We start from the raw sequence: 57,671 nt of genomic DNA on the forward strand, positions 1-57,671 counted from the left end.
ATCAGAAAAAATTTGAATAATAAAACCTTTTTCTATAAGATTTTTAAGATCTTTTAAATGATCTAAATACTCATATTCATCATTTTTAAAAACTTCACTAAGAAGATTATAGGCATTAATGCTTACATTTGCTTGTAAATAATTTTTACACAAATGCTTTAAAATTAAAATTTCATCTTCACTGCATTGTAAGTTTTTATAAATATTGCTTTTAAAAGTATCATTAAGAAAAAGTTTTAAATCTTTCATATTTTCCTTTATATTGATTTTATGCTAAATTTAATTTTAGATTTTTTGTCACTAAAACTCATATTTTTATCACAAACCTCATAAAAAATATCATAATTTTTGCTTATAATATTTTGAGTAAAACCACAAGAAGTGATTTGCTTATTTTTCCCATAAAAAATAGGTTTTTTGTAAATTAAATCTTGCAAAAAATCATCATAATATTCATAATTAAAAAATCTTTTATTAAAAAAAGTTTTTGCATAACATACACCATTAATGCAAATTTTATCCATGATTTTTAACTCAAGTAAAGCCTTAGAGGCACTATAAAGTTCTAAACTTGTAAAATTTTTTCCCTCATATAAAAAGCCGTAATCAGCAAATCTAAATTGAGGGGTTTTTAAAACAATATAAGCACTTTGTGATTGTGTTTTACTTTTTAAAGCACAAGAGCTTAAAAAAACACATACAAAACACAAAAAAATTATTTGAAGTGACTTTATCATTTAAGGTTTTTAAAACTAAGATTAAGTTCTAAATTTAACTCTTTTACTATTTTCATCACGCTTTGCAAATCATCAATTTGCTTACCAACTACGCGAATTTCATTGCCTCTAATACTTGAAGTTACCTTTAGCTTACTATCTTTTATAGCTTTATTAATCTTCTTAGCACTATCAGCATCAATAGCATCATTAACTTTTAAATTCAATCTAAAATTTGCTCCACTCTCCCTGTTTAACTCTTTAATACCATTAGGATTAATCCCTCTTTTGATAAGTTTTGAGATAACAATATCTTTTAGCACTTCAATTTTTGCTTCACTTGAACAAGTAAGCTTATAAATACTTTCTTTTTCATTTAGCTCTATTTCACTTTTAATGCCTTTTAAATCATATCTGCTATCAAGCTCTTTTTTAGCTTGCTCTAAAGCATTTTTTAGCTCTTGTTTGTCAATTTCCCCACTAATGTCAAAACTATGTTCATTTGCCATTTTCTATAAACTCCTTAAGATTATTAAATACGATTTGGACTAAATTTTGTATGGATTCTTCACTAGCCCATGCAACATGTGGAGTGATAATTAAATTTTCTTTATTTTTTATATTAAGCAAAGGATGATTTTCAACCATAGGTTCTACTTCAAGTACATCAAGCCCCACTCTAATATTTTTTTCATCCATAATTTGAGCCAAATCTACTTCATTAATAATCCCACCACGACCTACATTAATTAAAATGGCCTCACCTTTTAAAAGCATTAATTCTTTCTTGCTTAATAAATTTTTTGTTTTTTTATTTAAAGGTGCATGGATACTTATCACATCAGAAGTTTTTAAAAGCTCTTCAAGGCTTACTTTCTCATATGTATCATCATTATTAACCCCTGAGGTAGAATAATAACAAACATTTGCTCCAAATATTTGCGAAGCCTTAGCTACCTCTTTACCTATAACTCCAAGCCCTATAATACCATGTTTTTTTCCTGTTAGAGTATGTAAAGTTCTACTAAAATCAGTGAATATTGGGCTTTTTACCCAAAGCCCTTGTTTGGTCCATCCATCATAATATGGGATTTGATTTAAAAAAGCAAAAAGCAAAGCAAATGTATGACTTAAAACACTTTTGGTAGAATACCCAGCTGCATTTTTTACTATTATACCTTTAGAATTTGCATAAGCTACATCTATATTATTTACCCCTGTACCAAGCTGCAAAATGAGCTTTAAATTAGTGTTATCTATAACTTCTTGATCAATGATGACTTTATTTATCATCACAACTTGTGCATCAGATATTCTTGAGATAACCTCATCTTTAGATGTAAGTTCATAACTTATAAATTCCCCAATACTTTCAAAAGCTGTTAAATCAGCTCCACCTAAAGTAGCAGCATCTAAACATACTATTTTCATTTTTTATCCTTTAACAATGTGCCCTACAAATTTAGAATAATTATCAAGCACCAAACCACCTTTTCTAAAACCTAAACCACAACCCTCATAAGCAAAGAAAACTCCTGCTTGATAATAATCATTTTCATTTTGATTAAACTCAGCAAATTCTTGATACACAAAACGATTGTTTTGATAATCTCCACTTGTTTCAAAACTTATATCTCCATTAGCCTCTATAATAGAAACATTTGCTCCTTCTCTACCAAAAACAGGCTTTTTAACACATTTTTTACCCACTAAAGGCTCATCGCTTGTTTCAAGCAATAAAGGATGATTTGGATAAAGCTCCCATAAAATTTTCATTATACCCTTGCTTTGAAAAAGTAAAGTATAAGCAGGATTTAAAATAATTGCTTTTTGATTTTGCATAATTTGAGTTAAGAGCATAGCAAGTTCACCCTCTTCTATAGCTATACTTTCCCAAGGAATGAGTTTGAAAAAATACTCAAAATTTATATCATTTTTAAAAATTCCTTCGGGTGAAAATTCTACCTCATCAATATAAGAAAATTCACTCTCAAAACCAGCTTCACTAGCAATGTGCGCTAAAAGTTTTGTTGTAATCATATCCTCATCACTACCTGCAATTGAAGAAAACAATATTTTCCAACCTTCATAATATTTTTCAAATTCACTTACATCTTCTTCTAAGGTTATAAGTCTCTTAAAATTATCTCTTAAAGCTTCATATATATTATTAAATTGCGAGCTTTCATCTAGGTTGTTTTGCTTTAAAATAGCCCATTGCAAAATAGCACTTTCAAATAAAGATGTTGGAGTATCAGCATTAAATTCTATTAGTTTTATAGGCTTACCATCAAGCCCACCTGCTAAGTCAAACCTACCATATAAATGCCAATGCACATCATTTTCCCAACTCATCTTAATCGCATCAACCAAATTAAAAGGAATTCCAAGCTCGTCAAAACGATCATTATCAATCACTTCTTGCGCAGCAGCTACAAACATATCATAAAGCTCATTAACTGCTTCATAGTATGCATTTGCTTCATCTTCCCTTACACAAACTAAATTAGAATCTAAATAATCACTTCCATCATTATCCGTATGCCATGAAAAACCTATTTGCTCTAAATAAGATTTTTCTAAAGGATTTACTTTTAAAAAATTCATTTTTTCACCTTTTAAGAGCCAAAAGAATTTGTAGAGCTTGAAGTAGCTTTAGAGCCACCACCAAAAAAGCCTGATTTTTTTGCATTTGATCCTGAAGTAGCACTTGTACTTGCTTTATTAAAGCTATTTACACTTCTTTGATAAGCACTTTGATTTGAAAATGCTCCTCTTTGTTGATTTGTAAAATTTTGATTGTTAAAAAGCTTTGAACCTATCCAACTTCCCAAAATAGCTCCAGCCGCACTCGCAAGCAATGTCTCGCCTAAAGAAAGCCCACCGCTACTCATTTGGGCATTGTTTGGATTTGTTAAATTTGAAGTACCATTGTCTATTTTAGCAGCTTCTTCTTGGATTAATTTATCCATTTCTTCTTTGCTTAAAACCCTTTCAGTTCCATCAAGTTGTTTTAAGACTACCCTAGTTTCATCACTTGGAAATTGATCTTTGATTTTGTATTGATTTGGAGCGGTTTCTTCAATAATAACAAAGGCCCCTTGAGTATTTGCCGCTTGACTTAAAGCGTTATTGCTAGAATCATTTGTATTATTACTACATGCACTTAAAGCACCTGCACTAATTGCAGCAATACCACTTATCATACTAAGTTTGAGTATAGTTTTAATGTGTTTCATAATCTTTCCTATAAAAAATTTATAAATTTAACTTAATAAGATTTTAACAAAAAAAGTATTAATAAAAATTAATTGTTTTAGTTTATCATAGTCATTAAATTACTACTTAAAATAAACACAGCAAAAGCAAAAAATATAAAAGCACTTAGATAATCAATAAGTTTTAAATTCTTTTGATAAATTCTTACCATAAATGGTTTAGAAAATAATAAAGAAATCAAAGAAAAATAAATTATAGTTTCTAAAATCAAAACAAATATCAAGACTATCAGCATCCATCGCATTTGTGTAAAATCAAAACTTGCAAAAACACTGGCGAAATAAAAAATTGCTTTAGGATTAGATAAATTTGTAATCATTCCACTTAAAAATGCAGATATATAAGTTTTTTGAACTTTAATTTTGTCATTTTTTGTATTCTTGTAAATCTTAAAAGATAAATACAAAAGATAAAATGCTCCAAAACTTGATAGTATAATTTGTAAAAATGGGAATTTATGAAAAACGACATTTAATCCGAGTATAGAAAGTATAATCCATATACTAACAGCTAAACTTACTCCCAAGCTTGCCTTTAAAGCACTTTTAACCCCTTCTCTTAATGCATATGAACTTACTAAGAAAAAATCAGGTCCTGGTAAAATAAGTCCGAAAAAATGAATGATTATAATCCAAAAAAACATAAATATTTTAACGAAGAAAGCCGATTTCTCGGCTTTTTGGTATTAGAGTCTTGACTCGTAGCGTCTAAGCATATAAAGTCTTTTAAGCATTTTTTTGCGTGCTGAAATTTTTTGTTTTTTGCGAATTTCAGTCATAGGCTCAAAAAATCTTCTAGCGCGAACTTCAGTAACAACTAGATTTCTATCTACTTGCTTTTTGAATTTTCTATACGCTTCGTCAAAAGACTCATTAGGATGTACCTTGATTCCTGGCACGACCCTCACCACCTTTCTTTAAATAAATTTTAAAATAAAGATTATATCATAATTTTCTTGAAAATAAAACTTATTTTTGTAATAATTATATAAATAAAAATTAAATATAAATTATTAATTAAGACAAAGTTTGATTTAATTTTTCTAATACTACAATATAAAGAAATATTTCTAAGGAAAATAAAATGAATGCTCACATCACAAACTATACTAAAAAAAGATATATAGCTTATATCATTTCTATGATCATTTTTATAGCACTACCTTTTATAAAAATAAATGGAAATCATTTCTTTTTATTAAGCTTTGATCATAAAAAACTTAATTTATTTTTTATCGCTTTTGATACTCAAGAGCTGTATTTAATGCCTTTTGTTATCATGGGTATGTTTTTAACTATACTTTTTGTTACTACTTTAGCAGGAAGAATTTGGTGTGCTTGGAGCTGTCCTCAAACTATTGCTAGAGTTATTTATAGAGATCTTTTACAAACAAAAATCTTTAAAATTCATAAAAGCACAGCAAATAAACAAAAGCAAGTCAGTGGATTTTTCGTCAAAAAAGCTTTAAGTATTGTGATTTTTTATCTTTTTTCATTGTTAATGATGAGTGCATTTTTATGGTATTTTGTACCACCTGAAGATTTTTTTACATACATTCAAAATCCTGCCGATCATTTATTGCTTTTAGGGATTTTATTTTGTGCTTCTTTGGCTTTTACTTTTGATATAGTATATTTGGGTGAAAAATTTTGTGTTTATGTATGTCCTTATGCAAGAATTCAATCTGTAATGTTTGATAATAACACCGTTCAAGTAATATATGATGATAAAAGAGGAGGTATGATTTATGATGGACATACCAAACTTTATCAAAAGCCACCACAAGGTGAATGTATAGGATGTGAAGCCTGTGTAAAAATTTGTCCTACACATATAGATATACGCCAAGGAATGCAACTTGAGTGTATTAATTGTCTTGAATGTGCCGATGCTTGTTCAAAAGTTCAAGCCAAATTTAATCGTCCTAGCTTAATTAATTGGACTAGTGCAAAAGCTATTGAAACAAGGGAAAAAGTAAAATATTTTAGATTTAGAACTATTGGATATTTAGTTGTTTTGTGTGGTGTTTTTGTAGCTTTAGTTTTAATGGGAAGTAAAAAAGAAAATATGCTTTTAAATATCAACCGTTCTAGCGAGCTTTATCAAATCAGAAAAACCCATGATGGAGAATTAATTATTAGTAATGCTTATGTATTTTTATTTCAAAACACCGATAATAAAACTCATGAGTATTATTTTGATGTGAAATTACAAGGCATTGAAGATGGCTTAGAAATCATTAGACCTAAAAAATCTTTTAAACTAAAAGCTGGCGAAAAAGATAAACATATAGTTGTTTTAAAAGCTACTAAAAAACTAGCCGATAATGATAGAAAAGACACTGTAATACCATTAACCATCAAAGCCTATGCACTTGATGATAAAAATATTGTCATATTACGCGAGAGCAATTTTGTATATCCTAAAAATTCTATCATAGAGCATAAAAAATACTAAAATGAAAAAAAGAATTTCTTCAAAATCTCAAGCAAGGCTTGAAAAAATCAAACAAATCGCTGCGGAGTCATTTTTAAAAAATGGCTACGAAGCAACTAATCTTAAAGATATTATCAAACAAGCTGGTGGATCTTTTTCTTGCGTATATGAGCATTTTAAAAGTAAAGAAGGTTTATTTGAAGCGGTTTTAAATGATTTTGCAGAAAATCATTTTTTAGCTATTTTAAAAAAAAATATGCGACTTTCACCTGATGCTAATTTAGAAGAATTCTTATATCAATTTGCAAAAGCTTATTTAGGGATTTTTAACGACACCAAAACTATAGCTATAGTAAGACTTTTGTATTCTGAAATTTATAATGAAAAATTTGATTTTGGAAAATGGTTTAAAGGAAGCAATAGAAAAGAAGTAGAATATGTTCTTCGAAAAAGATTTGAAGAAGAAAATGAAATTTTAGCTCAAAATGCTGAATTTTTAAGTTATACTTTTTGCGCTATGCTTAGAGGGACATTTTTTATACAAAGCACTTTTGAAAATAAAGTTTCAATGAATAAAAAAGAACAACAAAGCCATGCAAAAAAAATCGTAAAGCTTTTTACTCAAGGTCTTGTTAATTTTAATTAACTAAAGATTGATAAAATAGTATTTATTAATTTTGTAATATAAATTACTTTTTATTTAGCTAAATAAATAACTTAAGGAAACAAATGAAAACAAAACTTTTAACTCTAGCTTGCGCTTCTCTTATCTTTATAGCATGTTCAGATGATAAGAATGCACAAGTTAAACAACTCCCTCCTCAACCTGTTAGTATTATGACTATGCAAAGTGCTAATTTACCTTTAGAATTTACTTATCCTGCGAGATTAAGCACTGAATTAGATGTAGTAGTCAAACCTAAAGTAAGCGGTGAAATCAAAGCAAAATACTTCAAAAGTGGTCAAGCTGTAAAAAAAGGCGATAAGCTTTTTCTTATAGAACCTGACAAATACCAAGCAAGTGTAAATATGGCTTATGGAGAAGCTTTGGTAGCAAGAGCTAATTTTGATGATGCTGAAAAAAATTTTAAAAGAGATAGTATTTTAATAGAAAAAAATGCTATTTCACAAAAAGAATTTGATGCAAGTTTAGCTAAATTTAACTCCACAAAAGCTAATCTAGAAAGCGCTAGAGCAAAACTTGCTAATGCAAGATTAGACTTAAAATACACCATAGTAAGTGCTCCTTTTGATGGAATTTTAGGTGATGCGTTAATGGATGTGGGTGATTATGTAAATGCTTCATCTACCGAACTTGTACGCATTACAAACATTAACCCAATTTTTGCAGATTTTTATATTTCTGATGTAGATAAAATCAATATGAATAAAAATATTCAAAGCGGCAATTGGAAATTAGAAAATATCCAAGTGCAAGCTAATGTTGGTGGAGAACTTTTCAATGGAAAATTATATTTCGTAGATAGCGTTATAGATACTCATAGTGGTGGAGTAAAAGCAAAAGCTATTTTTGATAACAACAATTCAAACTTAATGCCTGGCTCTTTTGCAAATGTTCATGTTGGTGGTTTTGTTCAAAAAGATGGTTTTGAAATTCCTCAAGTTGCGCTTTTGCAAGATGATAGTGCTACTTATGTTTATACCCTTGTAGATGGAAAAGTAGTTAAAACTATTGTTAATGTTATTTATCAAACTTCTGATAAAGCAATTATTGATAAGGGCTTAAAAAATGGGGATAAAGTGATTTTAAATAACTTCAAAAAAATCCGTCCTGGTGCAAGTGTTAGCGTAATGGAGAATAAATAATGTTTTCTAAATTCTTTATAGAAAGACCTGTATTTGCTTCTGTTGTAGCTATTATCATTTCTTTAGCAGGTATTATAGGACTTTATTCTTTACCCGTGGAGCAATATCCTTCCTTAACTCCACCCGTTGTTAAGGTAAGTGCAACTTACTCAGGAGCTGATGCTCAAACGGTGGCTCAAACGGTGGCTATTCCTCTTGAAGATGCAATCAATGGGGTTGAAAATATGATTTATATGGATTCAACTTCAAGCTCTTCAGGAGATATGAGCTTAAGTGTATATTTTAATATAGGTACAGATCCTGACCAAGCAACAGTTGATGTTAATAATAGAATTTCAGCTGCTATGGCAAAACTACCTGAAGATGTTAAAAAAACTGGTGTTAGTGTAAGAAAAACTGGTTCAAGTATATTAGAAGTTGCTACTTTATATTCTCCTGATGGCTCTATGGATTCACTCGAAGTGTATAATTATGCTGCATTAAATATTTTAGATGATCTTGCTAGGGTTCCTGGTGTGGGTAATGCCGTAGCTATTGGTGCAAGAAATTATTCTATGAGAATTTGGCTTAATCCTGATTTATTAAACAAATATCAAGTTACTGCAACTGATGTTATTGCTGCAGTTAGCGAGCAAAATGCTCAATATGCTACTGGTAAGATAGGTCAAGAACCTGTGGTGGAAAGATCTCCTTATGTGTATTCAGTAACTATGCAAGGAAGATTAAAAAATACTAAAGAATTTGAAGATATTATCATAAGAGCAAATAGTGATGGCTCTTTTTTAAGACTTAAAGATGTAGCCGAAGTTTCTTTAGGATCAAGAGAATATACTTTTAAAGGTAGATTAAACGGAAATGACGCTACTCCTATTTTGATTTTCTTACAAACCGGAGCAAATGCTGTAAATACAGCAGAATTAGTGCAGAAAAAATTTGAAGAACTTTCTAAAAATTTCCCTGAAGGATTAACTTATAAAGTGCCTTATGATACAACTATATTTATTAAAGCTTCCATTAAAGAAGTGGTAAAAACTTTCTTTGAAGCATTAATTTTAGTTGTAATTGTAATGTATTTGTTCTTAAAAAATTTCCGCTCAACTATTATACCAATGATTGCTGTTCCTGTTTCTATTTTGGGAACTTTTGCAGGATTATATGTCTTAGGTTTTAGTATCAATCTACTTACACTTTTTGCCTTAGTATTGGCTATTGGTATTGTTGTTGATGATGCAATTATAGTAGTTGAAAATATCGATAGAATTATGCATGAAGATCCAAATATAAGCATAAAAGAAGCAGCTATTAAAGCTATGGATGAAGTTGCTGCACCTGTTGTTTCTATAGTTCTTGTACTTTGTGCGGTTTTCATACCCGTTTCATTTATATCAGGTTTTGTGGGAGAAATCCAAAAACAATTTGCCATAACCTTAGCAATATCTGTTACTATATCAGGCTTTGTAGCTTTAACACTAACTCCTTCTTTATGTGCAATTTTTTTAAGAAGAAATGAAGGTGAACCTTTTTACTTTGTGAAAAAATTTAATGATATTTTTGATTGGTCTACCGAAGTTTTTGGCGCTGGTGTGGCTTATATACTTAAAAGAACAGTGCGTTTTATGTTAATTTTTGTAATCTTTTTGGGTGGTTTATATGGACTTTTCAAACTTGTTCCAAATTCACTTGTTCCAAATGAAGATCAAGGAAACTTTTTAACTATTGTCAATCTACCCGCAGCATCTTCGCTTAATAGAACTACTCAATCAATGGATGCTATGGCAGAAGAAATCCGCAAAAATGAGAATGTAACTAATGTGGTAGGACTTATAGGCTATGATCTTTTTACAGGTTCTTTAAAAGAAAATTCTGGCGCAATGTTTGTTAATTTGAAAAATTGGGATGATAGAGATATTAGTAGTTTTGATTTAGTTGGATCTTATAACAAACAATACTTCTTAAATCCAAATTTTCAAACTTTCTTTGTTAATCCACCACCAATCCAAGGTTTAAGCTTAACTGGTGGTTTTGAGATGTATGCACAAAATCGTAGCGGAAAAAGTTATGATCAAATTCAAATTGATGTAAATAAATTAGTTGAAGCAGCAAACAAGCGTCCCGAACTTCACAATGTAAGAACAACGCTTGATACTAATTTTCCGCAATTAAAACTAGAAATTGATCGCGATAAAGTAAAACTTTATGGTTTAAATTTAGCTGATGTATTTAGCACTCTAAATGCCACCATAGGAACTTATTATGTAAATGATTTTTCTATGCTTGGAAAAAATTATCGTGTAAATATAAGCGCAATTGGAGATTTTAGAAATACTCAAAATGCTTTAAAAAACATCTTTGTTAGATCAAAAGATGGTTCTATGATAGCTCTAGATAGCGTTTTAACATTACAAAGAAGTGTTGGTCCTGATGATGTAAAACGCTTTAATATGTTTCCATCGGCTTTAGTGCAAGGTGATCCTGCTCCTGGCTATACTTCAGGACAAGCCATTGATGCAATTGCACAAGTGGCAAAAGAAACTTTAGGAGAGGATTATTCTATTGCTTGGTCAGGTTCAGCTTATCAAGAAGTTACAAGTAGCGGTGCTGGACAAATAGCATTTATGCTAGGACTATTATTTGTATTTTTAATTCTAGCAGCACAATATGAAAGATGGCTCATGCCTTTAGCAGTAATTACGGCTGTGCCTTTTGCAGTATTTGGTTCTTTGCTTTTTGTATGGCTTAGAGGATTAGAAAATGATATATATTTTCAAACAGGACTTTTACTTTTAATAGGCCTTTCTGCTAAAAATGCCATTTTGATTGTTGAATTTGCTATGGAAGAGCATCTTAAAAAAGGAAAGAGTATTTTTGAAGCTTCTATTAGTGCAGCAAAATTGAGATTTAGACCTATTGTAATGACTTCATTAGCATTTATTTGTGGTATTTTACCGCTTTTCTTTGCATATGGAGCAGGAAGTGCAAGCCGCCATGCGATAGGTACAGGTATTATAGGTGGTATGATAGCAGCTTCTACTATAGCCATTTTCTTTGTACCTTTATTTTTCTATTTACTAGAAAGTTTTAATAAATGGCTTGATAAAAAAAGAGGTAAAATCAATGCGTAAGTTAATAATTTTTGCAAGTTGTTTTTTAATAACAGCTTGCAGTTTAAAACCAAATTTAGAAATTAAAGATGTAAATTACACTAAAAGCTTAGATCAAAACATTAGCATTAACAAACAATGGTGGAAAGCTTTTGATGATAATTATTTAAACACCTTAGTCGATCAAGCTTTAAAAAACAATAACGACTTGCAAATTGCATATATGAATTTACAAAAAGCTTATGAAGCTTTAGGTATAGCAAGAAGCGATCTACTTCCTAAACTAGACGGAAGTGCTAGCGGAGCAAGAGCAAAAACTAGCATCAATGCTCCAAGCAACAAAAGTAATGAATTTGTCTATGGCAATGATTTTAATATGGGTTTAAATTTAAGTTATGAAGTAGATTTATGGGGTAAATACAGAGATACTTATAATGCTTCAAAAGCAAAATTACAAGCTAGTGAGTTTGACTATGAAAGTGCAAGATTAAGCTTAATTTCTAATGTAGTAAAAACTTATTTTAATCTAGCAAGCTTAAGTGAGCAAGTAAAAATTTTAGAAGAAACAACCCAAAGTTACCAAAAAACTTATGAGTTAAAATTAGAGCATTTTAAACTTGGAGTAATTAGTGAGTATGAGCTTAACAAATTTAAAGCTGAACTTGAAAATTCAAGAGTTTTACTCACAAATGCTAAAATTCAAAAAGAAGCTAATATCAAAGCTTTAAAAATCTTAACTTCAAATGATATTGATGATATACTTTATAATAGCATAGAGTATAAAAAAATAGGACAATACGAGCTTAGCATACCTGAGGGCATTGGTAGTGAAATTTTGCTTCAAAGACCTGATGTGCAAGCTAGTTTAAAAATTTTAGAAGAAAAAAACTATCTTGTTGGGGTAGCCAGAACTGCATTTTTACCAAACCTTTCTTTAACAGGACTTTTGGGCTTTCAAAGTAATGATTTAGATCTTTTAGTCAAACATGGAAGCAATACTTGGAATGTGGCTGGAAATTTTGCAATGCCGATTTTTCATTGGGGTGAGATTATGAATAATGTTAATATCGCAAAACTTACCAAAGATGAAGCGTTTTTACAATATGAAAACACCTTAAAAACAGCCTTTGGGGAAATAAGACTTGCTTTATTTAACCGCCAAAGCTATTATGAAAATGAGCAAAATTATAAAAATTTATTTCTAGCTCAAAGTAAAATTTATGAAATTTCTACCTTAAGATATGAAAATGGCGTGATTAATTTAGCTGATTTTTTACAAGATCAAAGAAATTACCTAAATGCTAAACTTTCTTACACTAACTCATCTTATGAGCTTGCAAATTCCATTGTAGATGTTATGAAAGCCTTTGGTGGTGGATTTAACGCTAAAGAAGAATCAAAAGAAAATATCAAAGCTATGGAAGAAAACTTAAAAGAAAACTTTTATAACAACTGAGCCTTAAGGCTTAGTTGTTAATGCATTTGAATTTGAATTCTTTGATTAAAATTATTATTTCCTCTATCTTTTGGGCTATTATGCTCAAAACGATAACGCATATTACCTGAAACATTAACATCTTGAAAAATTTCATCTAAAGGTGCAGAATTTGACACGCTTATAAGCCCTAATAAAAATATAAAAAATGCTATAAAAATATTTTTCATTATAAAGCCTTTGTAAAAATATGATACAATTATAGTCTTTTTAAATAACTACAAAATGAAATTTTTAGGAAAAATATGAATTTTTTACAAAACTTAGCTCTTTCTTACTCACATAAAGCCATGCAAAAATCTTTAGAGAATGGTTTTGATGTGAAACTTTTAAAAGAAGGACAAGAAAAAAAAGTTAATCCAAAAAAATCTTATATGCTCTATGCTCATATACCATTTTGCCATACTTTTTGTCCATATTGTAGTTTTCATAAGTATTATTATAGTGAAGATTTAGCAAAAAGATATTTTGAAAGCTTAAGAGAAGAAATCAAACAAATCAAAGACAAAGGATTTGATTTTACTTCTATGTATGTGGGTGGTGGTACTACTTTGATCAACGAAGAAGAACTTGCTAAAACTTTAGAACTTTGCAAAAAATTATTTAATATTAAAGAAATTTCTTGCGAGAGCGATCCTAATCATATCGAACCTAAAAAGCTAGAAATGTTTAAAGGGCTTATAGATCGTTTAAGTTGCGGTATACAAAGTTTTGATGATGATACTTTAAAAAAAGTAGCAAGGTATCATAAATTTGGTTCAAGCAAAGAGCTTCAAGAAAAGCTTTCTAAAGCTATAGGTGTGCTTCCTATTATGAGTCTTGATTTGATTTTTAACTTTCCTTCTCAAACTAAAGAGCAATTACTCAATGATTTAGAAATAGCCAAAAATTTAAAACCTCAACAAATCACAACTTATCCTTTAATGAAATCAAACCTCACAAAAGATAATATCGCAAAAACTCTAGGAGTAAGTTTTAAAGATAATGAATTTGAGTTTTATAAAATCATTATAGATTTTTTCAAAGATTATGAAAGAAATAATGCATGGTCATTTTCTTTAGAAAAAAGTAGCTTTAATGATGAGTATGTAAGTAGCCATCATGAGTATTTGGGTGTAGGAAGTGGGGCTTTTAGCTTTTTAGATGGAGAGCTTTTAATCAATGCTTTTAATTTAAATGATTATTCTAAACTCATCAAAGAAAAGCAAAATGCAAATATTGCTAAAGCTAATTTTAGTAAAAAAGAAATCATCAAATATGTCTTTTTAACTGAAATGTTTGCAGGTAAAATCGAGATTGATAAATTTAACAAAACTTTAGATTGCAATTTAGAAAAAGATCTTTTCATAGAACTTTTAGGTCTTAAGCTAAGTAAAGCTATAAAAAAAGAAAATAATACTTTATACACAAGTGAATTTGGGCGTTATTTGTTTATGGTATTAATGAAAGATTTTTACACCGGTATGGATTTAGTGCGTGCTGTATTTAGAGATAATAAACGCTTACAAGATAAAGAACACATTAATATCATGCAAGAAAATGTTGATCCACTTGATTTTAAAAGTATGAAGTTTAAAGGATAAAAAGCCTTTAAAGGCTTTTTACTAAAATGGTCTTACCACCATCATAATAGCAATAATTATAAATAATATCGTTGGAATTTCATTATAAGCTCTAAAAAATTTCCCACTCTTTTTGCAAGTATCATTTTGAAGTTGTTTTAAATAATAATAATTTTGCAAATGATAAATGATCAAAAGCAAAGCACAGGTTAATTTAGCATGCATAAATCCTGATCCAACCATCAAAACTTTATTTACATGCAACATCAAACTTCCACTTATTAAAGTTACTATCATCGCAGGAGTTTGGATATAAAAATACAATTTTCTTTCTTGAATTTTTACCACTTCTACAAAGCCTTTATTATCTTTATGCTCTGTATGATAGACAAAAAGTCTTGGTAAATAAAACAATCCAGCCATCCAAGAAACAAAAGCTAAATAATGCACCATTTTAATCCACAAATACCAGTCAGTTAAAAAATCTAACATTTTTTTCCTTTTTTATTAAAAATTTCTTTTATTAAAATCAAAGCTACACTAATGTTTATCATCACATCAGCTAAATTAAACACAGCAAATTCAAACCACTTATGCCAAAATACAAAATCCACCACACCTATATGCACAAAGCGATCAAGTAAATTTGAACACCCAGCAGATAGCATAATAGCAAAAGCGATCAAATGTGTTTTAAAAAATTCTTTTTGATAAAGCAAATACACAAACAAAGCCAAAATAAAAACAAGTTGTATGTATTTTAAATACTCTCCTAAAAATGCAAACATTGAAAAGGCTACACCGGTATTATAGGTTAAAACTAAATCAAAAATTTCACCCTTATACTCAAGCCCTTGCAAAAACAAATACTTACTTACTTGATCTAGTATAAAAACTAAAGCAAAAACAAGCCAAAATTTTAAAGATAAAATTTTAAGCATTCAATGCTTTCATAAAAAAGCTTTCAACAGCTTTCATTTCTTTTTCTAAAAGCTTAATATCTTTTGCTTCAAGTAATAAGCGTATTAAATTTTCTGTACCTGAATACCTAAACAAACTAGCAATTCCTTTTTTTTCTAAATCTTTTTTCAACTCTTCTAAGCCTGCAAGCTTACTTAAGTCTTTTTTCTCTGAAATTTTAAGATTATGCAAAAGCTGTGGGTAAGGTTTAACTTGATTTAAAATTTCACTTGCACTTTTTGCTTCACTTAGCATTAAAGCACTAAATTGTAAAGCAGCTACCAAACCATCTCCAGTTTTTGCATAGTCACTAAAGATAATATGCCCACTCTGCTCACCACCAAAATTTCCACCGCATTCTTTGAGTTTTTCAAGTACATATTTATCGCCTACATTGCAAGTTTCATGTGTGATTTTATGTTTAGTTAAAAACTCTTTTAAAGCACCATTGCTCATTATAGTGCTAACTACACTTGATTTTAACTTGCCTTGTTTTTTCAAAAATAAAGCTAAAACACCCAAAAGACTATCTCCATGAGCTACTTCGCCTTTTTCATCTACAACAACCAAACGATCCGCATCCCCATCAAAAGCAAAACCCACATCTGCTCTAAATTTTTTTACTTCTAAAGCTAAATTTAAAGGATGTAAAGCCCCGCAATTTTCATTGATATTTAAACCATTTGGCTTATCATTGATCACAATCACATCTGCACCAAGTTCTTTAAAAACCGTAGGTGCTACCTTATAAGAAGCTCCATGAGCCACATCTAACACAACGCGTAAAGACTTTAAAGTCAGCTCTTTAGGAAAAGAATTTTTTATAGAAACAATATATCTTCCTATCACATCATCAATTCTTTTTGCTTGACCAATTTGTGATTTTGTTGTTCTTGCCTCTTCTATGAGTTTATCATTAAAATAAATTTCTTCTATTTTCGCTTCTGCTTGCTCATCAAGTTTATTTCCGTGTGCATCAAAAAATTTAATGCCATTATCATAGTAAGGATTGTGTGAAGCTGATATCATAATCCCTGCATCACAACGCATATCTTCAGTTAAAAACGCAATAGCAGGTGTTGGCATAGGGCCTATTTCTATAACATTATAACCTATAGAAGTAAGTCCTGAAACGATAGCATTTTCTATCATATAACCACTTCTTCTTGTATCTTTTCCTACTAAGATATTGTTTGTAAGGGCTTTGTCTTTAAAATAAATTCCAGCAGCCATAGCCAAACGCATTGCTAAAAATGAATCCAAAAACTCCCCCGCTTTACCGCGTACTCCATCTGTTCCAAAAAGTTTCATTTTTTTACCTTTGATTTTAAATAGTGCAATTATAAGTAAAAAAGTTAAGTAATGTATAAATGTGAGAATTTTATAAGCATTAGTTAGTAATAAAAATATATAATTTTTAAAATTTCACTTAAGGAAAATGAATGAAAAAAATCATCGCAGGGGTTGTAGTAGTAATTTTACTAGTTATAGGGTTTTTTACCTCAGCTTCTTATATTAACTCAATCAATGAAAAAATCTTTGCACAAATGAGTCAAGATACAGCATATTATAATGTTGAAGATACTAATTACACTAAAGGACTTTTAAATTCCAAAGGAAGTTTTATAGCTACACTTAATGATTTACCTTATAGTTTTAAAGTGAATGTGGATTTTTCCAATAATTTTTTTGCAAGTAATAATGCTATCGTTTCTATTTTAAATGAAAATGAAGACTTAAAAGGCATTTTTCCAAACGAAGAAATCTTTAAAATCTTAGTTAGCGTCAAAGGTGGTGACATTAACATCAATGCAAAAATAAATGATATTAATTTCACACGCAATGATACAAATTTAGTTTTAAACAATACATCATTTAAGATTATAGGTTCTGATGAATTTGTAAAAAATATGGAACTTAATCTAGGTTATGTTTTATTAGAACAACTATCTCATAAAGAAAAATTAGAAGCAAAAAATATCAAAATTTCTGAATTTCCTATACAAAAATTAAGTTTTAATGATATCTTTAGTCCTAGTAGAAATAGTGAGCAAAATATAAGCATTGATAGTGCTAGTTTTATAAGTTCTATTGCTTTTGACTTTGATAAATTAAAAATTTTTGCAAAAACAGCTCAAAATACTCAAAACGATTATGATAGCGTTTTAAAACTAGATTTAGCTAAATTTAATCTTGCAAATGAAAACTTTATGTTAAATAATATTAATTTAGATATGAATTTTAATAATCTTTCTAAAAAAGCTTATGATAGCTTAATGCAAAATTCAAACACTGATATTTTTTCTATGATGCTTTTGGCAAGTCAGTTTTTAAAAGCAAACCCACAAATCATCTTAAATAATCTAAGTTTTGAAAAAGAAGGTAAAAAATTTGACGCAAATGGACAAACTATTTTCACTGAAAATAATATAAAATCACAATTTCATGCAAACACAGAAATTCTTCCTAGTCAAATTTGGCCTGATTTTGCAAATTTTGATACTTATTTCGTAGATAATAATGGCTCTTATATGCTTGATTTTATCTATGATGATTCTAATAAAAGTGATGTTACAACTATCATTAATGGTGAAAGACTTACCATAAATCCACAATGACAAATTTAAGCTTAACTTTTCGTCCTAAAACTTTAGATGAGGTTTTAGGACAAGAAAATTTAGTAGAAATTTTTAAAAAATTCATACAAGTTTCAAAACTCCCTCATAGTGTATTTTTTGGCCCAGCAGGTTGCGGGAAGACTTCTTTTGCAAGAGCAATAGCGTATGAGTATAAACTAGACTTTTATGAGTTTGATGGAGGGAATTTTAAACTTGAAGAACTTAGAAAAATACTAGCTAAATATGAAAATTCTTTATATAAACCTTTGATATTTATTGATGAGGTGCATAGGCTTTCAAAAACCCAACAAGAAATGCTTTTAATCCCTTTGGAAAATCAAAAATGCCTTTTCATAGGCGCAAGCACTGAAAACCCCTACTTTACTTTAACTTCAGGCATAAGAAGCAGAAGTATGCTTTTTGAATTTAAAGGTTTAGAGTATAAAGACTTAGAAAAACTTGCCACAAAAGTGCAAGAAAAACTCCAATGTAAAATCGATGATGATGCTAAAGACTTTTTAATCACTTCTAGTGCAAATGATGCAAGAAGCTTTTTAAATTTATGTGAGTTTGCTTTGACTTTAGATAGCACTCATATCACACTTGAAACTTTAAAAAAATTAAGAGCAAATGTTTTAAGCGATGGCACTTCAAGTAAAGATACACACTATAGACTAGCTAGTTCTATGATAAAAAGTTTAAGAGGAAGTGATGTGGATGCGAGTTTGTATTATCTTGCGAGGTTGATCGATGGGGGTGAAAGTGCGGATTTCATCGCTAGAAGATTAGTGATATTTGCAAGTGAAGATATCTCAAATGCAAACCCACAAGCACTTAATCTAGCCACAAGCACACTCATAGCAGTAAAAAACATAGGCTATCCTGAAGCTAGGATCATCTTGGCTCAATGTGTAGTATTTTTAGCAGGTTCGCCCAAGTCAAACTCAAGCTATCTTGCTATAAATGAAGCGCTAAATTATGTGCAAAACAACCCTGCATTAAAAATACTTCCTTATCTTGATAATAACAACCCACAAAGAAAAAACTACCTTTACCCGCATGATTTTGGAGGATGGGTTAAGCAAAGATATCTAGAAAAAGATTTGAAATTTTATCATAGCAAAGGTATAGGTTTTGAAGCACAGCTAGATTTATGGTTAAATGATATGAAAAAAATTAAAAAGTGATTTTAAGCACAATGTAAAAATATTTTTATATAATTTTTGTTTTTTTAAGGTTCCGTAGCTCAGTTGGTAGAGCACCACCTTGACATGGTGGTGGTCGTTGGTTCAAGTCCAATCGGAGCCACCATTTTTTATTTCTTTCGATTTCTTTAATTTCCAAAAAATGCTTTCAAAATGCTATATATAAACAAACTAAATGATCTTTGATTTCAATTAATTTCTTTTGTGTTATAATTATTTTCAATTAATTAAGGTCATTATTAGGGTTCTTAAAACCTAATAGGGTTCTTTAAAGGAAAATAATGGCAAACATAGCAAAACAAAGCTTACAAGATAAAGATATTAGAAATTTAAAACCTAGTGACAAACGATACAAAAAAGCTGTAGGTAATCCAAAAGAGCTTTATATTTTTGTATATCCTAGTGGCCAAAAAACTTTTAGTATTAAAATTAATGACAAATACACAAAACTTAAAGAATTTAGAGAAGGAATTTATAGTGTAGCTGAAGCTAGAAAAGAAGCTATTCAGTTTTTAAAAGAATTTGAAAAATGTAAAGATATACGGTTGCTAAAAAATGGAAATGATAAATATAAGTTTAAAAACTTATTTATTCTTTATATAGATCAAAAACAAAAAAAATGTCTTAGCGATAGCTATGTTAAAAAAATTATACAAATGGTAGAAAAATATCTCATGCCAAGTTTAGGAAATTTAGATGTAAAAAACATAAAATATAGTGATTTATTATCTATATTTAATGCTATTTATAATCCAAATAATCCTTATACAAGTAGGTTAGAAACCATACACCGTTTAATCAATCATGTTCAGGGTATTTTTAGAATAGCCTTAAAAGATAGATATATTGATTTTGATCCTAGCGATGGCTTAAAAGATAACTTTGCTTCCTCTAAAAGATTTCAAAACAACCATAATATAGATACAAGATACCCTGCCTTAATTCAATCAGAAGATTTAAAAGAATTTATTCAAGATCTAAAGCAAGATAATAGAATGGAAAAACAAACAAAAAGGGCTTTGTATTTACAAATTCTTAGTATCAATAGACCTTTTAACACTGCTAGTGTAAAATGGGCTAATATTGATTTTGAAAAACAAATTTGGACTATACCAGCAAATGAAACAAAAACAAAAATTGCACATGAAATTCCACTTACAAAAACAATGATTAAGGTATTAAAAGAGCAATTTTTATTTAGCGGAGAAATTAGCGATTTTGTTTTTCCTGCACAAACCATACAAGGACATATTAATAGAGATAGCATAGGTAAAGCCATTAAAAATTTAGGAGGTAAAAATAAATGGCACAAGCGAGCTAGTTCTCATGGTTTTAGAGCTACATTTAGAACTATTTGCTCTCAACATAAGGCAGAGCTCTTAAAATTAAATATTAGCGAAGAAGTTATTGAAAGCGTTTTAGCACATAAAGAACTTAATCAAATAAAATTTTCTTATGAAAGAGAAAAAGCAACCATCATTCAAAAAAGAAAACTTTTACAATGGTATGATGATTATTTAAATAATTTAGAATTTTTAGGAATATAAATATATTATATTTTATTTCTCATAATTATTTTTATACTCTTTTTAATTTCGTTAAAAAGAGTATAAAACCTTATATTACAGAACTTGAAATAGATTATAAAATTTTCTTTTTACTTTCTGTAGGAAAATTATCCATAAAATCAAATTTTTTAGATTATCAAATTTTTAGAATGTTTAACATAATTTTTTTAAATATTCAATACTTCTTTACCTTATAAAAGCTTTCCTAACTCATTGTAAAGCTTAAGAAATTCTAAGCCCTTTATTCATTTCTATCTCTTTAGTAAATAAATCATACTTCAAAATAAAATTTACCTTTTATAATTGCTAAAATGTCTACACAATCACTAAATTCGCTATTATAAAATTTTATTTCTTCTCCACTCATAGTTTTAAGTATTATTTTATCAAACTCATGAAAATATTGAACTATAAGAATATTTTCTTTGTAATTAATGATGATTTTATCTCCATTTTCAGCATTTTTATTACTTGATACAACTAAAATATCACCATTTTTTGCATAAGGCTCTAATTCATTATGTTTTACTTTTAAAAAACACAAATCAAAATATCCCATACCATCAAATAAATGATTTAAAAATAATGATTTTATATTAAATGTTTCTAAATATTTTCCATCTATATAGTTTTTAACTCCATCACATATAGCACAAATACTTTCTTCTATTTTCTTAAATTCAAGTTTTTTACTTATATCTATATTGTATTTTTTAAAGGCCTCACTTAGTGTCATATCAGAATCAAAGTATTCAAACCCTATCCCTGTTGCTTGCAAAATTTTCCATTTTGCACCTTGAGTAATGGAATTTACATTGTTTTCATAAGAATTGATACTACCTTTAGTAATACCTACTTTTTCTCCAAATTCTCTTTGGCTTAATCCGTATGCATTACGCAAATCTCTTAATTTTTCACCTATCGTTTTCATAAAATATATTCTACAATAAAATAATTTTAAAGAAAATAAAAAAACTTAATGATAATTATTGACAATTTTTAGAAAATAAATTATTATTTTATGAAAATATAAAGGATAGTACATGCAAATTATAGAACCAAAAAACAAAAATTTTTTAACCCCTAAGCAATTAGAATGCGAATTTGGAATTAGTCTTAGTAAACAATATAAAATGCGTATGCAAAAAAATCAAAATCAAGCTAACTCCTTGCCTTTTATTAAATTAGGAAAAACAATTCTATATAAAAGAAGTGAGATTGAAATATGGCTAGATAAAAACATGGTCAAAGGGAATTTATGAATTCTATAAAGAGCAACAAGCTACTACTTGATATTGTTTTTGAAAAGAATTTCAAGCAAGTAAATATAGAAAAACTAGAAAACATTGATTTTGAATGGTTGATAGATAGTTTTCTTGTAAAACAGTCTTTAGTAATGTTTTATGCTAGTGCAGGAAGTGGTAAGAGTTATTTTATGTTATATTTAAGTAAATATCTGCTTGATAATAACAAAGTAGATCGTATATTTTATTTTGATGGCGATAATAATGAAAGAATATTGAAAGAACGAAAAGGAAGTGAATTTTTAAAAAGTTCAAATTTTTATTATTTTTTTTCTAACAATACAAATAAGTTTAGTCTTTTTAGAGATTTAAAAAAAGCTAAAGATTTAAAAAACACATTAATTGTAATTGATAGCATTAGAAATTTTATTCAAGATGATTTTAATAAAGACTTTACAATGATTAAGGTTTTTGATGAATTGCAAAAAATAAGAGATAATGGAGCTACTATTATTTTTCTACATCATCAACCAAAACAAAAACCAGATGAAAATAATAAAGCCTACAAAGGTGCAACAACTTTTTTAGATAGTGTAGATGAAGGATATTTTTTACATAAAAAAGATATTAAAACAGATGAAGAGTTTGTAATTCTTTTAGAGCCTCAAAAAAGAAGATTTGCTACAAAATCTCAGGCATTTAAAATAAACACATTAAATTTAGAATTTGAATTTGTGGATTATTTAGAATTTGCAGAAAATCATAAAACACAAATTACCCTTAATCTCGTTAAAGAAATTCTTAATGAAAACAAAAATGGTATTTGTCAGCAAGATTTAGCAAGTAAAATCAAAAAGAAAATTGAACAAGATTATGTAGAAATAGTAGGTAGAAATGCTTTATGGAAACTGCTAGATAAATATAAAAACATTTATTGGAGTATTTTTTATGAAGCACAAGAAAAAGGTGGAAAGAAGAAAATTTTTAAGATATTATAATTAATCTTGATTTGATAGTTCTTCAAGTAAAACTATTCGCTCATACTCAAGAACTATCACATGCTAACAAAAATCAAAATAACCTACCTTGCTTTTCACCTCTCATATATTCAACAAACATTTCTTCATTTATATTTTCTTCAACCACTCCATTTTCACATTTCCATATTTTCCAATCATCACCGATTTTCACGGGAATGTAAAAAATATACCCTGTTTTTTCACTTGCATAAATATAAGCTTCTTTTAGTTTTTCAATTTTTTCTTTATATGAAGTCTCGTCTATATTTGAAGAACTACTTTTATTTACACTTTTTACTTCAAAAATATGAATTTTATTTTGCTTATCTTTAAAGATAAAGTCGGGATAACTTGTGTGTTTTCTTGTGTAATAATAATCAAATTTAATATTTGATTTATCTATGAAATTCTTACCAAATAAAGAAACTTCTACATTATTAATTTTTATTTTTTTGCAACATATATCTTTTAAATTAGCAAGGATTGTAAACCACTCCTCTTCAGCTTCACTATCAAATTGAAATCTACTCCCTTTACTTTCCCATATCCAATCAGTAAATATAACTGAACTTCCATTACTATCAAAAAAACTATAAATATCATCTCTTAATTGAACTTCAACTACATCTCCATATTTTTCATAATCTTCAACAACAGAACTTACCTTATTGCTGATATTATCTAAATTAGCATTAAACACAAACCATTTATTAAAATCTGTAACAAAATCTCTTTGCTTTTCTTTTACTTTATCACTACAAGATTGAAATTTTTTATAAGCTTTAAAAATAGACTCATTATAGTATTCTATATCATTGTTAATACAATCTGATATATCTATATCATCTAAAGCAACCTCTCTAAGAACAGTGATTTTAAATGGAGCAAATTCTTTAATTATTTCGTTTTCAAATAAACCTTTATTAATTTCACCCTTTAATTTTACTATTGTGCGTTTATTTTGATCTTCTTTAGGTTTTATACCATAAACATAAGCTGTGCTAAAAATTTCTTGAGTATTTTTATCTAATTTTTCAAAATATGTTAAACAAGGATTACGCCTTATACGCCCAATAACTTGCTCATCAAGTTGTTTAGATTGCGAATTTCTAACTTGATAAAGCATACAAGCTCTAGGCATATCAAAGCCTTCTGTTATAACCATTTTAAAGATAACAACATCAATAGGAAAATCATTTTGTTTAACATAGTTTTGCCACAGGCTTTTATTTTTTATTTTTTCTAATCTACTATTACTTTCATAGCCATTTTCTTTTTCTACAAAACATACCCATTTTAAATCTTTTTCTTTTAAAACTTTTTTGATGATTTCCATTTCATATTCTGCATTATTTTGATTAGAAATTTGTATTATAAAAGCAGGAACTATCCCTTCTTTATTATAAACTTCTTTAATGCTTTTAAATTTATCTAAAGCTTTGCTTAATCCACTTTCTAAATCTTCTTCATCTTCTATATATTCTACTTTTTTAATCAAATTTGCACTAACAGCGTCGTTTTCTGATATACAAACATCAAATTGATCGTTTTTAGGAGTAGCTGAAAAATTAATAACTTGAGTAAAATAATTTGATAACTCATTTAGCAGATTTGTAGCTATATGGCTTTCATCTCTTATTAAAATTATTTTTTTACCTAGATTTTTGCAAGTTTCTAAAAATACTAATAAGCTTTTTTCTTTACTAATTCTACTTGCTTTAGTATATTGTGAAGTAGGCAAAACAAACACATTATGATTTATATCAATATATAGACTATATTCTGTATTTTTTGTATTTTCTGCACCACTACTAATGTAAAAAGGGTTTAATTTTGTAAAAGTATTTAAAGATAAATTTGCAAAACTTTCAAAATTTTGTCCTGCTAATTTTCCTTTAGAAAGAGTAGAAACTATAAAGATAAAATCATCATCAATTTCTAGCATTTTATTCATCAAGCTTGCCATCATGTATGTTTTACCACTTCCAGTGGGTGCTTTTAAGGTGATATTTTCTTTCCCTTGCATAGCTAAATTAAACAAGGAATTTACAGCTTCATTTTGTAATTCTATAATTTCTTGTTTCATCATTCACCTTCTATTTTTCTGCAAGTTAGCTCAAATTCTTTGCATATCCATTCTATTTTATCATGGATATTTTCAAAATCTTTTCCATAAAGTTTTTCATCTATTTTTTCAAAAACTGAATGATCGCTTGAAGCAATACTTTGAATTTCACTAACTTCTAAGCTATCTCCATAAGGAGTATTTTTTTCTAACCATTTAAAATCTTTACTTTCATCATAACATTCTCCACTCATGATTCTTTTTAAACGCTTTGAAGTAACATCTAGGGCAATTCCATTTGGATTTAAATCTGTTATTTCATTATTAGTAACTAAAATAAATTGTCTATTGCCACCATCTTGTTTATTTAATTCTAAAACTGCATGTCCTGTAGTTCCACTGCCTGCAAAGAAGTCTAGAATAATATCATTTTGATTTGTGTTTGCAATAGAAATTAAATCTTTTATAAAAAAAGATGCTTTTGGATAATCAAATTTCTTTTCTTTAAAAATTTCTTTAAGTTCCTTATTACTATTAGCATTAGCATACTTTGGACTATAAAAAGTTGTTTTTGCTCTTTTTGAGGGCAAATCACCGAGTTGAGGTCTTTGTTTTTTATATAAACTATAACTTTCGCCAACCTTTTTTACTATAACTTCATCTTTATCTTTTATAAATTTATCTTTACTCCAATACCAGCTCATTTCTTTACCATCTGTTAAAGGAATAAGCTTGTGCCAATTGTTATTTTGCTCCTCTAATGAAATTTCTAATGTTTGTTTATTTATCCAAATAGGGAAAAATAAATTAGGACGAGCCTCTCTAGGAGCGTTTATACCTGTTGCCTTTAATGATCCTCCAAGCTTCCAATATCCCAAATCATCAATTTGCCAATCACTACTATCTTCATCATCTAAGGGTAAAACTCCAACTTCAAAATAATCCTTATTTTTAGCATAAAATAAACAGTGTTCTTGTGTTTCAATCATTCCACTTGAATTATCATTTCCATTGAGATTATTAACCACAGAAAGCATATATAAAAAATTTCCCTCACCAAAAACTTCATCAAACAAACATTTAACATAAGCTTGATTTCTATCATCAATACTACAAAAAATAACACCATCATCTTTTAAAAGTTGTCTTGCTAGTATTAATCTTGGATAAAGCATGGAAAGCAAATTATCTCTTGTGATTGCATTGTTGTAATTAGTTTGTGCAAATGCACCTAAATGATCTTTGCCATAAGGTGGATCTATATAAATTACTTTAATTTTGTTTTTGTAGTTAATTAAAAGATTTAAAAGAGCAGGATAATTATCGCCTATTATAAGTTTATGAGTAATTCCACCTTGATCAAAACTAAGATTTTCATTCTTTTTTAAACATCTTATTGTTTGTCCTTCATTTTTCTCCAAACGCACATCAAAATGAAAACCTGTTCTTTTATAAGTCATACCTAGAGCTGATATTTTCAAAACTTCTGTTTTATTTTCTGCATTATCGATAAGTTTTATTAGAAAATCTGCATTTTCTTTTTCTAATATACCATTGCTTGCACGATCTAAAATTTTTATTTTTTCTTCTTCTTTTAATTCTTGTAAGCTTTGCAATTCATTTCTTTCCATTTTACGCCTTTCTTAAATATTATCTAATAAATTATTATTCATTTGTTGAGTAAAATCATGATATTTATTTTGTGAAATTATAATAAAAATACATAAGATAATTATTTAAAATATTTTTAGATATACATAAAAATTACGAATCATAAATTAAAAAAATAATCTCAAAAAATCATTTTTTCTATGAGCCTCGCAGAGAATATTTTGTTATTTACTTAAAAAATGGTGTCATTTTTTGGAGTAAATAGCTATCCTGCTTTTACTAAAATTTTCATCTTAATTTTTATATTTATAAGACAAAATATTTTATACTTGTAATTAAATAAAAATCAAAAAAAGGAATGTTATGAATTTTAATTATCCAAATATAAAAAGACTAGAATCTATTTTAAATGAAACATCATTTCATCAAATTTATAATTTATGGATAAATAAACAAATTTCTCACTATGCTTTAAAAATATTAGAAAGATGGGCTGAAAATTATCCAAATACAATCAAAACTTTAGGAATGTCAGATCTAATGACTTTGGTATTACCACAGGAAAAAATGGAAATTGAAATTTTATCTAGTGCAAATTCAAAAAAACAAATAGAAAATGGTTTAACTACTATGGAAATATTACAAGAAGCAGAAATAGATTTGAACTATTATATAAAAACAAATCCTCAACTTTATTCTCCACTTTTTCAAGAAACCATGCAAGAAGATAAAGTACAAAAACTAGAAAAAAATATTAACGATGACTACTGGAAATTACAAACACAAATCATGGATTTACAACATGAAATAAAAGATTTAAATTAGTTAGTAATTTAGAACTATCAATAAATAAATCACAGAATGCATAAATACTTAAAAAGTATGTATTGTAATTAATATAATACTACTATAAAATGTAGCTTTATTCTCTTTTTATAAAAATTAAAAAGAGAATAAAAATAACCAAAAAGAAAAATAAAAAATTTTCTTATTAAATTATCAGGATAAAAAGTTATAATAATCTCATCAGAGGAGGATAGTGGCGGGATGAGACCCTCCCCTTTTTATATTTTAAATAGGGTTCTTTTTGGGGTTCTTTAAAAAATATAAAAAACTGTAAATATCTAAAAATAAGCCTTTATAAATATTAGTTAAAACTCAATCGGACCACCATTTTTTATTTCTTTCGATCAATTCACTACATATATTTTAACAAATTCGTAAATTCTTGGATTTCTTTTTCTTGATCTAAGATGATTTTTTTAGCAATATCAGTGATAGTTTTGTCTTTAGAGTAAAATAAAATTTGTTTTGAAGCATCTACTGCACCTTGATGATGTGCTATCATCGCTTCTAAAAAGTCTTTATTGATGTTTTTGCTTTCTTTAACCGAACTCATTAAAATCATCATTTTTTGCATTAACTCTTTCTCTTCTTGAACGAATTTTTTATAAGTTTCTTCATCAATTTGAGTTTTTGTATAAAGATTTTTATCTAGAATTTCTTGAAATTCTTGGATTTCTTTTTCTTGAGCTTTTATGATATTTTGAGCGATTTTTTTCATCTCTTCACTTTTTGTATGTTCTAACAAAATCTTAGATGAATCAATAGCACCTTGGTGATGTGGAATCATATTAGCTAAAAAATCTCTTTCTATGTCATTGCTTTGTACTAAAGGATTTTTCATCATAGGTTCATGCATACTCATCATGATTTGTGATGAAATACTTCCAGAAGCTCCATGATGAGCATGATGAGAATTTGCAGCAAATAAAGCACTTGCTAAAACTAAACTTGAAACTATAGTTTTAATTTTCATTTTTTTCCTTTTTTTAAAATAACTTTGGAATGTTATAAAAATTATATAAACTAAAATTAACAAAGAAAAAAACATTTTTTTGTTATAATCTATAATACTAAAAAAATAATAAGGATGTTATATGCTAAAAGAACTACTTGAAATAAAAAAAGAAATGGAACCTATAATTCATGATTGTTCAGTAAAAATTCAAGTAGCCGCAAGAGAAGTGATCGTAAGGAAAAGAGAATATGAAATCTATGGTCCTATGATAGATAGAGTATATCTTGATAATGCTATATATATAAAAGTTTTTGGTAGTGGGCGTGATACTAAAAGCACTAAAGTAGATATTAAAAATGGACTTTATATGGTTTATGTAGCACCTGATAAACCTACTAATCAAGAAATTATGAATAAACTAAAAATAGCATTTGAAAGTATAGATAATAAATTCATCTCAAGAATTTTAGAACTCAATAGAAGAATGAAAGAAGTGATTAACAAAACTCAAGCAACCCTAGCAAAAGCATCAAATATGAATGTTTTGATAGAAACAAATCTAGGCGAAGCTACCGCGGCACATAAATTTGTAATAACTATTAAATATTTAAAAGATAATCAAAAATTAGAATTAAAAAATTCAAAATCTGCAGGAAGTTTTAGAGATACCAAAAATCATATCAACCTAGTAGTAGAAAAAAATACTGATTCTGCTGTATGTGAAAAACTTCTACATGATGTTGAAATTTATTTTATAGGAAATGGAAAGTAAAATCACTTTTTTACTCTCAAATTTGCTAAATGCGTCAAAGCTACTGCGATAGCATCGGTAATATCAAGTGGCTTGATGTCTTTTGAAATTCCAAGTAATCTTTTTACCATAAAAGCTACTTGCTCTTTAGTAGCTTTTGCTTTACCTGTTACGGTTTTTTTCACTTGTAAAGGTGTGTATTCTGCAAATTCTCCATGAATTTGTAAGATTTTTAAACTCAAAGCTCCACGAAATTGTGCTAGTTTTAGAACCGTTTTTGGATTATAAGCAAAAAATATATCTTCTATAGCTACCTCATCAAACTGATGATTTTTAAAGATTAGATCAAGTCCTTCACATAATTCTGTAATTTGATACTGTAAATCATTGGGTTTGATTTTGATAAGTCCTGCTTCTATGAGTTGATTTTTATTATTTATTCTTTCTACAATAGCATATCCACAATATCTAGAACCAGGATCTATCCCTAAAACTTTCAAACTTTTCACCTTTTTATTCACATAGATGTGAAATTTAAATTTTTATGTGAATAATTTTAACCATTTTTTATAAAAAATAAGCTAGAATTTTAAGTTTTACATCATAATTTATAAGAATAATAATGAATATAAAAGATTTTTTATTTGAATTTAAAACTGAAATTAGCAATAACGAATACAATACTTACATTTCTCACTTACAATTTAGTGAAAAATTAAGTAAAAATAATATCTTAGTATTTATCGCACCAAATCATTTTTTGGCTAAATTTATACAAACAAAATACGCACAAAAACTAGCTTATTTTTATGAAGTAAAAACAGGGATTAACCCTCAAGTTAAAATCATAACAAATGATCAAAAGATAGAGAAAAAACATTTTTCTACAGATATTTCACAGATTAAATTTCAAAGTACTATTTTAAATCCTTCTTTTACTTTTGAAAGCTTTGTTGTAGGAGATTCTAATCAATTTGCCTATGCAACTTGCAAAGCCATTACCGATAAAAGCAAACTTGGAAAATTATACAACCCTATCTTTATCTATGGCCCTACAGGACTTGGAAAAACTCACTTGCTTCAAGCTGTCGGAAATGTGTGCTTGGATAATGGATATAAGGTTATTTATGCTACAAGTGATAATTTTATCAATGATTTTACCATGCATTTAAATAACAAAACCATGAGTAAATTCCATGAAAAATACAAAAATTGCGATGTTTTACTCATCGATGATGTGCAGTTTTTAGGTAAAACAGACAAAATTCAAGAAGAATTTTTCTTTACTTTTAATGAAATCAAAGAAAAATTTGGACAAATCATCATGACAAGTGATAATCCTCCAAATATGTTAAAAGGCATAACAGAACGCTTAAAAAGCCGTTTTGCAAATGGGATCATCGCAGATATCACTCCACCTCAGCTTGATACAAAAATCGCAATTATCAAGAAAAAATGTGAATTTAATGCTATTTATCTCAAACCTGAAGTCATAAGCTACATCGCTACTTCAATGGGAGATAATATCCGAGAAATTGAAGGCATGATTACAAATCTAAATGCTCAAGCAAGACTTTTTAATCAAGAAATCACTTTAGAAATCGTTAAAAGCTTTATGAAAGATCACATTAAAGAAACAAAAGAAAATATTAGTGTTGAAGACATACTTGCTGATGTTTCAAAAAGCTATAATCTTAAATCAAATGATATAAAATCAAATAAAAAAACACAAAATATCGTTATGGCAAGAAGGGTTGTGATATATTTAGCAAGAGAGCTTACAACTATGTCTATGCCTCAACTTGCTAGATTTTTTAATATGAAAGATCACACTGCCATTTCACATAATATTAAAAAAATTCAAGAGTTAATGAGCGAAAATGAAAACCTAAAAGCCATAGTAGAAGAATTAAGAAATAAAATTTTGACAAAAATAAAAAGCACCCTGTGAATAAAAGTGAAAAATAAAAAATTTTATTCTATGAGTAAAATTTCTATAAAAAAAGGCTTTTAAAAAGCATTTCACATTTTCACATTGCTTATTATTATGATAAAATAAATTTAAAAAACAAAGGAAGTAAAAATGAAAATTAGCATTAATAAAAACACTTTAGAATCTGCCATAGTTTTAACTAACTCTTATGTAGATAAAAAAGACTCAAGCAACATCGCTTCTCACTTACTTTTTGAAGTAGTTGAAGATAAATTAATCATAAGGGCAAGTGATTATGAAATAGGTATTAACTATAAAATCAAAAAAATTAAAGTTGAAAGTGCAGGTTTTGCAACTGCTAATGCTAAAAGTATTTTAGATATCATTAAAAGTTTAAATAATGAAGATGTGGTCTTAGAAACTATAGAAAATTTCCTTTTTATTAGACAAAAAGGAACTAAATATAAACTTCCTATGTTTAATTATGAAGATTTTCCAAATTTCCCAAGCACTGAAGGAAAAGATAAATTTGATATTGATTCAAGTGATTTAAGTAGATCTTTGAAAAAAATCCTACCTGCAGTTGATACAAATAATCCAAAGTATTCTTTAAATGGTGCTTTACTTGATATAAAAACAACCCACATTAGCTTTGTAGGAACAGATACTAAACGCTTAGCGGTTTTTACACTAAATAAAACAAACGAAAAAGAATTTAATCTTTGTATCCCTAAAAAAGCTATTTTAGAAATGCAAAAAATCTTTTTTGAAAAAATTGAAATTTATTATGATGAAAATATATTGATTGCAAAAAATGACAATTTTGAGTTTTTCACAAAACTTATTAATGATAAATTCCCTGATTATGAAAGAGTAATTCCAAAAAATATTACAAAAGAATTTATTTTTAAAACAGAAGAATTTATGGACGCATTGAAAAAAATCAATGTAATTACTGAAAAAATGAAATTAAATTTCCATAAAGATAAACTTGTATTTGAAGGTATTAGTTTAGATAATATGGAAGCAAAAACTGAACTTGAAATGGAACTTAATATAGATGAAGAATTTAATCTTTGCATTAAAAATAAATTCATCACTGACTTTTTAAATTCTATTGAAAGTGAAACATTCAAACTTAGCATAAATGAACCTCATATGGCGTTTTTAGTTTCAAGTGAAGAATTACAAACTGTAATTATGCCAGTTATTTTATAAGGAAAATAAATGCAAGAAAATCAAAATTATGGCGCAGGAAATATTAAAGTTTTAAAAGGCTTAGAAGCTGTTAGAAAACGCCCTGGTATGTATATAGGTGATACCAACATAGGCGGTCTTCATCATATGATTTATGAAGTAGTGGATAATTCTATCGATGAAGCTATGGCAGGTTTTTGTGATACAATCAATGTAGAAATTACCGCAGAAGGCTCTTGTATAGTAAGTGATAATGGTAGAGGAATTCCTGTGGGAATTCACCCTACTGAAAATATCCCTACTTTAACTGTAGTTTTAACTGTGCTTCATGCAGGTGGAAAATTTGATAAAGATACTTATAAAGTTTCAGGTGGTTTACACGGGGTTGGTGTAAGCGTTGTAAATGCTTTATCAAAAAAATTAGTTGCTACAGTGCATAGAGATGGAGAAATTTATCGCCAAGAATTTTCAGAAGGTAAAGTTACAAGTAATTTTGAAACCATAGGTAAAAGTAAAAAAACAGGAACAATCATAGAATTTTGGCCAGATGATCAAATTTTTGAAGTGACTGATTTTGATTATGAAATTTTAGCTAAAAGATTTCGTGAACTTGCATATTTAAATCCAAAAATTACTATAAATTTTAAAGATAATCGTGTAGGAAAAGCAGAAAGCTTTCATTTTGAAGGTGGTATAAGTCAATTTGTTACAGATTTAAATAAAAAACAAGCTCTAACTAAGGCAATATTTTTCAATGTAGATGAAGAAGATGTAAATGTTGAAGTAGCATTGCTTTATAATGATAGTTATAGTGAAAATTTACTTTCTTTTGTTAATAATATAAAAACTCCAGATGGTGGAACGCACGAAGCAGGTTTTAGAATGGGCTTAACTCGTGTTATTAGCAATTACATTGAAGCAAATGCTAGTGCTAGAGAGAAAGACTCTAAAATCACAGGTGATGATGTAAGAGAAGGTTTAATAGCAGTTGTAAGTGTTAAAGTACCTGAGCCACAATTTGAAGGACAAACTAAAGGAAAATTAGGTTCAAGTTATGTTAGACCTATAGTTTCTAAGGCTTCTTTTGAGTATTTGACAAAATATTTTGAAGAAAATCCTATCGAAGCAAAAGCTATCATGAATAAAGCTTTAATGGCTGCTCGTGGTAGAGAAGCAGCTAAAAAAGCTAGAGAATTAACCCGTAAAAAAGAAAGTTCAAGTGTAGGGACTTTACCAGGAAAATTAGCTGATTGTCAAAGTAAAGACCCAAGTGAAAGCGAAATTTATTTAGTTGAGGGTGATAGTGCGGGAGGTTCTGCAAAACAAGGTAGAGAAAGAACTTTCCAAGCGATTTTACCTTTAAGAGGTAAAATACTCAATGTTGAAAAAGCAAGACTAGATAAAATTTTAAAAAGTGAACAAATTCAAAATATGATCACAGCTTTTGGTTGTGGTATTGGTGATGAGTTTGATATAGAAAAACTAAGATATCATAAAATCATCATTATGACAGATGCTGATGTAGATGGTTCTCATATACAAACTTTGCTTTTAACATTTTTCTTCCGCTTTATGAATGATCTTGTAACAAATGGACATATTTATTTAGCTCAACCACCTTTATATCGCTATAAAAAAGGTCAGAAAAAAGAAATTTATCTAAAAGATGAAAAAGCTTTAAATGATTATTTGATCGAAACAGGTATAGAAAGTTCTACTTATGAGGGTATAGGATTAAACGATTTAAAAGATTTTCTAAAAATCGTTGCAGCTTATAGAAGTGTTTTAAAAGAATTAGAAAAAAGATTTAATGTAATTTCAGTGATTAGATATTTGATAGAAAATCCTGATTTGATAAAAGCTTCCAATGAAGAATTATTTAAAGTCATAAAAGAATTTTTAGAAAAACAAAATCATAATATATTAAATTCATATATCAATGAAAATGAAATTCGTGTTTATGTGCAAACTGAAAATGGTTTAGAAGAGCTTATCATCAATGATGATTTATTTGCTAATCCTTTATATGAAGAGGCAAATTATATTTATCAAAAAATCAAAGATAGAGATTTAAAATTTGATAAAGATATTTTAGAAATTTTAGATGAAGTTGAAAAAAATGCTAAAAAAGGTGCTTATATACAACGCTATAAAGGTCTTGGTGAGATGAATCCTGAACAACTTTGGGAAACAACTATGGATCCAAGTAATCGTCGTTTATTAAAAATTACCATAGAAGATGCTCAAAGAGCAAATGATACTTTTAACCTTTTTATGGGTGATGATGTAGAACCACGCCGTGAGTACATACAAGCTCATGCTAAAGATGTTAAACATTTGGATGTTTAATTTTTAAATGATTTTTTTAATTGGAGGGCAAGGTCATAGTGGAAAGACCTTGCTTGCTCAAAAACTTCTTGAAAAATTTTCCTTTTAGAGTAGATGAGGATGAAAAAATAACTGATTTTTTATTTCCTATTGTAGATGGTATGATTCAAACTTGTATAGAAAATAAACAAAATTTAATCATTGAAGGATTTTATCTTACTCCAAAAAAGTTACAAAAATTTCAAAATCATTCTGATATTAAAATACTTTTTATTCTTTTTTCAAAAAAATATATTTTGCAAAATTATGAATTAATCTATTAAAATGAAAATGTTATAGAAAAGCGTTTATTTAGTGAAAAAGAAGAAATAAACACTCTTATTTTAAATTATCAAAAATTTAAAGCTCAATGTGAAAATTTAAATCTTCTTTTTATAGAAATTCAAAAAGACTATAAAATAGAATTAAAAAATGTAATAGAATTTTTTGCTTAAAAGCAAGCAAATAGTTATATAATATCTAAAAAATTTATAAGGATTAAAATGCATTTTACTCAGCAGCAATTGCAACGATTAATGCTTCATTATGCAGGGAAAATCGCTAAAGATAGAAAAGAGCAAAAAATAAAATTAAATTATAATGAAGCTTTAGCTTATATATGTTATGAATTAATGGAACTTGCAAGAAAAAATTTAAGTGTGAGTGAGTTGATGAGCATAGGGAAAACTTTACTTACAAGTGAAGATGTGATTGATGGTGTTGCAAGTATGCTTGAAGAAATTCAAATAGAACTTCCTTTTGAAGATGGCACAAAATTAGTTACTATACATGAGCCTATAGCAAATGATGATAAAATAAAAGCTGGAGAGATATTTTTATCATCAGAATTTATTGTGCTTAATGAAAATAAAACTTCTATAGAAATTAAAGTAAGCAATAAAGGTGATCGTCCTATACAAGTTGGTTCGCATTTTCATTTCTTTGAAGTTAATCGCTTTTTGTCTTTTGATAGAGAAAAAGCTTATGGTAAAAGGTTAAATATCGCTTCAGGAACAAGTGTGAGATTTGAACCAGGTGAAGAAAAAACAGTAAGTTTAATAGAATTTGGTGGTTTAAAAAAGGTTTTAGGTTTTAATAATCTTTGTGATGATTTTATCAATGATGAAAATAAAACTAAAGCTTTATCAAAAGCAAAAGAGAAAGGATTTCTTTGATTAAGATTAGCAAAAAAGACTATGTAAATATGTATGGTCCAACAACTAATGATAAAGTAAGATTAGCAGATACAGATTTAATTTTAAGAGTAGAAAAAGATTATACTTTATATGGCGAAGAAGTTAAATTTGGTGGTGGTAAAAATATTAGAGATGGTATGGCTCAAAGTGTAAGTGAGGGAGAATTTCCGGATTTAGTTTTAACTAATGCTTTGATTGTTGATTATACTGGTATTTATAAAGCAGATATTGGGATAAAAAATGGCTATATAGTAGGTATAGGAAAAGCAGGCAATCCTGATATACAAGATGGAGTTGATTCTAGCTTAGTTATAGGCACAAGTACAGATATTATCGGTGCAGAAGGTTTAATAGTAACTGCAGGTGGTATTGATACTCATATACATTTTATCTCCCCAACTCAAATTGAATGTGCCTTATATAGTGGTGTTACTACTATGATAGGAGGTGGTATAGGACCAAGTGAGGGAACAAATGCTACAACTTGCACAAGTGGGGCTTATCATATACATTCTATGTTAAAAGCTACGCAAAATTACCCTATGAATTTTGGCTTTTTAGGTAAAGGAAATTCAAGTAATAAAAATGCTTTAAAAGAGCAAATCATAGCTGGTGCATGCGGCTTAAAAATTCATGAAGACTGGGGTGCTACTTCTAGTGTGATTGATACTAGTTTAAATATAGCTGATGAAATGGATATACAAGTAGCTATCCATACAGATACTTTAAATGAAGCAGGTTTTGTAGAAGATACGATTAAAGCTATTAATGGTAGAGTTATCCATACTTTTCACACTGAAGGTGCAGGTGGTGGCCATGCTCCTGATATTATTAAAATGGCAGGTTTTGAAAATGTTTTACCTGCAAGTACTAATCCTACTATGCCTTTTACTAAAAATACCATTGATGAGCATTTAGATATGCTTATGGTTTGTCATCATTTAGATAATAAAATCAAAGAAGATGTTGAATTTGCAGATAGTAGAATTCGTCCTGAAACTATAGCAGCAGAAGATAAACTTCATGATATGGGTGTTTTTAGCATTATGAGTAGTGATTCTCAAGCTATGGGACGTGTAGGTGAGGTGATTTTAAGAACATGGCAAAGTGCTGATAAATGTAAAAAAGAATTTGGTGCTTTGAAAGAAGATAATGATTTAGATGATAATTTCCGTATTAAGCGCTACATAGCAAAATATACTATAAATCCTGCTATTGCACATGGGATTGATAGTTATGTTGGTTCTATTGAAGTAGGAAAATTTGCTGATTTAGTGCTTTGGCAACCTAAATTTTTTGGAGTAAAACCAAAGCTTATTTTAAAAGGTGGCTTGATAGTAGGTGCAAAAATAGGCGATGCTAATGCTTCTATCCCAACACCTGAGCCTATTATCTATGAAAAAATGTTTGGAGCAAATTTAAATGAAAATGCTTTACATTTTGTTTCTAAAGCTTCTTTAGAGGCTAATATACCTGAAAAATTAAGCTTAAAAAGAAAATGTGTTGCAGTAAAAAATTGTAGAAATATCACTAAAAAAGACTTGAAATTTAATGATAAAGTTCAAGATATAGAAGTAAATCCACAAACTTATGAAGTAAAAATAAATGGTGAGCTTATTGGCTCTAAGAGCGTTGATTCTTTAGCTTTAGCTAGAAAATATTTTATGATTTAATGATTTTACTTCAAAATAAAATAACGCATTATGATTTAAATAAAGAATGCGATTTTTTAGAGCTTAGTTGGTTTGATACTTTTAAAAAGATATTAAGAACAACGACTTTAAAAGGACTAGATGTCGCTATAAAAATGCCTGATAATAAAGGTTTAAATCATAATGATTGTTTATATGATGAGGATTTTTTGATTTTAGTGAAGATTAAACCTGAAAAGGTTTTAAAAATTCACATAGAAAATGAATACAACCTTGCTTTAATAAGTTATCAAGTGGGTAATATGCACTTAAATTTATTTTATAAAGATCATAAACTTCTTACTTTAGAACAAAACTCTATCATAAGGTTTTTAGAAAAATTTAATATAAAATACGAAAAATGTGAGGAAATTTTAGAGCCAAAATATATGCTTGATATGCCAAGTTTTATCCAAGTTGATCCAAATTTTAAACTTATCAAAGAGTAAAGATGAATAAATTAAATTTTTTACTTTTACAAATTAGTGATTCTTCTTTTCCTATAGGAGCTTTTTCACATTCTTTTGGTTTAGAATCTTATGTGAATTTTGCTTATATAAAAAATATAGAAGATGCTAAAAAAGTTTTAAAAACTCAGCTTTATTCTAATATTTTGTATTTTGAGCTTTTAGCTTTGAAAATAGCTTATGAAAATGCAAATGATGTAAAAAAATTACTAGTCTTTCAAAGAAAATTTTTATCAAGTATAGTTGCAAAAGAACAAAGTCAAGCTTATGTTTTTTTAGCTAAACGCTTTGTAAAAAATGTAAGTCTTTATGGATTATCAAATCCTTTATTAAATCAATACATTAAAGAAAATCAAACTCCTATTTATCCTTTTGTGTATGCTTTATTTTGCAAAGATAATGAACTTGATTTTATGTATGAAAGTTTTTTGTTTGCTTTAATGAGTAATTTTGTTAATATTCTTGTAAAAATCGTGCCTTTATCACAAAATGAAGGGCAGATTTTACTTTTTCAATTACAGCAAGATTTTCAAAAGGTTCTTTCTAAATTACAAAATTTAACTTTAAAAGATTGGTGTGAAAATCACAATATCTTAAATGATTATTTGGGTATAAAACACCAAAATTTAGCATTTAAAATTTATATTTCTTAAAAGGGTTCTAATGGTTAAAATAGGCATAGGTGGTCCTGTGGGTAGTGGTAAAACAGCTTTGGTATTAAATTTATGTCAAGCTTTAAAAGATGAGCTTTCTTTGGCTGTGATTACAAATGATATTTATACAAATGAAGATGCAAATTTTTTAATCAAACAAGGCGTTCTTGAAAAAGAAAGAATCATTGGAGTGCAAACTGGAGGTTGTCCTCATACAGCCATTAGAGAAGATGCTTCTTGTAATCTTGAAGCTGTTGAACTTTTACAAGAACGCTTTAGCGATTTAGATCTTATTTTTATAGAAAGTGGTGGAGATAATTTATCAATGACTTTTTCACCTGAACTTGTGGATTTTTTTATCTTTGTTATAGATGTTGCTCAAGGAGAAAAAATTCCACGCAAAGGTGGTCCTGCTATTTGTAGATCTGATTTAATGATTATCAATAAAATAGATTTAGCTCCTTATGTGAATGCTTCTTTAAAAATCATGCAAGAAGATACTTTAAAAATGCGTGGAGATAGACCTTTTATCATGAGTAATCTTCAAACTAAAGAAGGTTTAGATGAAATCATTACTTGGATTAAAAAATACACACTTTTAAAGGATTGATTTGTTTGCTCAAAAGAGTGTTTTTAAACTTACATTAGATACTATCAATGAAAAAACTATCATAAAAAATTCTTTTTTTACTCCTCCTTTTAAACTTATGAGGAATTTTTATGATAAAAAATTAACTAGTATATATGTTTTAAACTCTAGTGCTGGAATTTTTAAAGAGGATCATTTAAGTTTTGAAATCATATGTAAGAAAAGTACAAACACCGCTATACTCACACAAAGTTATGAAAAGGTATATGATACTAAAGATTCTTTTGCGAGTAAAAATATTGATTTTACTCTTGAAGAAAATGCAAGCTTTTTTTATATGCCAAAGCCACTTTTGCTTCAAGAAAATGCAAATTTTATACAAAACACAAAGATTAATCTAGCTTCTTTTTCAAGATTAGTTTATGTTGATTTTGTCATTTTTGGTAGAGTGGCTATGGATGAAAAATTTGCTTTTAAAAATTATGAGAGTTTAACTCAAATTTATAGAAATGATACTTTAATTTTAAATGATAAAATTAAAATCAATCCTTCTTATATGAAAGAAAATGATTTAAATTTTTTTGCAAATCATACGCATTATTTGAGTATTTATCTTTTTGGATATGATGAGTTTTATGAAGAATTAAAAGCTTCATTTGACGATATAAATCAACTTTTTTATGAGGGTTTGTGTATAAAAATTCTTAGTAATGAAAGTGAAAAATTACTTTCACTTCAAGATAAGCTTTTTAAATTTTGTCAAAATAAAATATAAAATATTGTGGTATTATAAAGTTTTAAAAACAAACTAAGGATTATAAATGCGATATGGTGAAAAAGAAATCAAAGAATTTAGTGTAGAAAATATGGAAGTTTGGCCAAATGATGCCAAAAATGATTATGTGATTAAAATCACTTTACCTGAATTTATGTGTTGTTGTCCGCGTAGTGGGTATCCTGATTTTGCTACAATTTACTTAGAATACATTCCAAATAAATTAGTAGTAGAACTTAAAGCAATCAAACTTTATATTAATACCTTTATGTATAGAAATGTTTCACATGAAGCAAGTATTAATGAAATTTATAATACTTTAAAAGAAAAACTTGATCCAAAATGGATAAAAGTAGTAGGTGATTTTAACCCTCGTGGTAATGTTCATACCGTGATTGAGTGTAGATCTGATTTAGTAGTGCCACAAAATTAAGTTTTTATTAAAAATAAAAGGATATATTAAGTCTTATTTAAAGGAGGAAAATATGAAATTAAAATTATTTAGTTTAGTTGCAAGTGTTGCTTTGGTTTCAAATTTAGCTTTAGCTGATGAAAATTCAGGAATATTATTAGGTATTGATGCTGGTTGGTTTCATACTAAGGTAAAATCTGATCTTGATCATACTAAAAATAATAAAAAATTTAATGGTGATTTAGAAGGTGATGTTCCTGTTTTTGGTTTAAGAGTTGGTTATCGTTTTAGTGAAAATCATAGAATTTATGGTGCTTATAATTATTCAAGCGAATTTAGTGATGTAATCAATACCACAAGATTAAAAATTGATGGAGAATTTACTACACATAAGTTTTTGCTTGGTTATGATTTTACTCCAAAAATCTTTGAAAAAACAAGAGCAGTTTTAGGGGTATATGGTGGTTATGCAAGAACAGATCTTACTTTAAAAACAAGTATATTATCATTATCTCAAGATTTTGATGGTTATACTTATGGGGCAAAAATAGGTGCTTTATATGAGTTAAATCAAGCAAATGAAATTGAGTTTGGTTTTAAAGCCGAGCAAACTCATTATAATACAAGAAATTTTTATCAAAATATGGTAGGTTCAAACTTTTACGATCCTAAACAAACAAATTATGGTTTATATCTAGGATATACTTATAAATTCTAAGGAGAATATATGCCAAAAGATGCAAATGGAACTGAGCTTAATACAGGTGATAGTGTAAGTGTTGTGAAAGATTTGAAAGTAAAAGGTGCAAGCACTACTTTAAAGCGTGGCACGACTATAAAAAATATTAAGCTTACAAACAAAGACACTGAAATTGAAGCTAAGGTAGATAAATTTGGTGTGATTGTTTTAAAAACTGAATTTCTTAAAAAAATATAAGTAAAAATTCCCAATTAATCTTGGGAATTTTCTTCTTGATAAACACAATGTTTAAAAATAAATTGATGTTCCTCAGGCAAGTTTTCAAATAAGGCATTTGCGAGTTGTCTTATCTCCCAAAGGGCTGATTTTGAGCTTCTTAGAGTGATAAAATTTTGCAAACTTCTTGCATTAATTGTTAAAGTTAATTCTGTTTTATAGCTTTCTGGTAAGCAGTATTTTGCTATGTCTAAACTAATGCTATTTTGCAAAATCAAACGCAGATTTTCTAAAGCTTTGATGCTTGCATTATCCACTACTTCATTTCCGGTTAATACTAAGTATCTTTTAGCATTTTCAAAGTCATTTTCTTTAAATTCGCTTTCATTTCTTAGTTCTTTTAAAGTATATCTTGTGCTTTTTACACTAGGACTAGTGTGGCGGTGTCTTGCAACTTCTTGTAAGCATGCTCTTGAAATACCTTGTATATAAAAAGTATAGTTTAAATGCTCTAAGGTTGAAGCATGTTTGAATTTATTTCCCACTCGATCGATTAATTCTTTGTCTTTCTCACCACCACAATCACCTTTGTCAAAACTTTGCCAACATGTTCTTGTTGCATGAGAGCATACAGAAAGTGGAGTATGATTTAATAATGTGATTTTCATCGAAAATTTCCTTCAAAAATAATTGAATTTTACACAAATGTTTATAAAAATAAAATTTTTTATTCGTTATAATTTCAAAAAAAGAAATTAAGGTTATTTTATGAAATTAAAACAAACTAAGTATATTTTTGTAACCGGTGGTGTTTTAAGCTCATTAGGAAAAGGTATAGCAGCAGCTTCTATAGCTACGATTTTAAAAAATTCAGGTTTAAAAGTAAGTATTTTAAAAGCAGATCCTTATATTAATGTAGATCCTGGCACGATGAGTCCTTTGGAGCATGGGGAAGTTTTTGTAACTGAAGATGGAGCTGAGACAGATTTAGACTTAGGACATTATGAGAGATTTTTAAATGAGAATTTAACTCAGGATAATAACTTTACCACAGGAAGAGTTTATCAAAGTGTTATAGAAAAAGAAAGAAGAGGAGATTACTTAGGAAAAACTATACAAGTAATCCCTCATATAGTTGATGAGATAAAAGATCGTATTAAAAAGGCTGGAGTTGATAAAGATATTTTAATTGTTGAAATAGGTGGCACGGTAGGAGATATAGAAGGCTTACCATTTTTAGAAGCTATTAGAGCTTTAAAACTTGAAGTGGGTAAATACAATGCTATTAATATTCACTTGACTTTAGTGCCATTTATCAAAGCAGCAGGAGAACTTAAAACAAAACCAACTCAACATAGTGTGGGAGAATTACGCCGTATAGGTATAAGCCCTGATATGATCATTTGCAGAAGTGAAAAATCTTTAGATAGAGAGTTAAAAGACAAAATCGCAATTTCATGCGGAGTTGAAAAAAACTGCGTTATAGAAAGTGTGGATGCAGCTAGTATTTATCAAATTCCACTAAATTTTTTAAAACAAGATATTTTAAATTCTATTGCAAGTTTATTAGATCTTCAAAATTTAAAGCCAAGTATGAACGAATGGGATTCTTTAGTAAAAAGAGTCATCGCTCCAAGTAATGAACTTAGTATTGCTTTTGTAGGAAAATATGTAGATTTAAAAGAAAGCTATAAAAGCTTAACAGAGGCCATTATCCATGCAGGCGCAGCACTTGATGCAAGAGTAAATTTAAAATGGATCGATAGTGAAAAATTAGAAAATGTAAATGTCGAAGAAAGCTTTAAAGATGTAAATGGGATTTTAGTAGCAGGTGGTTTTGGTTACCGTGGAGTAGAAGGAAAAATCAAAGCCATACAATATGCAAGAGAAAATAAAATTCCATTTTTAGGAATTTGTTTGGGTATGCAGCTTTCTTTAGTGGAATTTGCACGCAATGTTTTAAAACTAGAAGATGCAAATTCTCATGAATTCAATCCAAATTGTAAAAATCCTATCATCTTTTTGATTGATGAATTTATTGACGCAAGTGGAGAAAAGCAAATTAGAACAAGTAAAACTCCACTTGGTGGAACTATGCGTCTTGGAGCTTATGAGTGTCATATCAAGCCAAATACACTTTTAAGTAAGGTTTATGATAATCAAAAAAGCGTAAAAGAACGTCACCGCCACCGCTATGAAGCTAATCCAAAATATAAAGAAATGTTTGAAAAAAATGGGCTTATTATAAGTGGGGAAAATGAAGGTTTAGTTGAGGCTGTAGAGCTTAAAGATCATCCATTTTTCTTAGCAGTGCAGTTTCACCCTGAATTTACTTCACGCTTAGTTAGGGTTAATCCGGCTATTTTTTCTTTTATCAAGGCATCTTTAACAAATCATGCTAAATAAAGCCAAAATAAAAGAAATTTTACACCAGCGTTTTATCAATGATACACATGTAAAGCTTTGTGATTTACCTATGCCATCTTGTTTAAAAGATGTCTATAAGGGTGCTTTACGTATTAAAGAAGCGATTGAAAAAAATCAAAAGCTTGCTATTGTTGGAGATTATGATGTAGATGGGGTGATTTCTTGTGTGATTTTATCTGAATTTTTTGATGATATCGGATATGACTATGTGGTAAAAATTCCAAATCGTTTTAAAGATGGATATGGTCTAAATGAAGAAATCATCAATGAACTTAATGGGGTAGATTTAATCATCACTGTAGATAATGGTATAGCAGCTTTTGATGCAGCAGAGCTTTGTTTGCAAAAAGGAATTGATTTAATTATTACCGATCATCATATGCCTCCAGCTACTTTACCAAAAGCTTATGCGATCATTAATCCTAAACAACAAGATTGTGAATTTCCTGATATTGAAATTTGTGGTGCTCAAGTGGCTTGGTATTTAGTTGCTGCTATAAAAGAAGTATGTAAGATTAATTATAATATGTGTAAATTTATAGAGCTTTTATCTATCGCAATTATCGCAGATATGATGGAGCTTAGAGATTTAAATAGAGCCTTAGTTAGAAAAGGCATAGAGTGTATTAATGATTCAAAACGAGTTGCATTTAAAGCTATCAAACAGTATTTTGGTAAGGATAAATTTGAACTTGATAATATTAGTTTTTTAATTGCACCTTTGATTAATAGTGCAGGTAGAATGGATGATGCGATTATTTCTTATAAATTTTTGCATTCTAAAAATATTAATGAGGTTATGGGTTATTTAGAACAAATCATTACTTATAATAATAGCCGTAAAGATGAAGAGCGCGAGCTTTTTAAACAATGTTTAGAACAAGTTGATGAAAATGATCCTGTGATTATTGTCAATGGCCAAAATTGGCATGAGGGTGTTTTGGGTATAGTTGCAAGTCGTTTAGCAAAGCATTTTAACAAGCCTGCCTTTGTTTTTTCAGAATGTGAGCAAAAGGCTAAAGCTAGCGTTAGAAGCGTGGGTAGGATAGATATTTTAAATGTTATAGAACAAGCTAAAGAATTTGTTTTAAGCTATGGTGGACATAAAGGTGCAGCTGGAGTTTTAGTCGAGCTTGAAAAATTTGGTATTTTTAAAAATAAGCTTTATGAAATTTGTCAAAATATCCCTAAAGATGATTTTTACAATACTGATGAGGTTTTAGGTAGTATTGATCCAAATGAAGTTGATTTTGAACTTTTAGAGATATTGGAATTTTTTGAACCTTTTGGGCATAAAAACCCAAGACCATATTTTAAATTTGATAAGCTTTTTGTAAAAAACAAAAAAAGACTTGGTAAAGATGAAAATCATATAAAACTTATTTTAACACAAGGAAATAAGACTTTAGAAGCTTTATTTTTTAACTTTGATTATGAGCCAGAAATTGGTGAAAATATTGATTTTATAGCTAGTATTTCTAAAAATAATTTTAGAGGATTAATCACCCCTCAACTTACTATAAAAGAAATTCTTAGATAATTTATTAACTTATTTGCATAATTTTTATTTATAAATTTGCTATAGCATAAGTACTATAAAGGAGTAAAATGTTAAAAAGGATTTTATTATTAGCAATATTTTTTAATTTTACTTTTGCTTTTGATACAAAAATTTTTATAGGTGATACTTATATACCTGAAAATTTTTATAAATATGATAAAGATTTTAAAATCGCAGCTAGAAAGTATAACATACCCATGGCATTACTTAAAGCCATAGCTTTGACAGAGAATGCAGCTTATGAACATAATATCATTGGTAGAAATAAAAATCAAACAAGAGATTATGGTTTAATGCAAATTAATAGCATTCATTTAAAGCGTTATGGTGTTAGCGAAAAGGAGATTGTAAAAGTTAGTGCAAATATAGACATAGCAGCAAGATTACTTTATGAAATTATACAACGATATGGGTTTAATTGGAATGCTATTGGAAGATATCATTCAGCAAATGATAAATATAAAAATATTTGGCTTGATAAAGTAATGAAAAATTTAGTTGCTATAGTTTTAAAAGATAGTAAAGATCTTTTTGTAATGGAAAAATTTAGAGCTTTTAAATTAGTTTCGCTTTTGATAAATGTTGATAAAGAACAATATAGAATTTTATTAGCAAGCAATAATTAAAACAAGAATTATAAATTTTCTTGTTTTAAAGCCTCTGCTTGATAATAAGCGATTAATGGCTCAATGATTTCATCAAAAAGTCCACCTTCTAAAATCGCATCAAGTCTATATAAAGTAAGATTTATTCTATGATCACTAATTCTATTTTGAGGGAAATTATAAGTGCGTATGCGTTCGCTTCTATCGCCACTTCCAACTTGTGATTTTCTTGCTTGACTTTCTTTAGCTAAGCGTTCTTGTTCTTGCATTTCAAAAAGTCTTGCCTTTAAGACTTTCATGGCACTTTCTTTGTTTTTATGTTGGCTTTTACCATCTTGATTTACTACAACTATACCTGTTGGAATGTGAGTGATTCTTACAGCACTATCTGTGGTATTTACGCTTTGACCACCATGACCGCTACTACGCATTACATCGATTTTTAAATCATTTGGATTGATTTGAATTTCAACATCATCAACTTCAGGCATAATAGCCACTGTAATAGCTGAAGTATGAACTCTACCTTGAGATTCTGTTTCAGGTACTCTTTGAACCCTATGTGTGCCACCTTCGTATTTTAGCCTTGAATAAGCTCCATTTCCTTTGATAAGAATGATGATTTCTTTAAATCCACCTACGCTACCTTCACTTGAGCTGACTATTTCGTATTTATAATCACGATTTTCAGCATAGCGTATATAAGCTTTTACTAAATCCCCAACAAATAAAGAAGCTTCATCGCCACCTGTGCCTGCACGAATTTCTAAAAAGATATTCTTATCATCGTTTGGATCTTTAGGTAATAAAAGAATTTTTAATTTTTCTTCAAGTTGTGGCTTTAAAACTTCGAGATTTTTAAGTTCTTCTTTTGCAAGTTCACCTAGTTCAGGATCAGATAAAAGAAGTTTATTTTCTTCTATATCATCTAAGGTTTTGAGATATTCTTTTGCTTTTTCTACTATGGGTTCTAAATTTTTTTGCTCTTTAGATAGAGCTGTCATTTTAGAAATATCATTAGAGATATTAACATCACTAAGAAGAGTATTTAACTCATCAAAGCGTGCTAAAAAAGGTTTGAGTTTATCAGCTAACATTAATTATGCTAATTTGTTTACCAATAATGCTAATCTGCTAACACGGCGTGATGCAGTTTGTTTTTTCAAAAATCCGCGACTTACCATAGCGTGAATGCTTTTATTAGCTACTTTTAATGCATTTTGTGCAGCTTCTTTATCGTTATTTGCCGCTGCTTCACGAACCGCTTTTGTAATGTTTTTTAATCTTGTTCTATAAAATCTATTTCTTTCAGTTCTTTTGATAGTTTGTCTTGCTCTTTTTTCAGCAGATTTATGGTTTGCCATAATTTTCCTTTTTTATATAAATTAAATTGCTAATTATACAAAATTAAAATTAAATTTTAATTAATTTAAGTATTTTTAAAGTATTAATTTTAATACCTAATATCATTTATTTTTAAAAAATCGCGCAGTTTTTCATACTCGCCATTTTCCAAATAACGATATTTACCAGCTTTTAACATACCAAGATCTAATGCTCCAAATGCCACTCTTTTAAGATCCATCACTTCTAAATCAAAATGTCCAAAAAAGCGTCTTAGCTCCCTATTTTTACCTTCATTAATGATTACTTTTAGTTTCGTATAGCCTCCGCTTGAACCAAAAATTTCAAAGCCTAAAAATGGAGCAAAACTCATTGAGGTTATTTTAGTTTTGGCGTGAGCCCCTTTTTTTTCATTTTGAATTTCTAAGCCATTTTGCATAGCTTCGATGACATTTTTATCTATATTACCTTTTACTTTTAAGTAATATTCTCTTTCTAAATCACTATGCATAAGTGCATCTGCTATTACAGGTGAATCAGTTAGTAAAAGTAATCCCTCACTTGCAAAGTCAAGCCTTCCTACGCTAAGCCAAGTGCTAAACTGTTTTGGTAAAGTATGATAGATGGTTTTTCTACCTCTATCATCTTTTTTGCTAACTATTTCGCCTTTTTGCTTGTGATAAATGATGACTGAAAATTGTGTTTTTTTATGGAGTTTTTTACCATTGATAAAAACTTTATCTTCAGTATTTACACTATCACTGAGCAAGGCTGTTTTTTTATTGATTTTTACTAAGCCTTGCTTGATTAGCTCATCAGCCTCACGGCGAGAATATTTGCTATTGTGTGAGATGAATTTATTAATTCTCATAATTTTACTTTACATCACAAAAATAGTTGGTACTATGGTTGGATATTTTTTGATTTTTCTAAAAATATGCTTTCTTAGTACTTGTCTAATTTGAGCTTCTAAAACTTTTGGATTATCTAAAATTTCATCTTTTACATTTGGGAAAAATTGACTTAAAACATCACTCATTTCTTTTGAGAATGCTCCATCTTGTTTATCAGCTACCAAGCCATAACTAAATACTCTTGGTTTATTAATTAGTGTTTTACTTGCTTTATCAAGCTGGGCGATAATGACAACTATACCGCTATCTGCGAGTTTTTGTCTATCAATTACCACATCATCTGCGATTTGTTTGTTGATTTGATTATCTACAAAGACTTTTCCTGTTTTAACTGTTTTTACGCGTTTGATGTATTTTTGACAAAGCTCTACTTGATCCCCATCACTCATTAAGTAGATGTTTCTTTCAGGTATACCACATTTTAGAGCAGTTTCTTTGTGTTTATTGATATGATTATACTCTCCATGCACTGGTAAGAAAAATTTAGGTTTTACTAAAGTTAGCATGAGTTTTTGTTCTTCTATACTAGCATGTCCGCTTACATGAATTTCACTAAATTCTTGATAAGCTACTTTAGCTCCTGCTTTTAAAAGAAAATCAAGCACAGCAGAAACATTTGCTTCATTACCTGGTATTGCTTTAGCTGAAATGATAACTTGATCGCTAGGTTTGATTTTGATAAATTTATGCTCATCAGTTGCCATTCTATATAAAGCACTCATGGTCTCGCCTTGACTTCCTGTAGTGACAATTAGTACTTCGTTGTCTTTGTATTTGCTTACTTCATCAGCGTCAATGAAAATTTTCCTATCAAGTTTGATATAGCCAAGTTCCATAGTAGTATAGAGATTTCTTTCCATAGAACGCCCTATAACACACACTTTTCTGCCGTATTTTAAACCATAACTAATAGCTTGATATACGCGGTGGATATTAGAGCTAAAGGTGCTCATGATTACCCTGCCTTTAGTTTTGGCAAAAATTTGATCAAAAGTAGGTCCTACGGAGCTTTCACTTTTTGTATAACCTTCTTTATATGAGTTTGTACTATCACTTAAAAGACAAAGCACACCTTCTTCGCCATATTGAGCTAAACGACTTAAATCCGTTGGATAGCCATCAATTGGTGTTTGATCTATTTTAAAATCGCCAGTGTGTATGATGGTTCCTGCTTTAGTTTTAATAGCCAAAGCACAAGCATCGATGATAGAGTGGGTTATGTGAATCCATTCTAAATTAAATTCACCTATTTCATAAATTTGTCTTTTTGTTATAGGTCTAAACCATTTACGCTCAGCCTTTAAACCATGCTCTTCAAATTTATTTGAAATCATACCTAGTGCTAAAGGTGTTGCGTAGATAGGAAATTGAAATTCTTTGAAAAAATACGGCACAGCACCAATGTGATCTTCATGAGCATGAGTGATGATGATAGCACGAATTTTGTTTTTAATCTTTCTTACATAGTCAAAATCAGGTATGATAATATCTACTCCATGCATAGTTCCATCTGGAAAACTCATACCTATATCAATGATAATTGCATCATTGTTAGTTTCAAAAACAGTGATATTTCCACCGATTTCCCCAAGCCCGCCCAAAGGTGTAATACGAATTTTATGTTCGCTTGAGTTGTTGTGTTTTAAAGGGTGAAGTCTTAGCTCGTGCATGATTTTATTAGCTTCTATACTTTTGGCAAGTTCTATTTGCCATTCTTCATTACCGCTTAATTTAGATGGTAAATTTCTATTTTTTTTCTTTTTCTTTTTTTCTTCGCTAGCTTCAGTTTGAGTATTTTCTACTTTTGTTTCATTTTTAATTTCGCTATTTTGCTCTTGATTTTGTGAATCTTTTTTTCTTTTGTTTCTAAATTTATTAAATCTTTTAGTTTTATTTTGTTCTTGAGTTTTGTTTTCTTCGCTCATAGTCATCCTTTAAATAGTCATAAATTTTAAGGTATGAATCAACGCTAATTTCATGAGCTCTTGAGGTAGAAGAGATGTCTAGTGCTTCAAATGCTTTTAGAATTTTTTCTTTTTTATTTTTAAAATTAGATAAGAGTTGTTTTCTAGGATTTTGAAAACAAGCTCTAAGAAATTCTTTAAAAGCTTCTATATTTTCACATTTTTGCTGATAATGAGTAGTTTTTATTAACTTCATTACAGCTGAAGTAACTTTTGGTGGAGGATTAAAGCTTTGTGGCTGTATATCAAAAAGCATTTGTCTTTGGCATATTAATGCACAAAGCACCCCTAAGGCCGAAAAATTACTTTCTTTTTCATTCGCACAAAATTTCTGTGCCACTTCTTTTTGCACCATTACTATAAGCCCAAGGCAATTTTGATCTTCTAGGGCTTTTAAAATCAAATTTGTAGCAATATAATATGGTAAATTTGCTACTAAAAAGTACTCTTTATCACTTAAACTTCCTTGATCAAAAGCATCACTTGCATTTTGATGAATAAGCTCAAAATTTCCACCTTCAATCTCATTTTGAAATTTTTTATTTAAAATAGGAATCAAATCTTTATCAATCTCATAAGCTCTAATATGAGCTTGTGGAATTTTCAAAAGTTCTTGCGTTAAATCACCTAAGCCAGGCCCAATCTCAACTATATTTTTAGTATCTTTGGGTATGGCTTGGATGATTTTATCTACCACGCTTTTATCACATAAAAAATTTTGCCCAAAATGTTTTTTTGCTTTTATCATAAATTTATTTTATCTAAAAAATATTAATTATAGCATTATTTTAAGCGCTAATTAGATAAAATTTGAATTATTTTTTATAAAGGTTAATTTTTGAAAAATCTTATAGTGTGTGCAGGAGGAAATGAGGATTTTAAATTTGCACAAAGTATAGGTGTAGGCTTAGTTAATTCTGCTTTTTCTCTAGGTAAAATTTTAAGTCAAGTAAAAGTAGATAGAGTGATTTTTATAGGTACATGTGGAATTTACCAAGAAGGAAAAATTTTAGACATTTATGAAAGTTCTAATGCTGCAAATTTAGAATACGCAGATTTATTTGATAGTTTTTATACACCTATAGCAAATGAGATTAGATTAAATGTTTCACATGAAACTATGATTAATTCTTCAAATTATATTTGCAAAGATGAAAATATTGCTCAAGAATTTTTTAAAAAAGGCGTCCATATAGAAAATATGGAGGCATACGCTGTGCTTTCTTGTGCAAAAATGCAAGGAATAGAAGGAATTTGTTATTTATGTGCTACAAATTTTTGTAATGAATTTGCACATGAGGATTTTTTAAAAAATCATCAAGAAGCAAAAGAATTATTAAAAGATTTTTTGTTAGATAAGAAACTTATATAGGAAAAAAATTGAGTGAATTAAAAAATATATTAGATTTTACTAAAGAAGAATTAGAAAATTTAGTCCAGCCAAAATTTAGAGCAAAGCAAATTTTTGAATGGTTATATAAAAAATATGCAGACGATTTTTTACAAATGTCATCTTTACCAAAAGACTTTAGAGCGTATTTACAAGAAAATTTTCATTTTTCACCTTTAAAATGTGTGAAAGATGAAAAAAGCAAAGATGGTAGTATAAAATATCTTTTTGAGCTTTTAGATGGTAAAAAAATAGAAGCTGTTTTGCTACCTATGAAAGAAGAGCTTGTAGATGAAAATGGAAAAATCATCAAACATGCAAGATATACTATTTGTGTTTCCTCTCAAGTGGGGTGTAAAAGTGGGTGCAGTTTTTGTCTGACTGCTAAAGGCGGTTTGAAAAGAAATTTGACTGCAGGAGAAATAGTAGGACAAATTTTATGGATTAAAAAACATAACAACATACCTTATGAAAGAAGGGTTAATATAGTCTATATGGGTATGGGAGAGCCTTTGGATAATCTTAAAAATGTTTCTAAGGCAGTTAAAATTTTAGCTGATAATGATGCTTTAGCGATAAGCCCTAGAAGACAAACTATAAGCACAAGTGGTTTAGCAAAGCAAATTAAAGAGCTTGGAGAAATGAATTTAGGTGTGCTTTTGGCTATTTCGCTCCATGCTGTAAATGATGAGCTTAGAAGTGAATTAATGCCTATTAATAAAGCTTATAATATAGCAAGCATTATGGAAGCGGTGAGAAATTTTCCTATAGATCAGCGTAAAAGAGTAATGTTTGAATACCTTTTAATCGATGGCATAAATGATAAAATAGAACATGCAAAAGAACTAGTCAAGCTCTTAAATGGTATAAAAGCCAAAGTGAATTTAATACTTTTTAATCCACACGAAGGAAGTTTATATAAAAGACCAAGTGTTGAAAATGCGGTTAAATTTCAAGATTATTTAAGTGCCAAAGGTGTTACTTGTACGATAAGAGAAAGCAAGGGACTTGATATTTCAGCTGCATGCGGACAGCTTAAAGAAAGGCAGAGCAAACAATGACTTTTTTAGATATAGCCCAACTTATTTTTATAAGCATAGTAGTGATCATAGGACTTGGTGGGATTATTTATGTATTAAAAAATGAAGGGAAAAATAATGATAGATAAAAAACAATTGTTAGAAAATCAATTATTTCAAAATAGATATATAAAGCCAAATATTTCTTGGTATTTTTCTTATTTAAATGGTAAAAGAGGAATTGCTAGAATTTTTAAAGTTCCTTATGCTGCTTTGATGAAAAAATTTTATTTGAAAAAATACTTTGAAAAGAGGGTTTTAGAAGGTAAGGTGGATATTCCTTATTTAGAATTAGTTTTAACTACAAGATGTACTTTGCGTTGTGAATCATGTAACAATTTAATGCAGTATTTTTCACCATAAAATCAATATACCTGTACTTTAGAGGGTATTATAGAATCATTAGATCTACTTTTATCTAAGGTAGATTCTATCGCAAGGGTTAGAATTATAGGTGGAGAGCCTTTGTTGTTTAAAGATTTACCACAATTGATTGATTATTTAGATACTCAAAAGAAAATACTAACTTTTTCTTTAGTTACTAATGCAACTATTGATTTTAAAGATGAATTGATGAAAAAGTTAAAAAAATCTAATAAGGTTAGAAAAATTACGATTTCAGATTACAAAAGATCACCAAATTTAAAAATTCCACTAAAGCAAGAAAGCATTTTAAGAAAATTAAAAGAAAATAAAATTCCATTTTCTATGGACTCTAGTGGTGAAAATTCTACTTGGAGTGATCCTGAAAAAATTTATAAACGTGGTAGAAGTAAAGAAGATATAATCAAAAATTATCGTAATTGTCAAATGCCATGTGTAAGTTTGATGACATCTGAGGGCTTAGAAAATAAACAATTAGCACCTAAAGGAGCTGTTTTTGTTTGTCCTATATCAAGTTCTTTATCACGTTTAAAAGGACTTGAAGAATTTAATGGCGATTTTTTAAATTTAGAGGATTCTAAAGAAAGATTTTTTGAATTTTATTCTCAAGATTTTTATAAATCTTGTGATTATTGTAGGGATTATGGTAAGCCAGCTAAGCAAATTGCAGTTGCAATCCAAACTGATAAGGTTTTAAAATTAGAAAAAGATTAAGATAAATTTTTCAAAAATTCATCTTTTATATCTTTTTGAGATTGTATCAAAAATTTTTGATTTTTATATGTAAATTCTAAGCTAAAAGAGTGTAAAAGCAGTCTTTTAGCACCTGTAATTTGAGCTCTTTTTATATTACTCATTTTTCCATCAAGTATTTGCTCTATTTGTGTTTTTTCTAAACCATATAAAGGTTCACCTAAAATTTTATGTTTCACATGAAACAAATGTAGTCTTATTTGGTGTTGTCTGCCTGTTAGAGGTTTAGCTAAAACTAAACTGGCATCTAAATTTTCAAAATATTCTAAAGTATAAAATTGCGTTAAAGCTTCTTTACCATTTTCACAAATATGCATTCTAGTTTTTACTGCATCGTAGTCTTTAGCTAAATCCATGCTTTTATCTACTATAAATTCTTTTTTAGTTTTTCCTTTTACTAGAACAAGATAGCTTTTTTGCACTAATCTTTTTTCAAACATGGTTTTTAACTCAATTTGTGCATTTTTATGTTTAGCTATGAGCAAAAGCCCGCTTGTTTCTTTATCTAATCTATGAGCCACGCAAGCTTTTTCACCCCATAAATGCCAAATTTCATCACAAAGACTATAAGTACAATTGCGTCCATTAGGATGAGTTAGCACCCCGCTTGGTTTTTCTACTACAGCAAAATCTTCATTTTCATAAATTATTTCTAATCCTTTGGGATTATTTTCATATATGATTAATTCTACTAGACCATCTAAAAATTTGTTTTTTTCTTCTACCAAATTTCCATCACAAAATAGTCTTTTTTTATCAATGAGTTTTTGTGCTTCACGCATAGAAATTTTTAACTCATCCATAAGTAGTCTAAATGCCTTTTTTCCATTATTTGCTAGTTTCTTTTTTATATATGCCATTTAATAACTTTCTTAGGTAATTTATAATAAAATTCAAGCTATTTTTTCATAAAAAATTATATAAAAAAAGGTCTTGAAAATGGTTGAAAGATATAGCAGAGAAATCATGGCTAAAAAATGGGACATGCAAGCAAAATATGAGGCGTGGTTAAAAGTGGAATTAGCTGCTGTGAAAGCGTGGAATAAACTTGGTCTTATTAAAGACGATGATTGTGAAAAAATTATAAAAAATGCAAAATTTGATATAGCAAGAATAGATGAGATAGAAAAAACTACCAAACATGATGTTATCGCTTTTTTAACTAGTGTAAGTGAAAGTTTGGGTGAGGAAAGTCGTTTTGTGCATTATGCGATGACAAGTTCAGATTGTATTGATACTGCAGTTGCTTTGCAGATTAAAGATAGTTTAGAATTAATCTTGCAAGATTTAGATCAAGTTTTAGCAGCGATTAAAACAAGAGCATATGAGCATAAAAATACCTTAATGGTAGGAAGAAGCCATGGAATTCATGGAGAGCCTATAACTTTTGGTTTGGTTTTGGCTATTTGGTATGATTCGCTAGTTCATGCAAAAGATTTAATCATTCATGCAAAAGAAGTGATTAGCTATGGAAAAATCAGCGGTGCTATGGGAAATTTTGCTCATGCTCCGCTTGAATTTGAAGAAGAAGTTTGTAAAAACTTAGATCTTAAGCCAGCACCAGTTTCAAACCAAGTTATACAAAGAGATCGCTACGCACAGGTTATCTCGGCTTTAGCTATTTTAGCTTCAAGTTGTGAGCAAATTGCTGTTGCTATCCGCCATTTTCAAAGAACAGAAGTATATGAAGCTGAAGAATATTTTTCTCAAGGACAAAAAGGAAGTTCAGCTATGCCTCATAAAAGAAATCCTGTTTTGAGTGAAAATATTACCGGTCTTTGCAGGATGATAAGAGCTTATGTAACACCTGCTTTAGAAAATGTAGCATTGTGGCATGAAAGAGATATATCACATTCTAGTGTAGAAAGATTTGTATTACCTGATGCTTTTATCACGACTGATTTTATGCTTTCAAGATTATGCGGTGTGATAGAAAAGCTTTTGGTATATCCAGAAAATATGATGAAAAATTTAAATTTAACTGGAGGGCTTGTATTTTCTCAAAGAGTATTGCTTGAACTTCCATTTAAAGGTACAAGCAGAGAAGAAGCTTACAAGATTGTTCAAAGAAATGCTATGAAAGTTTGGGCTGATTTACAAAATGGTAAGCCTGCTTTAAATGAAAAAGGCGAGAGTTTGTTTTTATTAGCTTTATTAGCTGATGAGGATTTGAAAAATTCTTTAAGTGAAGCAGATATTAGAAATTGCTTTGATTATAACTACTATACTAAAAATGTAGATAAAATTTTTGAAAGAACTTTTAAATAATAAACTAGGGGTTGTGAGTGAAAGTATTAAAAAGAAATGGAAGAACTGAAGAGTTAGATGTTTCTAAGATTAAAAAATATACTACCGACGCGGTGGCAAATTTAGAAAATGTAAGTCAAAGTGAGCTTGAAGTAGATGCAAAAATTCAATTTCGTGATGGTATAACAACAGAAGAAATCCAACAAACTCTTATAAAAACAGCAGTAGATAAAATAGATATTGATAGACCTAATTGGACCTTTGTTGCTGCAAGATTGTTTTTGTATGATTTATATAAAAAAGTAAGTGGTTATAATGGGTATAAGCATTTAAGAGAATACCTTGAAAAAGGCGAAAAAGAAGGTAGGATTTTAATCGGCCTAAAAGAAAAATATGATTTAGATGATCTTAATGCTTATATCAAGCCAGAGCGTGATTTGCAATTTACTTATCTTGGTATAAAAACTTTATATGATAGGTATTTGATTAAAGATTCTAAAGGTATGCCTATAGAATTACCACAACAAATGTTTATGGCTATTGCGATGTTTTTAGCACAAAATGAATTAGATTCTCAAACTTGGGCTAAAAAATTTTATGATTTGATCTCAACTTTTGAAGTAATGCTTGCAACTCCAACCCTTTCAAATGCAAGAACTACAAGACACCAATTAAGCTCATGTTATATAGGAAGCACACCTGATAATATAGAAGGGATTTTTGATTCCTATCAAGAAATGGCACTCTTATCTAAATTTGGCGGTGGTATAGGTTGGGATTGGTCCAAGGTGCGTGCTATGGGTGGAAGTATAGATGGGCATAAAAACGCAGCAGGCGGGATCATACCATTTTTAAAAATCACTAATGATATAGCCGTTGCTGTTGATCAACTTGGTACTAGAAAAGGGGCGATTGCTGTATATATCGAACCTTGGCATATGGATATTAATGACTTTTTAGATTTGCGTAAAAATTCTGGCGAAGAAAGAAGAAGAGCGCATGAACTTTTCCCTGCTTTGTGGATTAATGATTTATTTATGAAAAGAGTAAGGACAAATGGTAAATGGACGCTTTTTGATCCTGCTGATACTGCAAGTTTATGTGATTTATATGGTGAAGAATTTGAGAAAAAATACGAAGAATTTGAAAAAGATGAAAGCATAGCTAAAGAAATTATAGATGCAAAAGAGCTTTGGAAAAAAATACTTTTATCTTATTTTGAAACAGGTATGCCATTTTTATGTTTTAAAGATAGTGCAAACAAAACAAATCCAAATTCCCACGCAGGAATTATAAGAAGTTCAAATTTATGTACAGAAATTTTTCAAAATACAGATCCAAATTATTATCAAATCAAAATTGTATTTGATGATAAAACAGAGCTTCATTTAGATGAGGATGAAGAGCTTGCAATAGATGGAGGGTATAAAAAGCTTGCTAAGAAAGTTTCTACTTTAGATAGTATTAATGGTAAAAAAGTTTATATAGTAGAAAAATATAAAAACGAAGGAAAAACCGCAGTTTGTAATCTTGCAAGTATAAACTTAAG

General features: G+C 28.7%; 59 protein-coding genes, 1 tRNA gene and 1 pseudogene (1 of these 61 running past the window's edge). 37 read left to right on the top strand and 24 right to left on the bottom strand.

What is annotated here, in order from left to right:
* From L8W64_RS04135 to rpsU, 8 genes and pseudogenes are all read right to left on the bottom strand, one after another.
* Positions 1–249: pseudogene (locus L8W64_RS04135) on the bottom strand (AAA family ATPase); the annotation flags it as partial.
* A gap of 8 nt (positions 250–257) precedes the next feature.
* On the bottom strand, positions 258–737 hold the full coding sequence (locus tag L8W64_RS04140) for a hypothetical protein (RefSeq protein WP_263672922.1): 480 nt from the start codon (positions 735–737) through the stop codon (positions 258–260).
* Positions 734–1,225, bottom strand: coding sequence for a YajQ family cyclic di-GMP-binding protein (locus tag L8W64_RS04145; protein ID WP_133319059.1), 492 nt, complete (start codon positions 1,223–1,225; stop codon positions 734–736). The genes L8W64_RS04140 and L8W64_RS04145 overlap by 4 nt, the downstream gene beginning before the upstream one ends.
* Positions 1,215–2,147: a D-2-hydroxyacid dehydrogenase gene (locus tag L8W64_RS04150; RefSeq protein ID WP_263672923.1), complete on the bottom strand. Its 933-nt coding sequence runs from the start codon at positions 2,145–2,147 to the stop codon at positions 1,215–1,217. The genes L8W64_RS04145 and L8W64_RS04150 overlap by 11 nt, the downstream gene beginning before the upstream one ends.
* Before the next feature lie 3 nt (positions 2,148–2,150).
* Positions 2,151–3,323, bottom strand: coding sequence for a glutathionylspermidine synthase family protein (locus L8W64_RS04155; protein WP_133319061.1), 1,173 nt, complete (start codon positions 3,321–3,323; stop codon positions 2,151–2,153).
* Positions 3,324–3,334: 11 nt separating this feature from the next.
* Positions 3,335–3,955 (bottom strand): UPF0323 family lipoprotein, encoded by a 621-nt coding sequence (locus L8W64_RS04160; RefSeq protein ID WP_263672924.1) that lies wholly within the window; start codon positions 3,953–3,955, stop codon positions 3,335–3,337.
* A 77-nt stretch (positions 3,956–4,032) separates the two neighbouring features.
* Positions 4,033–4,638 carry a LysE family transporter gene (locus tag L8W64_RS04165; RefSeq protein ID WP_263659242.1) on the bottom strand — a complete coding sequence of 202 codons (606 nt, stop codon included), beginning with the start codon at positions 4,636–4,638 and terminating at the stop codon, positions 4,033–4,035.
* A gap of 42 nt (positions 4,639–4,680) precedes the next feature.
* The gene (gene rpsU / locus L8W64_RS04170; protein ID WP_002780697.1) at positions 4,681–4,893 is read right to left on the bottom strand and encodes a 30S ribosomal protein S21; all 213 of its coding nucleotides are present in this window, start codon (positions 4,891–4,893) and stop codon (positions 4,681–4,683) included.
* Positions 4,894–5,078: 185 nt separating this feature from the next.
* Between rpsU and ccoG the strand changes: the two genes are divergently transcribed.
* The 5 genes from ccoG (at position 5,079) to L8W64_RS04195 (ending at position 12,815) form a co-directional block, all read left to right on the top strand.
* Entirely contained in the window at positions 5,079–6,452 is a 1,374-nt protein-coding gene (ccoG, locus tag L8W64_RS04175) for a cytochrome c oxidase accessory protein CcoG (protein WP_133319064.1), read from the top strand.
* 1 nt (position 6,453) lies between these two features.
* Positions 6,454–7,077 (top strand): TetR/AcrR family transcriptional regulator, encoded by a 624-nt coding sequence (locus L8W64_RS04180; protein WP_133319065.1) that lies wholly within the window; start codon positions 6,454–6,456, stop codon positions 7,075–7,077.
* A gap of 83 nt (positions 7,078–7,160) precedes the next feature.
* The gene (locus L8W64_RS04185; protein WP_133319066.1) at positions 7,161–8,258 is read left to right on the top strand and encodes an efflux RND transporter periplasmic adaptor subunit; all 1,098 of its coding nucleotides are present in this window, start codon (positions 7,161–7,163) and stop codon (positions 8,256–8,258) included.
* Positions 8,258–11,380, top strand: coding sequence for an efflux RND transporter permease subunit (locus L8W64_RS04190; RefSeq protein WP_263660428.1), 3,123 nt, complete (start codon positions 8,258–8,260; stop codon positions 11,378–11,380). Before L8W64_RS04185 ends, L8W64_RS04190 begins: the two co-directional genes overlap by 1 nt.
* Complete coding sequence (locus tag L8W64_RS04195; RefSeq protein ID WP_263660427.1) at positions 11,373–12,815, top strand: efflux transporter outer membrane subunit; 1,443 nt, start codon at positions 11,373–11,375, stop codon at positions 12,813–12,815. The genes L8W64_RS04190 and L8W64_RS04195 overlap by 8 nt, the downstream gene beginning before the upstream one ends.
* A 17-nt stretch (positions 12,816–12,832) precedes the next feature.
* Here the strand turns inward: L8W64_RS04195 and L8W64_RS04200 are convergent, their stop codons facing one another.
* Positions 12,833–13,024: a mini-MOMP protein gene (locus L8W64_RS04200; protein WP_133319069.1), complete on the bottom strand. Its 192-nt coding sequence runs from the start codon at positions 13,022–13,024 to the stop codon at positions 12,833–12,835.
* 75 nt (positions 13,025–13,099) lie between these two features.
* On the opposite strand from L8W64_RS04200, the gene L8W64_RS04205 reads away from it, so the two are divergent.
* Positions 13,100–14,437 (top strand): coproporphyrinogen III oxidase family protein, encoded by a 1,338-nt coding sequence (locus L8W64_RS04205; RefSeq protein WP_263672925.1) that lies wholly within the window; start codon positions 13,100–13,102, stop codon positions 14,435–14,437.
* Between the two features lie 21 nt (positions 14,438–14,458).
* Here L8W64_RS04205 and hemJ read toward each other — a convergent pair whose 3' ends face one another.
* Genes hemJ through glmM form a run of 3 tightly spaced genes read right to left on the bottom strand, consistent with a single transcriptional unit; the run spans position 14,459 to position 16,687 of the window.
* Positions 14,459–14,908, bottom strand: a complete 450-nt coding sequence (gene hemJ, locus L8W64_RS04210) for a protoporphyrinogen oxidase HemJ (protein ID WP_039629243.1) — start codon at positions 14,906–14,908, stop codon at positions 14,459–14,461.
* On the bottom strand, positions 14,902–15,357 hold the full coding sequence (gene lspA / locus L8W64_RS04215) for a signal peptidase II (RefSeq protein ID WP_263672926.1): 456 nt from the start codon (positions 15,355–15,357) through the stop codon (positions 14,902–14,904). The genes hemJ and lspA overlap by 7 nt, the downstream gene beginning before the upstream one ends.
* Positions 15,350–16,687, bottom strand: a complete 1,338-nt coding sequence (glmM, locus tag L8W64_RS04220; RefSeq protein ID WP_039629248.1) for a phosphoglucosamine mutase — start codon at positions 16,685–16,687, stop codon at positions 15,350–15,352. Before glmM ends, lspA begins: the two co-directional genes overlap by 8 nt.
* Positions 16,688–16,818: 131 nt before the next feature.
* Here glmM and L8W64_RS04225 point away from each other — a divergent pair, with 131 nt between their 5' ends.
* The 4 genes from L8W64_RS04225 (at position 16,819) to L8W64_RS04240 (ending at position 20,746) form a co-directional block, all read left to right on the top strand.
* Positions 16,819–17,994 carry a DUF945 family protein gene (locus tag L8W64_RS04225; RefSeq protein ID WP_220566946.1) on the top strand — a complete coding sequence of 392 codons (1,176 nt, stop codon included), beginning with the start codon at positions 16,819–16,821 and terminating at the stop codon, positions 17,992–17,994.
* Positions 17,991–19,181: a replication-associated recombination protein A gene (locus L8W64_RS04230; RefSeq protein WP_263672927.1), complete on the top strand. Its 1,191-nt coding sequence runs from the start codon at positions 17,991–17,993 to the stop codon at positions 19,179–19,181. The genes L8W64_RS04225 and L8W64_RS04230 overlap by 4 nt, the downstream gene beginning before the upstream one ends.
* A gap of 48 nt (positions 19,182–19,229) precedes the next feature.
* Positions 19,230–19,305 (top strand) — tRNA-Val (locus L8W64_RS04235).
* 175 nt (positions 19,306–19,480) lie between these two features.
* Positions 19,481–20,746 (top strand): tyrosine-type recombinase/integrase, encoded by a 1,266-nt coding sequence (locus L8W64_RS04240; protein WP_059110992.1) that lies wholly within the window; start codon positions 19,481–19,483, stop codon positions 20,744–20,746.
* A 292-nt stretch (positions 20,747–21,038) separates the two neighbouring features.
* Here L8W64_RS04240 and L8W64_RS04245 read toward each other — a convergent pair whose 3' ends face one another.
* Complete coding sequence (locus L8W64_RS04245; RefSeq protein ID WP_002871903.1) at positions 21,039–21,698, bottom strand: helix-turn-helix domain-containing protein; 660 nt, start codon at positions 21,696–21,698, stop codon at positions 21,039–21,041.
* A 112-nt stretch (positions 21,699–21,810) separates the two neighbouring features.
* Here L8W64_RS04245 and L8W64_RS04250 point away from each other — a divergent pair, with 112 nt between their 5' ends.
* Both L8W64_RS04250 and L8W64_RS04255 read left to right on the top strand, forming a co-directional pair.
* Entirely contained in the window at positions 21,811–22,029 is a 219-nt protein-coding gene (locus L8W64_RS04250) for a helix-turn-helix domain-containing protein (RefSeq protein WP_002871904.1), read from the top strand.
* A complete protein-coding gene (locus L8W64_RS04255) occupies positions 22,026–23,009 on the top strand; it encodes a helicase RepA family protein (RefSeq protein WP_263672928.1) in 984 nt (327 codons plus the stop codon). Before L8W64_RS04250 ends, L8W64_RS04255 begins: the two co-directional genes overlap by 4 nt.
* 73 nt (positions 23,010–23,082) lie before the next feature.
* Here L8W64_RS04255 and L8W64_RS04260 read toward each other — a convergent pair whose 3' ends face one another.
* Both L8W64_RS04260 and L8W64_RS04265 read right to left on the bottom strand, forming a co-directional pair.
* The gene (locus tag L8W64_RS04260; RefSeq protein WP_263672929.1) at positions 23,083–25,116 is read right to left on the bottom strand and encodes a DEAD/DEAH box helicase; all 2,034 of its coding nucleotides are present in this window, start codon (positions 25,114–25,116) and stop codon (positions 23,083–23,085) included.
* On the bottom strand, positions 25,116–26,726 hold the full coding sequence (locus tag L8W64_RS04265) for a site-specific DNA-methyltransferase (protein WP_263672930.1): 1,611 nt from the start codon (positions 26,724–26,726) through the stop codon (positions 25,116–25,118). Before L8W64_RS04265 ends, L8W64_RS04260 begins: the two co-directional genes overlap by 1 nt.
* Before the next feature lie 343 nt (positions 26,727–27,069).
* On the opposite strand from L8W64_RS04265, the gene L8W64_RS04270 reads away from it, so the two are divergent.
* Positions 27,070–27,531 (top strand): hypothetical protein, encoded by a 462-nt coding sequence (locus tag L8W64_RS04270; RefSeq protein WP_047208733.1) that lies wholly within the window; start codon positions 27,070–27,072, stop codon positions 27,529–27,531.
* 373 nt (positions 27,532–27,904) lie between these two features.
* On the opposite strand, the gene L8W64_RS04275 is transcribed toward L8W64_RS04270, so the two are convergent.
* Positions 27,905–28,525: a DUF305 domain-containing protein gene (locus tag L8W64_RS04275; protein ID WP_214115518.1), complete on the bottom strand. Its 621-nt coding sequence runs from the start codon at positions 28,523–28,525 to the stop codon at positions 27,905–27,907.
* A gap of 121 nt (positions 28,526–28,646) precedes the next feature.
* Between L8W64_RS04275 and L8W64_RS04280 the strand changes: the two genes are divergently transcribed.
* Entirely contained in the window at positions 28,647–29,279 is a 633-nt protein-coding gene (locus L8W64_RS04280; RefSeq protein ID WP_133319079.1) for a hypothetical protein, read from the top strand.
* A gap of 2 nt (positions 29,280–29,281) precedes the next feature.
* Here L8W64_RS04280 and ruvC read toward each other — a convergent pair whose 3' ends face one another.
* A complete protein-coding gene (ruvC, locus tag L8W64_RS04285) occupies positions 29,282–29,758 on the bottom strand; it encodes a crossover junction endodeoxyribonuclease RuvC (RefSeq protein WP_039627288.1) in 477 nt (158 codons plus the stop codon).
* A gap of 122 nt (positions 29,759–29,880) precedes the next feature.
* Here ruvC and dnaA point away from each other — a divergent pair, with 122 nt between their 5' ends.
* The 13 genes from dnaA to L8W64_RS04350 all read left to right on the top strand — a co-directional run bounded on the left by dnaA (position 29,881) and on the right by L8W64_RS04350 (position 41,475).
* A complete protein-coding gene (gene dnaA, locus L8W64_RS04290) occupies positions 29,881–31,209 on the top strand; it encodes a chromosomal replication initiator protein DnaA (protein WP_220566951.1) in 1,329 nt (442 codons plus the stop codon).
* A 132-nt stretch (positions 31,210–31,341) separates the two neighbouring features.
* On the top strand, positions 31,342–32,409 hold the full coding sequence (dnaN, locus tag L8W64_RS04295; protein WP_039617031.1) for a DNA polymerase III subunit beta: 1,068 nt from the start codon (positions 31,342–31,344) through the stop codon (positions 32,407–32,409).
* Between the two features lie 9 nt (positions 32,410–32,418).
* The gene (gyrB, locus tag L8W64_RS04300) at positions 32,419–34,737 is read left to right on the top strand and encodes a DNA topoisomerase (ATP-hydrolyzing) subunit B (protein ID WP_263672931.1); all 2,319 of its coding nucleotides are present in this window, start codon (positions 32,419–32,421) and stop codon (positions 34,735–34,737) included.
* Between the two features lie 38 nt (positions 34,738–34,775).
* Positions 34,776–35,039, top strand: a complete 264-nt coding sequence (locus L8W64_RS04305; protein WP_263672932.1) for a hypothetical protein — start codon at positions 34,776–34,778, stop codon at positions 35,037–35,039.
* Between the two features lie 219 nt (positions 35,040–35,258).
* Entirely contained in the window at positions 35,259–35,930 is a 672-nt protein-coding gene (ureB, locus tag L8W64_RS04310) for an urease subunit beta (protein ID WP_133319084.1), read from the top strand.
* Positions 35,927–37,624 carry an urease subunit alpha gene (gene ureC, locus L8W64_RS04315; RefSeq protein ID WP_263672933.1) on the top strand — a complete coding sequence of 566 codons (1,698 nt, stop codon included), beginning with the start codon at positions 35,927–35,929 and terminating at the stop codon, positions 37,622–37,624. The genes ureB and ureC overlap by 4 nt, the downstream gene beginning before the upstream one ends.
* Positions 37,624–38,091 carry an urease accessory protein UreE gene (locus L8W64_RS04320; protein ID WP_052243344.1) on the top strand — a complete coding sequence of 156 codons (468 nt, stop codon included), beginning with the start codon at positions 37,624–37,626 and terminating at the stop codon, positions 38,089–38,091. The genes ureC and L8W64_RS04320 overlap by 1 nt, the downstream gene beginning before the upstream one ends.
* A gap of 2 nt (positions 38,092–38,093) precedes the next feature.
* On the top strand, positions 38,094–38,762 hold the full coding sequence (locus tag L8W64_RS04325; RefSeq protein ID WP_263672934.1) for an urease accessory protein UreF: 669 nt from the start codon (positions 38,094–38,096) through the stop codon (positions 38,760–38,762).
* Between the two features lie 10 nt (positions 38,763–38,772).
* On the top strand, positions 38,773–39,372 hold the full coding sequence (gene ureG, locus L8W64_RS04330; RefSeq protein ID WP_214125663.1) for an urease accessory protein UreG: 600 nt from the start codon (positions 38,773–38,775) through the stop codon (positions 39,370–39,372).
* Position 39,373: 1 nt separating this feature from the next.
* On the top strand, positions 39,374–40,126 hold the full coding sequence (locus L8W64_RS04335; RefSeq protein WP_220566958.1) for an urease accessory protein UreD: 753 nt from the start codon (positions 39,374–39,376) through the stop codon (positions 40,124–40,126).
* 46 nt (positions 40,127–40,172) lie between these two features.
* Complete coding sequence (gene queF, locus L8W64_RS04340) at positions 40,173–40,559, top strand: preQ(1) synthase (RefSeq protein WP_039617048.1); 387 nt, start codon at positions 40,173–40,175, stop codon at positions 40,557–40,559.
* A gap of 52 nt (positions 40,560–40,611) precedes the next feature.
* A complete protein-coding gene (locus L8W64_RS04345; protein WP_263672935.1) occupies positions 40,612–41,256 on the top strand; it encodes a porin family protein in 645 nt (214 codons plus the stop codon).
* Positions 41,257–41,265: 9 nt separating this feature from the next.
* Positions 41,266–41,475 (top strand): alkylphosphonate utilization protein, encoded by a 210-nt coding sequence (locus tag L8W64_RS04350; protein WP_133319089.1) that lies wholly within the window; start codon positions 41,266–41,268, stop codon positions 41,473–41,475.
* Between the two features lie 14 nt (positions 41,476–41,489).
* Here the strand turns inward: L8W64_RS04350 and thyX are convergent, their stop codons facing one another.
* Entirely contained in the window at positions 41,490–42,122 is a 633-nt protein-coding gene (gene thyX, locus L8W64_RS04355) for an FAD-dependent thymidylate synthase (RefSeq protein ID WP_039617054.1), read from the bottom strand.
* A gap of 100 nt (positions 42,123–42,222) precedes the next feature.
* Between thyX and L8W64_RS04360 the strand changes: the two genes are divergently transcribed.
* The 3 genes from L8W64_RS04360 (at position 42,223) to L8W64_RS04370 (ending at position 46,068) form a co-directional block, all read left to right on the top strand.
* The gene (locus L8W64_RS04360; protein WP_263664525.1) at positions 42,223–43,860 is read left to right on the top strand and encodes a CTP synthase; all 1,638 of its coding nucleotides are present in this window, start codon (positions 42,223–42,225) and stop codon (positions 43,858–43,860) included.
* On the top strand, positions 43,850–45,421 hold the full coding sequence (gene recJ / locus L8W64_RS04365) for a single-stranded-DNA-specific exonuclease RecJ (protein WP_263659219.1): 1,572 nt from the start codon (positions 43,850–43,852) through the stop codon (positions 45,419–45,421). The genes L8W64_RS04360 and recJ overlap by 11 nt, the downstream gene beginning before the upstream one ends.
* Before the next feature lie 68 nt (positions 45,422–45,489).
* Positions 45,490–46,068, top strand: coding sequence for a lytic transglycosylase domain-containing protein (locus L8W64_RS04370; protein ID WP_220566962.1), 579 nt, complete (start codon positions 45,490–45,492; stop codon positions 46,066–46,068).
* A gap of 8 nt (positions 46,069–46,076) precedes the next feature.
* Here L8W64_RS04370 and prfA read toward each other — a convergent pair whose 3' ends face one another.
* The 5 genes from prfA to rsmA all read right to left on the bottom strand — a co-directional run bounded on the left by prfA (position 46,077) and on the right by rsmA (position 51,017).
* Positions 46,077–47,144, bottom strand: a complete 1,068-nt coding sequence (gene prfA, locus L8W64_RS04375) for a peptide chain release factor 1 (RefSeq protein ID WP_133319093.1) — start codon at positions 47,142–47,144, stop codon at positions 46,077–46,079.
* A 3-nt stretch (positions 47,145–47,147) separates the two neighbouring features.
* Positions 47,148–47,411, bottom strand: coding sequence for a 30S ribosomal protein S20 (gene rpsT / locus L8W64_RS04380; protein ID WP_039617063.1), 264 nt, complete (start codon positions 47,409–47,411; stop codon positions 47,148–47,150).
* Positions 47,412–47,500: 89 nt separating this feature from the next.
* Positions 47,501–48,262, bottom strand: a complete 762-nt coding sequence (locus L8W64_RS04385) for a pseudouridine synthase (protein ID WP_133319094.1) — start codon at positions 48,260–48,262, stop codon at positions 47,501–47,503.
* Between the two features lie 9 nt (positions 48,263–48,271).
* Positions 48,272–50,230, bottom strand: a complete 1,959-nt coding sequence (locus L8W64_RS04390; RefSeq protein WP_263665305.1) for a ribonuclease J — start codon at positions 50,228–50,230, stop codon at positions 48,272–48,274.
* Positions 50,196–51,017: a 16S rRNA (adenine(1518)-N(6)/adenine(1519)-N(6))-dimethyltransferase RsmA gene (gene rsmA / locus L8W64_RS04395; protein WP_012660773.1), complete on the bottom strand. Its 822-nt coding sequence runs from the start codon at positions 51,015–51,017 to the stop codon at positions 50,196–50,198. The genes L8W64_RS04390 and rsmA overlap by 35 nt, the downstream gene beginning before the upstream one ends.
* 90 nt (positions 51,018–51,107) lie before the next feature.
* Between rsmA and L8W64_RS04400 the strand changes: the two genes are divergently transcribed.
* The 5 genes from L8W64_RS04400 (at position 51,108) to L8W64_RS04420 (ending at position 53,836) form a co-directional block, all read left to right on the top strand.
* Positions 51,108–51,641: a purine-nucleoside phosphorylase gene (locus tag L8W64_RS04400; protein WP_133319097.1), complete on the top strand. Its 534-nt coding sequence runs from the start codon at positions 51,108–51,110 to the stop codon at positions 51,639–51,641.
* 8 nt (positions 51,642–51,649) lie between these two features.
* Positions 51,650–52,720, top strand: a complete 1,071-nt coding sequence (rlmN, locus tag L8W64_RS04405) for a 23S rRNA (adenine(2503)-C(2))-methyltransferase RlmN (protein WP_263672936.1) — start codon at positions 51,650–51,652, stop codon at positions 52,718–52,720.
* The gene (locus L8W64_RS04410) at positions 52,717–52,827 is read left to right on the top strand and encodes a hypothetical protein (protein ID WP_087699086.1); all 111 of its coding nucleotides are present in this window, start codon (positions 52,717–52,719) and stop codon (positions 52,825–52,827) included. The genes rlmN and L8W64_RS04410 overlap by 4 nt, the downstream gene beginning before the upstream one ends.
* On the top strand, positions 52,817–53,101 hold the full coding sequence (locus L8W64_RS04415) for a hypothetical protein (RefSeq protein ID WP_263672937.1): 285 nt from the start codon (positions 52,817–52,819) through the stop codon (positions 53,099–53,101). Before L8W64_RS04410 ends, L8W64_RS04415 begins: the two co-directional genes overlap by 11 nt.
* 105 nt (positions 53,102–53,206) lie before the next feature.
* Positions 53,207–53,836 (top strand): hypothetical protein, encoded by a 630-nt coding sequence (locus tag L8W64_RS04420; protein ID WP_263672938.1) that lies wholly within the window; start codon positions 53,207–53,209, stop codon positions 53,834–53,836.
* On the opposite strand, the gene L8W64_RS04425 is transcribed toward L8W64_RS04420, so the two are convergent.
* Positions 53,833–54,735, bottom strand: coding sequence for an RluA family pseudouridine synthase (locus L8W64_RS04425; protein ID WP_263672939.1), 903 nt, complete (start codon positions 54,733–54,735; stop codon positions 53,833–53,835). The genes L8W64_RS04420 and L8W64_RS04425 overlap by 4 nt on opposite strands.
* A 79-nt stretch (positions 54,736–54,814) precedes the next feature.
* On the opposite strand from L8W64_RS04425, the gene purB reads away from it, so the two are divergent.
* A complete protein-coding gene (purB, locus tag L8W64_RS04430) occupies positions 54,815–56,143 on the top strand; it encodes an adenylosuccinate lyase (RefSeq protein WP_263672940.1) in 1,329 nt (442 codons plus the stop codon).
* A gap of 17 nt (positions 56,144–56,160) precedes the next feature.
* Positions 56,161–57,671, top strand: partial view of a ribonucleoside-diphosphate reductase subunit alpha gene (locus L8W64_RS04435; protein ID WP_263672941.1) — the 5' portion only. 865 nt of this gene lie beyond the right edge of the window; 1,511 of the gene's 2,376 nt are visible here — the first part of the coding sequence; the start codon lies at positions 56,161–56,163; its stop codon lies off the right edge, out of view.

Source organism: Campylobacter sp. IFREMER_LSEM_CL1097 (assembly GCF_025772225.1).
In the GTDB taxonomy this organism is placed as follows: domain Bacteria; phylum Campylobacterota; class Campylobacteria; order Campylobacterales; family Campylobacteraceae; genus Campylobacter_D; species Campylobacter_D lari_D.

What these genes read in the sequence shown, in the direction of transcription:
- L8W64_RS04140 (WP_263672922.1), bottom strand. Translation starts at nt 737, where the DNA reads ATGATAAAGTCACTTCAAATAATTTTTTTGTGTTTTGTATGTGTTTTT.
- L8W64_RS04145 (WP_133319059.1), bottom strand. Translation starts at nt 1,225, where the DNA reads ATGGCAAATGAACATAGTTTTGACATTAGTGGGGAAATTGACAAACAA.
- L8W64_RS04150 (WP_263672923.1), bottom strand. Translation starts at nt 2,147, where the DNA reads ATGAAAATAGTATGTTTAGATGCTGCTACTTTAGGTGGAGCTGATTTA.
- L8W64_RS04155 (WP_133319061.1), bottom strand. Translation starts at nt 3,323, where the DNA reads ATGAATTTTTTAAAAGTAAATCCTTTAGAAAAATCTTATTTAGAGCAA.
- L8W64_RS04160 (WP_263672924.1), bottom strand. Translation starts at nt 3,955, where the DNA reads ATGAAACACATTAAAACTATACTCAAACTTAGTATGATAAGTGGTATT.
- L8W64_RS04165 (WP_263659242.1), bottom strand. Translation starts at nt 4,638, where the DNA reads ATGTTTTTTTGGATTATAATCATTCATTTTTTCGGACTTATTTTACCA.
- ccoG (WP_133319064.1), top strand. Translation starts at nt 5,079, where the DNA reads ATGAATGCTCACATCACAAACTATACTAAAAAAAGATATATAGCTTAT.
- L8W64_RS04180 (WP_133319065.1), top strand. Translation starts at nt 6,454, where the DNA reads ATGAAAAAAAGAATTTCTTCAAAATCTCAAGCAAGGCTTGAAAAAATC.
- L8W64_RS04185 (WP_133319066.1), top strand. Translation starts at nt 7,161, where the DNA reads ATGAAAACAAAACTTTTAACTCTAGCTTGCGCTTCTCTTATCTTTATA.
- L8W64_RS04190 (WP_263660428.1), top strand. Translation starts at nt 8,258, where the DNA reads ATGTTTTCTAAATTCTTTATAGAAAGACCTGTATTTGCTTCTGTTGTA.
- L8W64_RS04195 (WP_263660427.1), top strand. Translation starts at nt 11,373, where the DNA reads ATGCGTAAGTTAATAATTTTTGCAAGTTGTTTTTTAATAACAGCTTGC.
- L8W64_RS04200 (WP_133319069.1), bottom strand. Translation starts at nt 13,024, where the DNA reads ATGAAAAATATTTTTATAGCATTTTTTATATTTTTATTAGGGCTTATA.
- L8W64_RS04205 (WP_263672925.1), top strand. Translation starts at nt 13,100, where the DNA reads ATGAATTTTTTACAAAACTTAGCTCTTTCTTACTCACATAAAGCCATG.
- hemJ (WP_039629243.1), bottom strand. Translation starts at nt 14,908, where the DNA reads ATGTTAGATTTTTTAACTGACTGGTATTTGTGGATTAAAATGGTGCAT.
- lspA (WP_263672926.1), bottom strand. Translation starts at nt 15,357, where the DNA reads ATGCTTAAAATTTTATCTTTAAAATTTTGGCTTGTTTTTGCTTTAGTT.
- glmM (WP_039629248.1), bottom strand. Translation starts at nt 16,687, where the DNA reads ATGAAACTTTTTGGAACAGATGGAGTACGCGGTAAAGCGGGGGAGTTT.
- L8W64_RS04225 (WP_220566946.1), top strand. Translation starts at nt 16,819, where the DNA reads ATGAAAAAAATCATCGCAGGGGTTGTAGTAGTAATTTTACTAGTTATA.
- L8W64_RS04230 (WP_263672927.1), top strand. Translation starts at nt 17,991, where the DNA reads ATGACAAATTTAAGCTTAACTTTTCGTCCTAAAACTTTAGATGAGGTT.
- L8W64_RS04240 (WP_059110992.1), top strand. Translation starts at nt 19,481, where the DNA reads ATGGCAAACATAGCAAAACAAAGCTTACAAGATAAAGATATTAGAAAT.
- L8W64_RS04245 (WP_002871903.1), bottom strand. Translation starts at nt 21,698, where the DNA reads ATGAAAACGATAGGTGAAAAATTAAGAGATTTGCGTAATGCATACGGA.
- L8W64_RS04250 (WP_002871904.1), top strand. Translation starts at nt 21,811, where the DNA reads ATGCAAATTATAGAACCAAAAAACAAAAATTTTTTAACCCCTAAGCAA.
- L8W64_RS04255 (WP_263672928.1), top strand. Translation starts at nt 22,026, where the DNA reads ATGAATTCTATAAAGAGCAACAAGCTACTACTTGATATTGTTTTTGAA.
- L8W64_RS04260 (WP_263672929.1), bottom strand. Translation starts at nt 25,116, where the DNA reads ATGAAACAAGAAATTATAGAATTACAAAATGAAGCTGTAAATTCCTTG.
- L8W64_RS04265 (WP_263672930.1), bottom strand. Translation starts at nt 26,726, where the DNA reads ATGGAAAGAAATGAATTGCAAAGCTTACAAGAATTAAAAGAAGAAGAA.
- L8W64_RS04270 (WP_047208733.1), top strand. Translation starts at nt 27,070, where the DNA reads ATGAATTTTAATTATCCAAATATAAAAAGACTAGAATCTATTTTAAAT.
- L8W64_RS04275 (WP_214115518.1), bottom strand. Translation starts at nt 28,525, where the DNA reads ATGAAAATTAAAACTATAGTTTCAAGTTTAGTTTTAGCAAGTGCTTTA.
- L8W64_RS04280 (WP_133319079.1), top strand. Translation starts at nt 28,647, where the DNA reads ATGCTAAAAGAACTACTTGAAATAAAAAAAGAAATGGAACCTATAATT.
- dnaA (WP_220566951.1), top strand. Translation starts at nt 29,881, where the DNA reads ATGAATATAAAAGATTTTTTATTTGAATTTAAAACTGAAATTAGCAAT.
- dnaN (WP_039617031.1), top strand. Translation starts at nt 31,342, where the DNA reads ATGAAAATTAGCATTAATAAAAACACTTTAGAATCTGCCATAGTTTTA.
- gyrB (WP_263672931.1), top strand. Translation starts at nt 32,419, where the DNA reads ATGCAAGAAAATCAAAATTATGGCGCAGGAAATATTAAAGTTTTAAAA.
- ureB (WP_133319084.1), top strand. Translation starts at nt 35,259, where the DNA reads ATGCATTTTACTCAGCAGCAATTGCAACGATTAATGCTTCATTATGCA.
- L8W64_RS04320 (WP_052243344.1), top strand. Translation starts at nt 37,624, where the DNA reads ATGATTTTACTTCAAAATAAAATAACGCATTATGATTTAAATAAAGAA.
- L8W64_RS04325 (WP_263672934.1), top strand. Translation starts at nt 38,094, where the DNA reads ATGAATAAATTAAATTTTTTACTTTTACAAATTAGTGATTCTTCTTTT.
- ureG (WP_214125663.1), top strand. Translation starts at nt 38,773, where the DNA reads ATGGTTAAAATAGGCATAGGTGGTCCTGTGGGTAGTGGTAAAACAGCT.
- queF (WP_039617048.1), top strand. Translation starts at nt 40,173, where the DNA reads ATGCGATATGGTGAAAAAGAAATCAAAGAATTTAGTGTAGAAAATATG.
- L8W64_RS04345 (WP_263672935.1), top strand. Translation starts at nt 40,612, where the DNA reads ATGAAATTAAAATTATTTAGTTTAGTTGCAAGTGTTGCTTTGGTTTCA.
- L8W64_RS04350 (WP_133319089.1), top strand. Translation starts at nt 41,266, where the DNA reads ATGCCAAAAGATGCAAATGGAACTGAGCTTAATACAGGTGATAGTGTA.
- thyX (WP_039617054.1), bottom strand. Translation starts at nt 42,122, where the DNA reads ATGAAAATCACATTATTAAATCATACTCCACTTTCTGTATGCTCTCAT.
- L8W64_RS04360 (WP_263664525.1), top strand. Translation starts at nt 42,223, where the DNA reads ATGAAATTAAAACAAACTAAGTATATTTTTGTAACCGGTGGTGTTTTA.
- recJ (WP_263659219.1), top strand. Translation starts at nt 43,850, where the DNA reads ATGCTAAATAAAGCCAAAATAAAAGAAATTTTACACCAGCGTTTTATC.
- L8W64_RS04370 (WP_220566962.1), top strand. Translation starts at nt 45,490, where the DNA reads ATGTTAAAAAGGATTTTATTATTAGCAATATTTTTTAATTTTACTTTT.
- prfA (WP_133319093.1), bottom strand. Translation starts at nt 47,144, where the DNA reads ATGTTAGCTGATAAACTCAAACCTTTTTTAGCACGCTTTGATGAGTTA.
- rpsT (WP_039617063.1), bottom strand. Translation starts at nt 47,411, where the DNA reads ATGGCAAACCATAAATCTGCTGAAAAAAGAGCAAGACAAACTATCAAA.
- L8W64_RS04385 (WP_133319094.1), bottom strand. Translation starts at nt 48,262, where the DNA reads ATGAGAATTAATAAATTCATCTCACACAATAGCAAATATTCTCGCCGT.
- L8W64_RS04390 (WP_263665305.1), bottom strand. Translation starts at nt 50,230, where the DNA reads ATGAGCGAAGAAAACAAAACTCAAGAACAAAATAAAACTAAAAGATTT.
- rsmA (WP_012660773.1), bottom strand. Translation starts at nt 51,017, where the DNA reads ATGATAAAAGCAAAAAAACATTTTGGGCAAAATTTTTTATGTGATAAA.
- L8W64_RS04410 (WP_087699086.1), top strand. Translation starts at nt 52,717, where the DNA reads ATGACTTTTTTAGATATAGCCCAACTTATTTTTATAAGCATAGTAGTG.
- L8W64_RS04415 (WP_263672937.1), top strand. Translation starts at nt 52,817, where the DNA reads ATGATAGATAAAAAACAATTGTTAGAAAATCAATTATTTCAAAATAGA.
- L8W64_RS04425 (WP_263672939.1), bottom strand. Translation starts at nt 54,735, where the DNA reads ATGGCATATATAAAAAAGAAACTAGCAAATAATGGAAAAAAGGCATTT.
- purB (WP_263672940.1), top strand. Translation starts at nt 54,815, where the DNA reads ATGGTTGAAAGATATAGCAGAGAAATCATGGCTAAAAAATGGGACATG.